The sequence below is a fragment of the Dyella mobilis genome (assembly GCF_016904945.1).
Classification (GTDB): Bacteria; Pseudomonadota; Gammaproteobacteria; order Xanthomonadales; family Rhodanobacteraceae; genus Dyella_B; species Dyella_B mobilis.
Genome location: NZ_JADIKF010000033.1, coordinates 115344 through 173014 on the forward strand (window position 1 = coordinate 115344; position 57671 = coordinate 173014).

The 57671-nt window shown below is 62.1% G+C and carries 46 protein-coding genes (2 of these 46 cut by a window edge); 20 read left to right on the top strand and 26 right to left on the bottom strand.

Annotation, left to right across the window (positions count from 1 at the left end; translation table 11 throughout):
- Positions 1 to 6853 carry the 3' portion of a YDG domain-containing protein gene (locus ISS99_RS02710; protein WP_239537597.1) on the top strand. Its footprint begins 2600 nt before the window's first position, so the window shows 6853 of its 9453 coding nt (coding positions 2601-9453); its start codon lies beyond the left edge, outside the window; it ends in the stop codon at positions 6851 to 6853.
- A gap of 69 nt (positions 6854 to 6922) precedes the next feature.
- Complete coding sequence (locus ISS99_RS02715) at positions 6923 to 8632, top strand: ShlB/FhaC/HecB family hemolysin secretion/activation protein (RefSeq protein WP_204630041.1); 1710 nt, start codon at positions 6923 to 6925, stop codon at positions 8630 to 8632.
- Between the two features lie 88 nt (positions 8633 to 8720).
- Here the strand turns inward: ISS99_RS02715 and ISS99_RS02720 are convergent, their stop codons facing one another.
- Positions 8721 to 9566: a substrate-binding periplasmic protein gene (locus ISS99_RS02720; protein WP_204630042.1), complete on the bottom strand. Its 846-nt coding sequence runs from the start codon at positions 9564 to 9566 to the stop codon at positions 8721 to 8723.
- 165 nt (positions 9567 to 9731) lie between these two features.
- On the opposite strand from ISS99_RS02720, the gene ISS99_RS02725 reads away from it, so the two are divergent.
- Together ISS99_RS02725 and ISS99_RS02730 are read left to right on the top strand one after the other, a co-directional pair.
- Positions 9732 to 10121 carry a tetratricopeptide repeat protein gene (locus tag ISS99_RS02725; RefSeq protein ID WP_204630043.1) on the top strand — a complete coding sequence of 130 codons (390 nt, stop codon included), beginning with the start codon at positions 9732 to 9734 and terminating at the stop codon, positions 10119 to 10121.
- A gap of 93 nt (positions 10122 to 10214) precedes the next feature.
- A complete protein-coding gene (locus ISS99_RS02730) occupies positions 10215 to 11810 on the top strand; it encodes a tetratricopeptide repeat protein (protein WP_204630044.1) in 1596 nt (531 codons plus the stop codon).
- Here ISS99_RS02730 and ISS99_RS02735 read toward each other — a convergent pair.
- Together ISS99_RS02735 and ISS99_RS02740 are read right to left on the bottom strand one after the other, a co-directional pair.
- Positions 11788 to 12102 carry a hypothetical protein gene (locus ISS99_RS02735; RefSeq protein WP_204630045.1) on the bottom strand — a complete coding sequence of 105 codons (315 nt, stop codon included), beginning with the start codon at positions 12100 to 12102 and terminating at the stop codon, positions 11788 to 11790. The two genes, ISS99_RS02730 and ISS99_RS02735, sit on opposite strands and share 23 nt — an antisense overlap.
- Before the next feature lie 47 nt (positions 12103 to 12149).
- On the bottom strand, positions 12150 to 12419 hold the full coding sequence (locus tag ISS99_RS02740; protein ID WP_204630046.1) for an XAC0095 family protein: 270 nt from the start codon (positions 12417 to 12419) through the stop codon (positions 12150 to 12152).
- A gap of 772 nt (positions 12420 to 13191) precedes the next feature.
- Here ISS99_RS02740 and ISS99_RS02745 point away from each other — a divergent pair.
- The 3 genes from ISS99_RS02745 to ISS99_RS02755 all read left to right on the top strand — a co-directional run bounded on the left by ISS99_RS02745 (position 13192) and on the right by ISS99_RS02755 (position 16913).
- Positions 13192 to 13878 carry an HAD family hydrolase gene (locus tag ISS99_RS02745; protein ID WP_284343850.1) on the top strand — a complete coding sequence of 229 codons (687 nt, stop codon included), beginning with the start codon at positions 13192 to 13194 and terminating at the stop codon, positions 13876 to 13878.
- 132 nt (positions 13879 to 14010) lie between these two features.
- Positions 14011 to 15663, top strand: coding sequence for a phosphoglucomutase (alpha-D-glucose-1,6-bisphosphate-dependent) (pgm, locus tag ISS99_RS02750; RefSeq protein ID WP_204630047.1), 1653 nt, complete (start codon positions 14011 to 14013; stop codon positions 15661 to 15663).
- 227 nt (positions 15664 to 15890) lie between these two features.
- Positions 15891 to 16913 (top strand): cupin-like domain-containing protein, encoded by a 1023-nt coding sequence (locus tag ISS99_RS02755; RefSeq protein WP_204630048.1) that lies wholly within the window; start codon positions 15891 to 15893, stop codon positions 16911 to 16913.
- An 84-nt stretch (positions 16914 to 16997) separates the two neighbouring features.
- Here ISS99_RS02755 and ISS99_RS02760 read toward each other — a convergent pair whose 3' ends face one another.
- Entirely contained in the window at positions 16998 to 18683 is a 1686-nt protein-coding gene (locus tag ISS99_RS02760; RefSeq protein ID WP_204630049.1) for a DUF2334 domain-containing protein, read from the bottom strand.
- Positions 18684 to 19203: 520 nt separating this feature from the next.
- Between ISS99_RS02760 and wecB the strand changes: the two genes are divergently transcribed.
- From wecB to ISS99_RS02780, 4 genes are read left to right on the top strand one after another with little or no spacing between them, the layout of a single operon-like run.
- Entirely contained in the window at positions 19204 to 20316 is a 1113-nt protein-coding gene (gene wecB / locus ISS99_RS02765) for a non-hydrolyzing UDP-N-acetylglucosamine 2-epimerase (RefSeq protein ID WP_204630050.1), read from the top strand.
- Positions 20317 to 20331: 15 nt separating this feature from the next.
- Positions 20332 to 22554: a glycosyl transferase family protein gene (locus ISS99_RS02770; RefSeq protein ID WP_204630051.1), complete on the top strand. Its 2223-nt coding sequence runs from the start codon at positions 20332 to 20334 to the stop codon at positions 22552 to 22554.
- Complete coding sequence (locus ISS99_RS02775) at positions 22551 to 25457, top strand: NfrA family protein (RefSeq protein WP_204630052.1); 2907 nt, start codon at positions 22551 to 22553, stop codon at positions 25455 to 25457. The genes ISS99_RS02770 and ISS99_RS02775 overlap by 4 nt, the downstream gene beginning before the upstream one ends.
- The gene (locus tag ISS99_RS02780; RefSeq protein ID WP_204630053.1) at positions 25454 to 26353 is read left to right on the top strand and encodes a DUF4434 domain-containing protein; all 900 of its coding nucleotides are present in this window, start codon (positions 25454 to 25456) and stop codon (positions 26351 to 26353) included. Before ISS99_RS02775 ends, ISS99_RS02780 begins: the two co-directional genes overlap by 4 nt.
- A 96-nt stretch (positions 26354 to 26449) precedes the next feature.
- On the opposite strand, the gene ISS99_RS02785 is transcribed toward ISS99_RS02780, so the two are convergent.
- Positions 26450 to 27394 carry a hypothetical protein gene (locus tag ISS99_RS02785; protein ID WP_204630054.1) on the bottom strand — a complete coding sequence of 315 codons (945 nt, stop codon included), beginning with the start codon at positions 27392 to 27394 and terminating at the stop codon, positions 26450 to 26452.
- Positions 27395 to 27986: 592 nt separating this feature from the next.
- On the opposite strand from ISS99_RS02785, the gene ISS99_RS02790 reads away from it, so the two are divergent.
- The 6 genes from ISS99_RS02790 to ISS99_RS02815 all read left to right on the top strand — a co-directional run bounded on the left by ISS99_RS02790 (position 27987) and on the right by ISS99_RS02815 (position 34458).
- Positions 27987 to 28985, top strand: coding sequence for an LLM class flavin-dependent oxidoreductase (locus tag ISS99_RS02790; protein WP_204630055.1), 999 nt, complete (start codon positions 27987 to 27989; stop codon positions 28983 to 28985).
- Positions 28986 to 29115: 130 nt separating this feature from the next.
- Positions 29116 to 29607 carry a MarR family winged helix-turn-helix transcriptional regulator gene (locus ISS99_RS02795; protein ID WP_204630056.1) on the top strand — a complete coding sequence of 164 codons (492 nt, stop codon included), beginning with the start codon at positions 29116 to 29118 and terminating at the stop codon, positions 29605 to 29607.
- A 13-nt stretch (positions 29608 to 29620) separates the two neighbouring features.
- The gene (locus ISS99_RS02800) at positions 29621 to 31744 is read left to right on the top strand and encodes an FUSC family protein (protein ID WP_204630057.1); all 2124 of its coding nucleotides are present in this window, start codon (positions 29621 to 29623) and stop codon (positions 31742 to 31744) included.
- Positions 31734 to 31931: a DUF1656 domain-containing protein gene (locus ISS99_RS02805; RefSeq protein WP_204630058.1), complete on the top strand. Its 198-nt coding sequence runs from the start codon at positions 31734 to 31736 to the stop codon at positions 31929 to 31931. The genes ISS99_RS02800 and ISS99_RS02805 overlap by 11 nt, the downstream gene beginning before the upstream one ends.
- A 30-nt stretch (positions 31932 to 31961) precedes the next feature.
- Positions 31962 to 32984, top strand: a complete 1023-nt coding sequence (locus tag ISS99_RS02810; protein ID WP_204630059.1) for an HlyD family secretion protein — start codon at positions 31962 to 31964, stop codon at positions 32982 to 32984.
- 7 nt (positions 32985 to 32991) lie between these two features.
- Complete coding sequence (locus ISS99_RS02815) at positions 32992 to 34458, top strand: efflux transporter outer membrane subunit (protein WP_204630060.1); 1467 nt, start codon at positions 32992 to 32994, stop codon at positions 34456 to 34458.
- Between the two features lie 53 nt (positions 34459 to 34511).
- On the opposite strand, the gene ISS99_RS02820 is transcribed toward ISS99_RS02815, so the two are convergent.
- The 17 genes from ISS99_RS02820 to ISS99_RS02900 all read right to left on the bottom strand — a co-directional run bounded on the left by ISS99_RS02820 (position 34512) and on the right by ISS99_RS02900 (position 50348).
- A complete protein-coding gene (locus ISS99_RS02820) occupies positions 34512 to 35933 on the bottom strand; it encodes a porin family protein (RefSeq protein WP_284343851.1) in 1422 nt (473 codons plus the stop codon).
- 22 nt (positions 35934 to 35955) lie between these two features.
- Positions 35956 to 36537 carry an acetate uptake transporter gene (locus ISS99_RS02825; RefSeq protein WP_204630061.1) on the bottom strand — a complete coding sequence of 194 codons (582 nt, stop codon included), beginning with the start codon at positions 36535 to 36537 and terminating at the stop codon, positions 35956 to 35958.
- Between the two features lie 410 nt (positions 36538 to 36947).
- Positions 36948 to 37670: a DUF2968 domain-containing protein gene (locus ISS99_RS02830; protein ID WP_204630062.1), complete on the bottom strand. Its 723-nt coding sequence runs from the start codon at positions 37668 to 37670 to the stop codon at positions 36948 to 36950.
- Positions 37671 to 37710: 40 nt separating this feature from the next.
- The gene (locus ISS99_RS02835) at positions 37711 to 39798 is read right to left on the bottom strand and encodes a TadG family pilus assembly protein (RefSeq protein WP_204630063.1); all 2088 of its coding nucleotides are present in this window, start codon (positions 39796 to 39798) and stop codon (positions 37711 to 37713) included.
- A 5-nt stretch (positions 39799 to 39803) separates the two neighbouring features.
- Positions 39804 to 40127, bottom strand: a complete 324-nt coding sequence (locus ISS99_RS02840; protein ID WP_204630064.1) for a DUF3613 domain-containing protein — start codon at positions 40125 to 40127, stop codon at positions 39804 to 39806.
- Positions 40124 to 40954, bottom strand: coding sequence for a tetratricopeptide repeat protein (locus tag ISS99_RS02845; RefSeq protein WP_204630065.1), 831 nt, complete (start codon positions 40952 to 40954; stop codon positions 40124 to 40126). Before ISS99_RS02845 ends, ISS99_RS02840 begins: the two co-directional genes overlap by 4 nt.
- 2 nt (positions 40955 to 40956) lie before the next feature.
- Positions 40957 to 41907 carry a type II secretion system F family protein gene (locus ISS99_RS02850; RefSeq protein ID WP_204630066.1) on the bottom strand — a complete coding sequence of 317 codons (951 nt, stop codon included), beginning with the start codon at positions 41905 to 41907 and terminating at the stop codon, positions 40957 to 40959.
- On the bottom strand, positions 41904 to 42830 hold the full coding sequence (locus tag ISS99_RS02855) for a type II secretion system F family protein (protein WP_204630067.1): 927 nt from the start codon (positions 42828 to 42830) through the stop codon (positions 41904 to 41906). Before ISS99_RS02855 ends, ISS99_RS02850 begins: the two co-directional genes overlap by 4 nt.
- A complete protein-coding gene (locus ISS99_RS02860; RefSeq protein WP_204630068.1) occupies positions 42827 to 44191 on the bottom strand; it encodes a TadA family conjugal transfer-associated ATPase in 1365 nt (454 codons plus the stop codon). The genes ISS99_RS02855 and ISS99_RS02860 overlap by 4 nt, the downstream gene beginning before the upstream one ends.
- A complete protein-coding gene (locus ISS99_RS02865; protein WP_204630069.1) occupies positions 44176 to 45453 on the bottom strand; it encodes a CpaE/TadZ family protein in 1278 nt (425 codons plus the stop codon). The genes ISS99_RS02860 and ISS99_RS02865 overlap by 16 nt, the downstream gene beginning before the upstream one ends.
- Positions 45454 to 45465: 12 nt before the next feature.
- Positions 45466 to 46809 carry a type II and III secretion system protein family protein gene (locus ISS99_RS02870; protein ID WP_204630070.1) on the bottom strand — a complete coding sequence of 448 codons (1344 nt, stop codon included), beginning with the start codon at positions 46807 to 46809 and terminating at the stop codon, positions 45466 to 45468.
- Positions 46806 to 47810, bottom strand: a complete 1005-nt coding sequence (gene cpaB, locus ISS99_RS02875) for a Flp pilus assembly protein CpaB (protein WP_204630071.1) — start codon at positions 47808 to 47810, stop codon at positions 46806 to 46808. The genes ISS99_RS02870 and cpaB overlap by 4 nt, the downstream gene beginning before the upstream one ends.
- A gap of 30 nt (positions 47811 to 47840) precedes the next feature.
- On the bottom strand, positions 47841 to 48359 hold the full coding sequence (locus ISS99_RS02880; RefSeq protein WP_204630072.1) for a pilus assembly protein: 519 nt from the start codon (positions 48357 to 48359) through the stop codon (positions 47841 to 47843).
- Positions 48360 to 48372: 13 nt separating this feature from the next.
- Positions 48373 to 48882, bottom strand: a complete 510-nt coding sequence (locus tag ISS99_RS02885; protein WP_204630073.1) for an A24 family peptidase — start codon at positions 48880 to 48882, stop codon at positions 48373 to 48375.
- Positions 48883 to 49026: 144 nt separating this feature from the next.
- On the bottom strand, positions 49027 to 49215 hold the full coding sequence (locus ISS99_RS02890) for a Flp family type IVb pilin (RefSeq protein WP_204630074.1): 189 nt from the start codon (positions 49213 to 49215) through the stop codon (positions 49027 to 49029).
- A 249-nt stretch (positions 49216 to 49464) separates the two neighbouring features.
- Positions 49465 to 49962, bottom strand: coding sequence for a hypothetical protein (locus ISS99_RS02895; protein WP_204630075.1), 498 nt, complete (start codon positions 49960 to 49962; stop codon positions 49465 to 49467).
- Positions 49963 to 49997: 35 nt separating this feature from the next.
- Positions 49998 to 50348: a carboxymuconolactone decarboxylase family protein gene (locus ISS99_RS02900; protein WP_204630076.1), complete on the bottom strand. Its 351-nt coding sequence runs from the start codon at positions 50346 to 50348 to the stop codon at positions 49998 to 50000.
- Positions 50349 to 50513: 165 nt separating this feature from the next.
- On the opposite strand from ISS99_RS02900, the gene ISS99_RS02905 reads away from it, so the two are divergent.
- Together ISS99_RS02905 and ISS99_RS02910 are read left to right on the top strand one after the other, a co-directional pair.
- Positions 50514 to 52601, top strand: coding sequence for a M13 family metallopeptidase (locus tag ISS99_RS02905; protein ID WP_204630077.1), 2088 nt, complete (start codon positions 50514 to 50516; stop codon positions 52599 to 52601).
- Positions 52602 to 52677: 76 nt separating this feature from the next.
- Positions 52678 to 53082 carry a GFA family protein gene (locus ISS99_RS02910; RefSeq protein WP_204630078.1) on the top strand — a complete coding sequence of 135 codons (405 nt, stop codon included), beginning with the start codon at positions 52678 to 52680 and terminating at the stop codon, positions 53080 to 53082.
- 73 nt (positions 53083 to 53155) lie between these two features.
- Here the strand turns inward: ISS99_RS02910 and ISS99_RS02915 are convergent, their stop codons facing one another.
- A complete protein-coding gene (locus ISS99_RS02915) occupies positions 53156 to 53548 on the bottom strand; it encodes a DOPA 4,5-dioxygenase family protein (protein ID WP_204630079.1) in 393 nt (130 codons plus the stop codon).
- A gap of 198 nt (positions 53549 to 53746) precedes the next feature.
- Between ISS99_RS02915 and ISS99_RS02920 the strand changes: the two genes are divergently transcribed.
- Positions 53747 to 54646, top strand: coding sequence for a LysR family transcriptional regulator (locus ISS99_RS02920; protein WP_204630080.1), 900 nt, complete (start codon positions 53747 to 53749; stop codon positions 54644 to 54646).
- A 27-nt stretch (positions 54647 to 54673) separates the two neighbouring features.
- Here the strand turns inward: ISS99_RS02920 and ISS99_RS02925 are convergent, their stop codons facing one another.
- From ISS99_RS02925 to ISS99_RS02935, 3 genes are all read right to left on the bottom strand, one after another.
- Entirely contained in the window at positions 54674 to 55681 is a 1008-nt protein-coding gene (locus ISS99_RS02925; RefSeq protein ID WP_239537598.1) for a family 16 glycosylhydrolase, read from the bottom strand.
- A gap of 118 nt (positions 55682 to 55799) precedes the next feature.
- On the bottom strand, positions 55800 to 57185 hold the full coding sequence (locus tag ISS99_RS02930; RefSeq protein ID WP_204630081.1) for an alkaline phosphatase family protein: 1386 nt from the start codon (positions 57183 to 57185) through the stop codon (positions 55800 to 55802).
- An 84-nt stretch (positions 57186 to 57269) separates the two neighbouring features.
- Positions 57270 to 57671: the 3' end of a hypothetical protein gene (locus tag ISS99_RS02935; protein WP_204630082.1), read on the bottom strand. Its footprint extends 957 nt past the window's final position; only the last 402 of its 1359 coding nucleotides appear in the window; its start codon lies off the right edge, out of view; its stop codon occupies positions 57270 to 57272.

The window sequence follows — 57671 nt, forward strand, 5'->3', positions numbered from 1 at the left end:
TAGCGTGACACTCGGCGGCGATCCGACCAAGATCTACGACGGCACCAACGCCGCCACGCTGCCCGGTTCGAATTTCACCGTCACCGGTTTCGTGGCAGGGCAAAGCGCCACGGTCGGCCAGAACAGTACCTCGACCTATGCCACGCCCAACGCCGGCAGCAACATCACGGTGACGGCAACGCTGGAATCGTCGGATTTCGTAGCCGCATCCGGCACGTCGATGTCGAACTACAGCTTCCCGTCGAGCGTCAGCACCCTGGGCACGATCAATCCGATCGTGTTGACCGGCGCCATCGTCAACAACCCCACCAAGGTCTACGACGGCAATACCAATGCGTCGTTGAACACATCCAATTTTGCGCTGGGCGGATTGCTGCCCGGACAAAGCATCAGCGTCAACCAGACCAGCGGCACCTACGGTTCGCCCAATGCGGGCGTGGAGCCGGTCAGCACCACGCTCACCGCTTCCAACTACAGCGCCGGAGCTGGCACGCTGCTCACCAATTACGTGCTGCCGGCCTTGATGAGCGGCTACGGCACGATTACTCCCGCGCCGATTTCGCTCAGCTTCAATGCGGCGATTACCGGCAACCCAACCAAGGTTTACGACGGCAACAACGTTGCCACCGTTGCCGCAAACGGGTTCACCCTGTCCGGCTTCCAGGGTTCCGATAGCGCCACGGTCAACCAGACCATCGTCGGGCAATACGCCACGGTCAACGTGGGCTCGCAGCCGGTGACGGCGAACATGGTCCAGGCGGATTTCACGCCAGACCCTGGCACCAATCTCAGCAACTATCAGTTCCCGATCACCGCCTATGGCACCGGCACCATCACGCCGGCGCCGTTGACCGCTACCATCATCGGCAATCCCACCAAGGTCTACAACGGCACTACCAGCGTTTCGCTCAGCGGCAACAATTTCCAGATCAGCGGCTTCGTCAACGGCGAAGGCACCAGCTTCACGCCCAATGCAACGAGCAGCTACAACAGCCCGAACGCAGGTACCGAAGGCATTACTGCGAACCTGGTGGCCAGCGATTTCACGCCCAATCCGGGTACCTTGCTCAGCAATTACACTTTGCCGACGACCGCAACCGGTACGGGAACGATCACGCCTGCGCCGTTGTATGTCACCAACGTCTACGCTAACAACAAGACTTACAACGCCAATACGGCGGCAACGCTCAACGTGGCCAGCGCCGGGCTCGCCGGCCTGGTTTCCTCCGATGCGGGCAAGGTCGACCTTGCTTCGGCGACCACGGGCACGTTCTCGCAATCGAACGTGGGCAACGGTCTTGCCGTTACCCCAGGCGCTTTCAGCATCAGCGGCTCGGAAGCGGCCAACTATACGTTGGTGCAGCCCACGGGACTGGCCGCCAATATCACGCCGGCACCGCTTACCATCACCGGCCTCATCGCCAACAACAAGGTGTATGACAACACCACGGCGGACACACTCAATACCAGCAACGCTGCGCTGGGCGGCGTTTTTGCCGGCGATACGGTGACCCTGTCGTCCGGCGGGGCGACCGCACAGTTCGGCCAGACCAACGTCGGCAACAATCTTGCCGTCTCGGTCAGCGGCTTCAGCATCGGCGGAGGTTCGGCTTCCAATTACACGCTCACGCAACCGGGCCTCACCGCCAATATCACGCCGGCACCGCTGACCGTCACCGTCACCGGCGATCCCACCAAGACCTATAACGGCAACAGTGCCGCGACCCTGGTCGCTTCCGACTACACGATTACCGGATTCGTGGCCGGGCAGGGCGCCACGCTGCCGCAGACGGCAAGCGCCAGCTACGCCAGCGCCAATGCCGGCACCAATGTCACCGTGAACGCCACCTTGGCCCTGTCCGACTATCTGGCCAATGCGGGCACCAATCTTTCCAACTACATCTTGCCCACGACAGGCACCGGCACCGGCACGATCAACCCCGTCGTGCTGAACCTTACCGGCCAGCGCGTCTATGACGCGGCCACCGATGCCGCCTATACCTTGTTCGGCAAAAGCGGTGTGCTTACCGGCATCAATGGCGACACGCTGCAATTGGGCGGCACCGGCCAGCTGTCGACCAAGAACGTCGGTGTGCACCAGCCCTTCGCTGCCGGCGGTTTGAGCGGTTTCACCTTGAACGGCATCGGCTCGGCCCTCGCCAGCAATTACACGCTGGTCGGCGGCACGGACTGGGTAACCATTACGCCAGCCACGCTGACGGTCAGTGGTACCACGGTCACCACCAAGGTCTACGACGGCACTACCACGGCGAGCTTGCAAGGGTCGACGCTCACCGGCGTATTGGGCAGCGACAGCGTCGTGCTGGGCAATGCCACCACCGGCAAGTTCAACAACAAGAACGCCGGCAACAACAAGCCGGTCAGCACCAGCATGACGATCAGCGGCACGGATGCGAGCAACTACATCATCGTGCAACCCACGGCGCTTACCGGCACCATTACGCCGCTGGCCATTACCGTCACCGCCAGCGGCTTCAACAAGTATTACGACGCCACGACCAATGCGAATGTCGCGCTGACCAGCGCCGGGATACTGGCCGGGGATAGTGTGACCTTCACCCAGAGCTCGGCCGCGTTTAGCCAGAGCAACGTCGGCAACAACCTGCCGATCGCCGTCTCGGGCATCACCGCCAGCGGCAAGGATGCGGGCAATTACACGTTCAACACCACCGCAAGCACCAGCGCCGATATTTTTCAGCGCATCATCAACCTCAGCGGTACGCGCGTGTACGACCAGAATAACGACGCGACTGCAACCACGCTTACCGGCGGCACCGGTGTAATCAATACCGGTATCGCCAACCAGACTCTGACTTTGACCGGGGCGGGCACGGTATCGAGCGTGAATGTCGGCACCTACACGGGCAGCAATTTCACGCTGGGCGGCCTGGCGCTCGGAAACGGTACGGGAACCGCCAGCAATTACACCCTGGTCGGCGGTACCGATACCTTGATTGTCACGCCCTATCTGTTGACTGTCAGCGGTGCGACGGCGCAGGACAAGGTCTACGACGGCACCACCACGGCCACCATCACCGGCGCCACGCTGTCCTCGCCGTTGCCTGGTGATATCGTCTCCCTCACCAATGCCACCACTGGCACATTTGCCGGCAAGAACGTGGGTACGGATATCGCGGTAAGCACCAATATGGGCCTTGCCGGAACCAGTTCCGGCAACTATGCATTGGTCGGCCAGCCTTCCGGGCTGGAAGCGAACATCACACCCAAGACCATCCTCGTGGATGCCACCGGGGTGAACAAGGTCTACGATACGACCGACACGGCAACGGTGATCCTCGGCAGCAGCGGCGTGGTCGCTGGTGATGCGGTCACCTTCAGCGACAGCTCTGCGCTGTTTAACAGCCCGAACGCCGCTGCTGGCATTCCGATCAGCGTGACAGGCATTACCGCCACCGGCGCCGATGCGGGCAATTACAGCTTTGCTACCACGGCAAACACCGCGGCGAATATCACGCCCGTGGTGATCAACCTGAGCGGGTCGCGTGTCTATGACGCCGGCACGGATGCGGATGTTTCGCTGTTCGGCAATAACGGCGTGGTCGATGGCATCGGAGGCCAGACGCTGCAATTGGCCAACACCAATACCAATGCCCTGGTGTCAAAGAACGTCGGCTCCGAAGCGTTTGCGCCGGGCGCCATCAACAATTACTCCCTGGGCGGTCTCAACGGCGCGCTTTCAAGCAACTACACCCTGATCGGCGGCACCGATACCGTCACCATCAGCAAGGCCACGTTGACCGTCACCGGGACCGTAGCCGCCAACAAGGTGTACGACGGCAATACCGACGCCAGCTTGAGCGGCTCGCAACTAGTCGGCGTACTCGGCACGGACAACATCACGCTCGGCAACGACAGTGCCGGTACGTTCGACACCAAGAATGTCGGTAATGGCAAATCGGTCGCCACCGCCATGACGATCGGGGGCAGCGACGCCGGCAATTACAACCTGGTGCAGCCTGCGGACGTCACCGCGGATATCACGCCCAAGCCGATCACGGTGGTGGCGACGGGCAGTGCCAAGACCTACGATGGCACCACCGCCGCCACGGTGGGCTTGAGCAGCAACGGCGTCGTGGCCGGCGATACAATCAACTTCAGCGACAGCTCGGCCAACTTCAATTCGCCCAACGCCGGCGCCAACGTCGGCATTGCGGTGGATGGCATTGCCGCCAGCGGTGCCGATGCCGGCAACTACAGTTTCAATACCACGGCCAACACCAGCGCCGCCATCAACCCGGCCATCATCAATCTGATCGGAACCCGGGCCTACGATGGCAACAACGACGCCAATGCATCCTCGTTCGGCACGAATGGCATGGTTACCGGCGTGGACGGCCAGACGCTGCTGCTTACCGGCACCGGCACGTCGCTTACCTTCAATGTAGGCACGTCTCCGCTTGCCAGCCTGGGCAGCCTCGCCTTGAACGACAACGGCAGCGCATTGGCCAGCAACTACACCCTGGTGGGCGGCGTCGATACGCTTGTCGTCACGCCGTATGTCATCAATCTCGAAGGCACGCGGCCGTTCGATACGACGACCAGCGCCAATTTCAATCTGTTTGGCAACCATGGCGTGGTGCAAGGCGTAGCCGGTGAAACGCTGTCATTGAGCGGTGCGGGCGTCGCATCGAGCGCGAACGTAGGAACCTACACAAATGCCCCGAACTTCAACCTCGGCACGCTGAACATGATCGGTAATGGGACCGCCCTGGCAAGCAATTACACGCTGGTGGGTGGAACCGACACGCTGCACATCACGCCATACCTGATCAACCTCAGCGGCGTACGCGATTTCGACGGCACTACCGATGCGCAGGCTGCGCTGTTCGGTAGCAACGGCGTATTGACCGGGCTCGGTGGCGAAACCCTGACCCTGAGCGGTTCGGGCACGGTATCGAGCAAGAATGTCGGCACCTACACCGGAGCGGATTTCAGCACCGATGGCCTCACGCTTGCCGGCAATGGCTCTGCGCTTGCCAGCAATTACACACTGACGGGTGGTACCGATACGCTGCAAATCAATCCACGGCCGATTACGGTGACGGCGATCGGCGGCAACAAGACTTATGACGGCACCACCAGTGCCTCGGTCAACTTGAGCGGCCAGGGGCTGGTGGGCGGTGACGTCTTGAGCTTTACCGACACGTCCGCCGACTTCAGCCAGTCAAATGTGGGTACGGGTGTGGCGATCACCGTCAACGGCATTACAGCGGTTGGCGCGAATGCCTCCAACTACACGTTCAACACCAGCACCACGACCAGCGGCAATATCAGCCCGGCCGTGCTGAGTTTGACCAGTACCCGCGTCTATGATGCCACCACCAACGCCGACGCGAGCCTGTTCGGCAACAACGGCGTGTTGACCGGTGTCGATGGGCAGACACTCACGCTTTCCGGCACGGGCACGCTCAGCACTAAAAATGTAGGTGAGCGGCAACCGTTTGCCTTGAATGGACTCAATGGCTTCACCCTTACCGGGGACAATGGTGCGTCCGCTGCCAATTACACCTTTGTCGGCGGTGACAACTGGGTGAATATCACGCCGGTTACGTTGTATATCACCGGAGCGACAGCTACCGATCGCGTGTACAACGGCACCACGCAAGATGCTGTAACAGGCGCGCAACTTTCCGGTCTGCTCGGCGGTGACACCGTAACGTTGGGCAATGCCACGGCCGGAACGTTTGCCAGCAAGGACGTCGGCACCAACAAGACGGTGACCACCGACATGACGCTCGACGGCACCGATGCCGGCAACTACATCCTGGTACAGCCGACCGGATTGACCGCCAACGTCACGCCGTTGGCCATTGCGGTAACCGCGACCGGCACCAACAAGGTCTACGACGGCAATACGCTGGATACGGTAGGCCTTGGCAGTTCTGGTGTGATTGCCGGCGACCAGGTGGATTTTGCCAGCACGTCGGCCAATTTCTCCGACAAGAACGCCGGCAATGGCAAAGCGGTAACCGTCGACGGCATCAGCGCCAGCGGCGCAGACGCAGGCAACTATGTGCTGCTCAATACCACCACGACGACCACGGCCAATATCACGCCGCTAGCCATCACCATCAGCGCGACGGGTACCAACAAGGTGTTCGACGGCAACGATATCGATACGATTTCGTTGTATGCCAACGGCGTATTGGCTGGTGACCAGGTGAGCTTCGCGGATTTGTCGGCGTTGTTCGGTGACCCTAGTGCGGCCAACGGCAAGACGGTGACGGTTTCCGGCATCACCGGCAGCGGCGCGGATATCAGCAACTACACCTTCAACACCAGTACCACCACGATCGCCAATATCACGCCGCTGCCGATTACGATTACGGCACAAGGCACCAACCGCATCTATAACGGCACCGACAACGACACGGTGAGTTTGAGCAGTAACGGCACCGTGCCGGGCTTCCCCGTTGGCATCACCGATACCTCGGCCTTGTTCGGCTCGCCTTATGTCGGCGATGGCAAGCTGGTGACGGTGTCGGGTATCAGTCTCAGCGGACCGAATGCGGGCGACTATGTGGTCACCGATTCGATCACCACCACCGATGCCGATATCATCGACGTGGGCTACTTGAATACCGGTATCCAAGGCAGCTGGCTCGCGCAGATCGATGGTGCGCTGTACCCGCAGGTCATTGCCACGCCCTACGGCACGGCGGACATGTCCGCGGTGGGTGTGTTCAACGGCAACCAGAAGAAGCGCCATCGCCCGATCGAGCGCAACGTGATCCGCACCGATTTCCATTCCGGGCTTCCCGTCAGTGTGCAGAACGGAGGGGTAAGGCTGCCCACCGATGCGTCTCCTTAATGAGCAAGCCATCACGTGGCGCAGCAGATGGCGCCGCCCGACTAAAACAACAACAGTGCCGGTGCCCACATGAAGCCGATACACCGTACGGTTCCACCGCTCAGCCTGCTTTGCCTTGCACTTTCCTTAGCGCTGGCCACCACCGCGGCCAGCGCACAAACACGCGGCACGCCGCCGCCCAATAGCGGCCAGATTCTGCAAGAGACGCAACCATCGATTCCGCCGGGGCCGCCGTCGGACAATTTGAAGCTGAAGATCCGCCACCCGCATCGCAACAACACCGCCAGCAGCGAAGCGTTTCCGGTGCGCCAGATCGAGATCACCGGCAACACCGCCGTACCCACGGCCACGTTGCATGCGATCGTTGCGCCGGGGGAGGGCAAGAACCTCACGCTCGGCGATCTCGACGACCTGGCCGACCGCATCAGCGATGCCTATCACGCCCGCGGTTATCCGCTGGCTACCGCCTACGTGCCGGCGCAAACCCTGCAAAACGGCGTGGTGCGCATCGCCGTGGTAGAGGCGCATTACGGCCAGGTTACCTTGCAAAACCAGAGCGAAGTTGCCAATCACGTCTTGAACGCGACCTTGTCGCCGTTGCAATCGGGACAGCAGGTCAGCGACTTCACGCTGGAGCGTTGCCTGCTGCTGCTGTCGGATGTGCCCGGTGCGATCGTCAATTCCGTCATGAGGCCAGGCACGGAAGTGGGCACGTCAGATCTGGTGGTGGATGTGACCTCGGCGCCGCGTTATACCGGCACGCTTGGCCTGGACAACTATGGCAACCGCTATACCGATCCAGTGCGCCTCAGCGGAAGCTTTGCCGTCAACGGGTTGTTCCATCAGGGTGACGTGCTGGATTTCAGCGGCGTGTCTTCCGGTAGCGGCATGAGTTATGGCCGCGTCGGGTACCGTTATTTGTTGAACGGGCAGGGCACGGTGCTGGGTGTGGCAGCCACCGACCTGGCTTATCACCTGGGCGATGGCCTGCAGGACTTGCATGCGCATGGCACGGCGCAGGTCGGCAGCATCAACCTCACGCAGAACTTCATCCGCAATACCGCAGGCAATCTGTATGCGCAGGTCGAGTTCGATCACAAGCGCCTGCGCGATGACATCGACGCCGAATACATCGAAACCAATCGCCATGCAAACACGTGGACGCTGACTGTGGCCGGCGACCAGCGCGACGTCACCGGCGTCACCAATTTCAATATCAGCGGCACCCACGGCCGGCTGTATTTCGACAACTTCATCGCCAAGTTCATCGACTACTTCGGTGCGCAGACCGCCGGAAGCTACACAAAATGGGATTTTTCAGCCTCCCGCCTGCAACAGCTGGACGACACCAATGCGCTTTACGCGGGTTTTTCGGCCCAGCATGCCAACAAGAACCTGGACACCTCCGAGCAGTTCTACCTGGGCGGCCCCACCTCGGTGCGCGGTTATGACGTTGGCGTGATATCGGGTGCGCAGGGCAATCTGGCGACGTTCGAATATCGCCACGATTTCACCTTCTCAATGCTGCCTGGACCCTGGCAGGCGTCGGCATTTGTCGACAGCGGCCGCGTGCAGCAATACAAGATCACCTTCTACCCGGGACCAAACAGCGCACGCTTGAATAGCGTCGGCCTCGGCCTGCATTGGGCCGCGTCGCACGATTGGATAGTAAGCACCAGCATTGCCAAACCGTTCGGCAACCATCCGAAGCTACTTGGACCGCAGGATAACGGCGGCGTGGCGCGCTTCTGGTTCCAGGTGCAGAAGGGGTTCTACTAGAACTGACTTGCACCCTCTCCCCTTCGGGGAGAGGGCTGGGGTGAGGGGCCACTCTTGCGACTGCACTCGGCAGCGGCGTCCCACACGGTTACATCAGCTCAATCCACGCCGCACTGTGAATCCAGAATTCCTTGCGCGACTGTATCCACCCGGCGGCATCTTCATAGATCAGCCATGCGTTGAGCACGTCGGCCAGATCCTGATCGCCAGGGCGCACGGCAAAAGCATGCGCCGTCTTGCCGTAGGTGCTCACGTCCAGCGTGCGCAGCTGATCGGGATAGGAATGGGCGAGTGCGTCCGGCAACGGCTGCTCGGCAATCAGGCCATCCAGCGTACCGCTGCGCAGGTCCTGGATCGCCTTGCTTTCGTCATCGATTTCCACCAGCTCGCTATTGCCCAGATATTCCTTGGCGGTTGCCGCGGTGACCGTGCCCGACAGCACGCCGATCTTGTGCTTGCCTGCACCGGTTTCCAGCGTAAGCAGGTCGTCCTTGCCCAACGCCTTGCGATTCACCACCAGCCCCAACGAGAAATTGCCGTAAGAGTGGGTGAATTTCAGCAGCAGGGCACGCTGCGGTGTAATGCTGAGCCCCGCGGCAAGCATGTCGAAACGACCGGCGCGCAGATCGTCGATGCCGCCAGACCAGGAGGTGGGTACAAACTCCACCTTCCAGCGCATGTCCTGGGCAAACTGCCGCGCCAGGTCGATATCCAGGCCGATCCATTGCCCATTCTTGTCACGCAATACCCAGGGCGCATTGAGCGCCACGCCCACGCGTATCACCCCGCTCTTTTGAATGGCCGCCAGCGTATCGCCAGGCGCCTGCGCCGCGTGCGGCGATTTAGCCGTTGCTTGGGAAACCACCGGTGCATGAGCCCATGCACCGACCATCACGAGAGAAACCAGACAGACCACTACCTTGAGCAATCGCATGTCTATCCCCATGGGTTGGCGACGGCAGTCGATCCGTCGATTCGATATTCGGCCTAACGAGCGGGCTGCGCAAGGGTGATTTGCGCGTGTGACGTTATTATGCGAATGGCTTCCCGTTTAATGAACATCCAAGGGTGGAATTAGTGCGGGATTAAAGGAGGGGTGATGAGAAAAATGAAGCGCCGAGTTAATACATCCTTAGGAGAAGTGGGAGGTGACGCAAGAAGCTTGCTCGAGGAAGCTTGCGACCTGTTCGAGTCCGGCGAGCGCACGAGATCGGTCAAGCTGTTCCTGCGTGCTGCGAAGCTTGGCAGCCCCGAAGCTCAGGTCAATCTCGCTAACCTTTATGACGAAGGCGACGGAGTTCGTGCCGATTTCGATAAGGCTCGCCACTGGTATAAGCGTGCCATTGCAGCAGGGTGTGCCGAGGCGGCGCACAATCTCGGTGTTGGTTATTTCAACGGGGGTAATGCTCGCTGGGCACGACACTGGTTGCTCGTTGCCAAGTCCATGGGCGATGAAGATGCGGAGGAATGGTTGGGCAGGCTTGGGTAATCGATCCCGGTGCCAACCAGGTAACGTGAAAGCCGAGGTTTCCAGTCTATGATACGCAGCGACCGTTGATATCGGGCACAGGGGAAGGGACGTATGGATTCGGACCAGGAAGGCTTGGGGCTGTCGAAGCCGTCTGAGTCGCAGGGCAAGATCAAGTTGGCGTTGGCTGGGATATTGGGCTTTGTTGCGGTGGTCCTGGTGCTTCACCTCTGGTGGGATGGGCGTAATGCTGACCAGGCGGCTCAACAAGAGCGAAAGGGCGAGGCGGACTACAGAGCGTTCTTGGCAGCGGTGAAGACTGCGGATGGCATTGCCGACCCGCTTCAGCGTTGTCTGCAAACCCCGGATCTGCCGGGTAGCCACTGGAATGAGACAACGACGCGGGCGTATTGCCGGTTGCACGCGATAAAGGCCCTGTCATTGGCGGATATCGAGAACCTTTTGAAACAGGGCAAGGCTGCCGAAGTCGATCATGCTTTCCAGTCATACCTGGATGCGCAATTGCATGATCCCGATCAGCCTGGTGTCGTTGATGCAGCATTCGACGATGCCGGGTTCAATGATTCAAACGCACATACTCGTAGTGTGATCGAGCTGTGGAAGCAGCAGGAGCCACAAAGCGCCTTTGCACTGGCAGCTAGCGGCATGCAGTATTTTGATGCCGCTCAGCAGGCAAGAGGATTTGGCTGGGCGCGCGATCTGAACGATGATCAGATCCAGGGTATGGATCAGCAATTGGTCTTGGCACGAAGGGATCTGGATCAGGCGGTTAGCTTGATGCCAACGCTTGTCGCGGCCTATTCATCCATGATCTCCGCCGGCGCGCTGGATAGTGACGGCGATTACATGTACCAGGCAGCCGCATCCGGTCTGAAGCAGGACCCTGCAAATTTCGCTATTCGCAGGCAGATGATGAGTAATGCGCAAGATAAATGGGGCGATATGTTTGGCGGCCTGCTGGAGCAAGTGCACGAAGACCAGAGCTTGGTGGGCCGGAATCCTCTGTTACGTATGGTCGTGCAAACCCCGGCTGTTTATCGGGCGACCTGCTACTGCAATTATCCCCAATCTCGTATCAATGAGCTGGTTGTGCAGGCGGCCGACAAGAATCTCAGTGCTTCCGGTCTCATTTCTCTCGCTTCGAAGGTTGACGGCCCGAACAATCGCGAAGCAGTGGAACTCTATAGCGAGGCGCTTCGTTTCAACCCGACCAACGTCGATGCGCTCCGGTGGCGCTCGCAAGACATGATTGCGCTAGGTGACAGTAAGGGTGCTATAGCCGCCTTTGCGGCAGTAGCGAAGCGCTTCCCGGAGAACAATGCCATGCAGGCACAGCTTGGCAACATTTACGCCCAGGCTGGCGATGTGAAGGACTCTGAAGCGACGCTGCTCGCCGTGCTCCAGCGCGATCCTGATAACTACGATGCGCTGGGTTTGCTGGGCGATCTCTACAACCATGCCGGGCGTCAGCCGCAAAAGGCAGAAGTGATGGCGGATACGTTGATCAGTAAATATCCCGACAAAGCTGCGGGATATATCGTGCGCTCCTGCAATCAGATGGATCACAACCTTCCCGGTGTCTACGACACCATCCACTACTTCATCGATCATTTTGGCGACGATCCGCAGTGGAAGTCGCAGACGGCGGAGATGCGTGGTTATTTGCTCAAGCATCCTGAGAAGGTTTGATGGTCCGATAAGTCGTTTTGGGGCCCGTTGCTCCCGAGTAACTGCGGATATGACGAATTTTGATTTGAAAGGGGTGTTCAAGGAGCGCCGATTTGCAGGCGTTCGCTTGTGGATTTACACGTTCCCATTTGCATTCATCGGCTTTTTGTTCTTCATGATGGGTCTGACGTGGCTCGGTTTGGCTTTGTTTTTGCTGGCGTGGATGGGGGCTGTCTTGGGTTTCTTCATTAATCTGTCGCGGTGGCGTGGTCGATAGCGCACTGTTTTGATAGGCGCCAAAAAAGCAAACCATGCGTTACCAGTGATTTGCCTTTGAATGATGCCCTCAACGAACCACCCTCAATGCGTCCGCGTTCCCTGCCGGCCCTGCACATAAGGCCGTGTCACCGCATCCAGCACCTCATCCACCAAGGTGCCGAAGTTCATGAAGCAGCTGCCTAACGATCCGCGTTGCATTTCCAGTGGGTGATCTTCTTCTTCCTGCGTGATCACCAGCACCATTGCCGCCATCATGTAGAGCTGGTCGCGGATGTATTCGAGTTTGTGGTGGGTTTCTTCTGACAGCGTGTAGTTGAGCCCCTGCTGCGGGGTCTCGTCGAGATCGTTCACGGTTTCGCTCCATGGGGTTAAGTCACGCCGTACATTGCGTACGGCGTGATGGGTGCAGGAAAAACCCTGCATACGGCGTCGCTATCGGCTGATAGCGGTTCGACGCTTACCCGGAGCTGCCCGGCATCGCACGTGCTGCGCGATGGTGAAGTAGTGGAAAACTGGCACGGCGGGGACACGCGTGCGTGTGGGTGCCTTAAGATCGGGCTTAGCCATTATCAACTTTTCCTTAGATATTCGGAGTTGGTGGTGGTCAGCGGGTCGTATGGGCGGCTACCCATGCGATCCGCGCTACTTCACATCAAAAGTCGGGTGTGTGGTGCCGATGAGCGAGGCGCGCACCCGACACGCTAAATTCTCCACACTGAGATCCTCCTGTATGTCGGCTGATGCCGACGAAGGGGTAAGAGTGGGCCAACTTGGTGATGCGCGGGATTTCTTCTTGGGTGGTGAAGTAGAAAGTGGGCAGCTTCGCGCTAGCCTTCAGCGCTGTCGCAAGCTCGGGCGACCCCTCCCCAGCCCTCCCCTGCGGCGCAGGGGAGGGAGCGAGTTGCGCAGGGTAGGGAGTGTGGGTTGTATGGGGCTGGGGGTATTTCAGAACGCCTACACGCATTTCCGGAAATGACGTTCACGTGAAGAAGGCTTAGACTGCGGGCTTCAAGGCCTTTACGGGCGAGCGGCGCCGCACCGCAAGCCCATGGAACGGCCGGCCGGTCGAGGGGGATCGATCGCGCGGGCTGGCAGTTGGCGGCGAATCCAAGTGGACATTGTTGTGAATTCAGCCGTAAACGCTTCTTCTACTGTCTTCCTGCTCGACGTCGACAACACCCTGCTGGACAACGACCGCTTCGCGTCGGACCTGCGTGCGCATCTCACGCAGCAGTTCGGGCAGGCGGAGTGCGATCGCTACTGGTCGTTGTATGAGCAACTGCGCGATACCGTCGGTTATGCCGATTATCTGGGCGCCTTGCAGCATTTCCGCCGCGACAGCGACAACCGCCCGGGCCTGCTGGCCACCTCGGCGTGGCTGCTCGATTATCCGTTTGAAGAGCACGTGTTTCCGCACGCGCTGTCCACCATCGATGCGCTCAACAAGCTGGGGCGTGCGGTGATCCTGTCCGATGGCGACATCGTGTTTCAGCCGCACAAGATCGATCGCGCCGGTATCTACGGCGCGGTGCGCGGAGAGGTATTGATCTTCGTGCACAAGGAACGCTCCCTGGATGCCATGCAGGAGCGTTACCCGGCATCGCACTACGTGATGGTGGACGACAAGCCCAATCTGCTGGCCGCCATGAAGCGCGTACTGGGCGACAGGCTCACGACAGTGTTTGTGCGCCAGGGGCATTACGCCGCGCAGGCCGATCTGGCCAGCCTCAGCCCCGCGCCAGACCACGTCATCGAGCACATCGCCGACCTGAAGGCGCTGGCTGGCGAGCTGGTGCCCGCGGCGGCCTGAACAGACTGCGACCCGTACGACAGGGGACATACCAACGATTTACGTACCGTCGCGGATAATGCGCGATGGTGCCCGTGCGGTGGATAAGCGCAGGGGCCGCATCATTCCTATCGACGCGATAAAGGTTGCAACGTGAACGCCAAAGTCGACAAGCTGGCCGGCAAAGTGGCCCTGGAATCCATGCTGGTGGATATCCCGAAACTGCTGGGGGCCTACGCCGACCTGCGTCCCGACCCGGCCGATCCTGCGCAGCGCGTCGCCTTCGGCACCTCCGGGCACCGCGGTTCTTCCTTCGACAGCAGCTTCAACGCTTGGCACGTGCTGGCGATCAGCCAGGCGATTTGCGATTACCGCAAGCTCAAGGGCATCGACGGTCCGCTGTTTATCGGCATCGACACGCACGCGCTGTCGCGCCCGGCGCTGGAGAGCGCGCTGGAAGTGCTGGTCGCCAACGAAGTGCCGGTGATGATTTCCGCCGGCGACGAATACACGCCCACGCCGGCCGTCTCGCACGCCATCCTGGTCTACAACCGCGGCCGCAACCACGGGCTGGCCGACGGCATCGTGGTGACGCCTTCGCACAACCCGCCGCGCGACGGCGGCTTCAAATACAACCCGCCCAACGGCGGCCCGGCCGATACCGACGTAACCGGCTGGATCCAGAAGCGCGCCAATGCGCTGCTGGAAAGCCAGCTCGAAGGCGTGAAGCGGGTGAGCTACGAGCATGCGCGGCGTTCGTCCTGGGTGAAAGAGCACGATTACCTGGGCCAGTACGTCGATGATCTCAAGCACATCATCGACTTCGACCTGATTCGCGGCTCGGGCGTGCGTGCCGCGGTGGACCCGCTCGGCGGTGCCGGCGTGCATTACTGGCGGCCGATCGCACAGCGCTATGGCATCGACCTCACCGTGGTCAGCGAAACGGTGGATCCCACCTTCCGCTTCATGACGGTGGACTGGGACGGCAAGATCCGCATGGATCCTTCCTCGCCGTATGCCATGCAGCGCCTGATCGCGCTGAAAGACGGCTACGACGTGGCGTTCGCCTGCGACACCGACCACGACCGCCACGGCGTGGTGGCGCGTACCGGCGGCTTGTTGCTGCCAAACAACTATCTGGCCGTGATGGTGGATTATCTCTATCGCCACCGACCGCAGTGGAGCGACCGGGCCGGCGTGGGCAAGACCGTGGTCAGCAGCTCGCTGATCGACCGCGTGACGCAGCGCCTGGGCCGCCGGCTTTACGAAGTGCCGGTGGGCTTCAAATGGTTTGCCGAAGGCCTGTTCGAGGGCTCGCTGGGCTTCGGCTGCGAAGAAAGCGCGGGTGCGTCGATGTTGTGCCACGACGGCAGTGTGTGGAGCACCGACAAGGACGGCATGGTGCCGTCCCTGCTGGCCGCGGAGATGACCGCACGCACCGGCAAGGATCCGGGGCACCTGTTCAACGATTTGACCGACGCGCTGGGCCGCCCTTACTGCAGCCGCATCGATGCGCCGGCCACGGGGCCGCAGAAGGCCAAGCTTTCCAAGCTTTCGCCACAGCAGCTGAAGAGCCGGGAGCTGGCCGGCGAGAAGATCGAGCTGGTGCTGGATCGCGCGCCGGGCAACGATGCGGCCATCGGCGGCATCAAGGTGATGTCGGCCAGCGGCTGGTTTGCGGCGCGTCCTTCCGGTACCGAAGAGATCTACAAGATCTACGGCGAAAGCTTCCGGAGCGAGGCGCATCTGCAGGCGATTCTGCAAGAGGCACAGGCGATCGTGGATGCCGCGCTCAGCGATGTCTGAGTGCGGCTTTGAGGCTGGCGAGTGGGCAAAATAGCCCTCTATTATTTGAAATAATTTGTATTATTTCAAATAGATAACATGATTTTTTAAAGTTATATCGACTCAGGGTGGCGGGTGCCGGAATGGCGACCGCAAAACCGGCTCCTCGCTCCCAGCTGTCTACGTATTTGCGACCGCCACTGCGATAAGCTCACCCATTCAGTGCCTGACAGCAGCGAGGGGTGGTCATGGTGCACGTCGAGTTGAAGCCGGTGCTCCACGTCAACGACGAATGGCGCCGCTGGATTGCGGAAAACCTGTTGCTGGACGGTCCGCCGCAGAGCATCTACGAGCAGATGCTGCGCGCGGGCATTCCACAGGATGAAGCAGTGCAGGAGCTTCAACAGGCGATGGCCAGCCCGTATATCGCGGGTGCGCAACGCTTGCGCAACCGCTTGGCCAAGCACGACTGGTTGCTCGATACGCAGCGCCACATGAATCGTCTGCGCGACACAGAGGTGCCGCGCCGGCACAAGCTGTCGCGCGCGGAATTCCTCGACGCGTACTACACCGCCGGGCGTCCGGTGATCATCACCGGCATGATGGACGACTGGCCGGCGATGACGCGCTGGAACCTCGATTACTTCAAGGAGCGCTGCGGCGAGCGCGAAGTGGAGATCCAGTTCGGCCGCGATTCGGATGCGCAATACGAGCTGCGCAAAACCGCGCACCGCAAGACGATGCCGTTCGGCGACTACGTGGAGATGGTGCGCGCTGCCGGTCACAGCAACGATTTCTACATGACGGCCTACAACGAAGGCTGCAACCGCCAGGCGCTGGACGTGCTGTGGCAGGACATCGTGCAGATTCCGGAATACTTGAGCGGCGACGGTCCCACGCAGGGGTTTCTCTGGTTCGGACCGTCCGGCACCATCACGCCGTTCCATCACGATCTCACCAACAACTTCATGGCGCAGGTGCTCGGGCGCAAGCGCGTGCTGCTGATGCCGGCGTGCGAGATCGCGCACGTCTACAACCACGAGCACTGCTTTACCCACGTGGACGGCCGGCAGATCGATCTGCAGCGCTATCCGGGCATGGCCGACGTGCAGGTGCTTTCGTGCACGCTCAATCCCGGCGAGGTGCTGTTTCTGCCGGTGGGGTGTTGGCACTTCGTGGAGGGGTTGGATGTCTCGGTGACGGTGTCGTTTACCAACTTCCTGTGGGATAACGACTTCATGGCTGAGTATCCGCAGCAGCAGGTGTTTTGATTTCTACCCAAAAGGGAGCCCCTTTCCCGAAGGAAAGGGGCTCTTCATGCCGGGGTCTGCAGGGTGGCCGCCGGCGATGAACCATCAGCCCTGCTTGATCACGCTCGCGGGCACGAAGGTGTAGCCCATCGCCTGCAGTCCTGACACGATCTGTTCGAGATAGCTGATATCCAGGTACGGGTGGAAGAAGAAACTCTGTACGACATCCTGGATCACCGTGTTGCAGTTTGCGCTGTAGAGAATGTCGGCAGGGAAACGTGGCGGGTTGTTGTTGAACTCGACCAATTCCACGTTGCCGAGCTGTTCGGGTATCACCACGGTGCCGAAAATGTCGCGTACCAGATAGGGATAAAACTCACCGTAGGCCTCGGTGTAGTTCGGCGTGCCGGTTCCGCAGTTGCCGTTCGGGCACCATCCTGCGGCAAACAATCCGCGCTGGTACAGGGCGGAGAAGTTCGAGTTGAAGACCTGGTAATCGATGGCTGACGCCGCATAGTGCGGTGGTTCGAAGATGGTCGGCTTCGTCAAGCCCGCTCTGCTCAATTCCAGCAGGCCGCTGGTGATGCGTCCCTGTGCCCACGATGCGGAGTCGACGGGAACCGGCGTATCGAGAATCACGTAGTTGGCAGAGTTGATGTGCGAAAGATAGAACTCGAAATCATCCGCGCTGACGCCACTGTAGGGGTCGTCAATGTTCGAGTATTGATGCGTGTAACCATGCATGATCAAGGTGCCGCCCTTGGATTGCATGTATTTCAGTGCACTGACCACGGCGGGTGATTGGTACATGTGAATGTACTGTGGCACGCCGTTGTTGTAATACCCGTTAGGGTCAACGTAGTACGGAATGACCGCCACGCTGAACGGGGCGTTCACGCTGTATAGGTAATCGGCGATGGCGCGCAGTTCAGTTGGATCGGCATCCGGTCCGACGTCTTCGATGCGCACCAGGGCACGTTTGCGCGCAGGCATGCTGGGGTTGGATATCTGGCTGACGAAATCGACCGCGGCGAGATAGCGATCATTGGGGCCGGTGTAGGCAAATGGAACTTCGCCGATGTAGGTGAGGTTGGCGCCACGCGTAGCCCAGTTGATGGTTCCGCCAGTGTCGTTGGTGGCGACCGCCAGCACTTGTGCCTTGGTCGGATCATTGATCACTGTTTGCAACAGGCCTGAAGGCACGGCCAGCGCGTTGCGTTCCAGCGCTACGCCCTTGTAGGTCACCGTCAAGGTGTTGGAGAAGTCGAAATACGTGGGCGTGAAGCCGTATTGCGTGGCGAAATCCGTGGCTTGTGCCGTCAACTGCCAGATGTTGTCGTTCATCCACAGCACCGGCTTGGTGGTCGCCAGCACATCATTCAACAGTGCGGTAGGCAAGGGCTCGCCATAGGTCGAGCCGATGTAGATCAGTCCCGTGTAGCTGTTGATTTCGCCGGAGACATAGTTCACGGCGGGGTGCATGGTGTACTTGCTGCCATGCGTGACGAGATTGCCGGCCATCACGGCATAGGCTTCGCCCAGCCAACCCCACTCGCCCGTCACGTCATACAGCACGAGTGTGTTCTGGTTCGGGTTTGCGCCAGGCGCGCCAGCGAAAGCGTTCGGTGCAAGCAAGGTTGCAGCGGTGAGCGCGTGCGTGACCGTGAGCGGCTTGGACGCCGGCGACGTCGTCAGTGCCTGCTTGGTCGTTATCTTCAGTGTCGGCAATGCCGCGCCTGGCGGTGGCGGTGGAGCAGGCAATGCCGCGCGATCGACGCTTGATGAAAACATGGCCTGTGCATGAGCAGCGGGCATCGGTACGGATGACGCGAGCAGTGCCAATGCGATGCCAACTAGGAAAGGCGGAAAACGAGATGGACCGCGGAGTGATGGTCTGAGCATGGGATTTCCCCTCGCACAAAAGACGACGACGACGCGCAACAGCGGCATGCTGCCCTGCGCGCATGGCTGTAAATGCGATTCAATCCTGAGAGCCCAGGCCCCTGTCCCGTGAAAGGACGCCTCGCCGCGAGAGAGCTTACGGCGAAGCATTGCGTTTGTCGACTAGCAAATTGATTAGATCGAGTCAATATGCCAGTAACGAAAATATCATGAAAATAATGTGTATGTTTAACGTCGAGTTGGCAATATAGCGATCAGCGCAGCTTCTTGCGTCAAAATCCCAGCGAATCTACCGATTCCGTCCACTCGGCAGAGACGCAGTCCGCTGCTCGCGACCGGGCATTAGGGGGCAAGGACAGGATGTCCGGGAAGCGGGGTGGCATCGCCGCCCCGTGCACGAGGGGGATGTATGCAGGACATCCTGATCGTCTCCGGCACGCGCCCGGAGATCATCAAGCTGGCGCCGCTTTACCACTGCCTGTGCGCATGCGGTTGGGCACGACCGCACTGGTTGCACACCGGGCAGCACGGCGAGATGGCGCGGCAGATGCTGGAGTGCTTCGACATTCTTCCCGACGTAACGCTCGAACGCGGCGGCGACGGCTTGTGCGAGTTCAGCACCAGCTGCCGCACTCACATCGATCGCGTGATGGCGGACGGAAGCTGGGCGCTGGTGCTGGTGCAAGGCGATACCGAAAGCACCTTCATCGGCGCACTTTGTGGCTATTACCGGCACATTCCCGTGGCGCACATCGAAGCGGGCTTGCGTACCTACGATCTGCAGCGGCCGTTCCCGGAAGAGGGGCTGCGCCAGATGGTCAGCCGCATCGCCAGCTTCCACTTCGCGCCGACCGCGCGCGCAGCACAGGCGCTGCGCGAAGAGGCCATTCCGGAAGAGCGCATCAGCGTCACCGGCAATACGGTGATCGATGCGCAGCATTGGATCGTGCGGCGTCATCAGTTGCGGCGCAGGCGGGAAGGGCGCGGCCATTTGCTGGTGACGGCGCATCGTCGCGAGAACTGGGGCAGCGATCTGCGCGAAATCTGCTACGCGATTGCCGATGTAGCCAGCCGTCATCCCGAGTTGGAGGTGCTGTTTCCGGTGCATCTCAACCCGGTGGTGAGCCAGCCGGTGCATGCCATTCTGGGCGGCTTGTCGAATGTGCACCTGAGTCCGCCGCTGGATTACCTGCAGATGCAGCAGGCATTGCTCGACGCCTGGCTGGTGCTGACTGACTCGGGCGGATTGCAGGAAGAGGCGCCTACCTTCGGCGTGCCGTTGCTGGTGCTGCGCACCGAAACCGAGCGCCCCGAAGCAATCGAAGCCGGTTGTGCGCGGCTCGCGGGCACGCGGCGCGGCACCATCGTTCAGCAGATCGAGGCCTTGTGGTCGAACGCCGACGCCTATCGGGCGATGGCCCATGCGGGCAATCCGTTCGGCAACGGCACGGCCAGCGTGCGGGTGACCGATCTGCTCAAGGGGGCACTGGCGGGCAAGGAGCGTTTACGCGAAGCCGGTTGAATCGGGGGGTGCAGCATGTGGTGGCTGGATGTCTTCTCGAGCTATCTCTATGCCTTGAGCGTAGTGGTCGTGGTGATCGCCGTGCTGATTCTGGTCAGCGGGCTGGACGATTTTTTCATCGACGTCGTGTATTGGGTGCGGCGCTGCTGGCGCTCGCTGTTCGTCTATCAGACGCGCGAGCGCACCCGTTACCACGAGCTGTATCGCCCGGCCGAAAGACCGCTGGCGATCATGGTGCCGGCGTGGCAGGAAACCGGCGTGATCGGCCACATGGCCGAGTTGGTGGCTACCACGCTGGATTACGAGAACTACCACATTTTCGTCGGTACCTATCCGAACGATCCGGATACCCAGCGCGACGTCGACGACGTATGCGCGCGCTTTCCCAACGTGCACAAAGTGGTGTGCGCGCGCCCGGGTCCGACCAGCAAGGCCGATTGCCTCAATAACGTGCTCGATGCGATCCTGCAGTTCGAGCGGCGCGCGCGCCTGACCTTCGAGGGGTTCATCCTGCACGATGCCGAAGACGTGGTATGCGAACACGAGCTGCGCCTGTTCAATTACCTGGTGCATCGCAAGGACCTGATCCAGATACCGGTGTACCCGTTCGAGCGGCAGTGGAACAATTTCACCAGCCTGCATTACCTCGATGAATTTGCCGAGTTGCATGGCAAAGACGTGCCGGTACGCGAAGCGCTGGCCGGGCAGGTGCCGAGTGCCGGCGTGGGTACCTGTTTCAGTCGGCGTGCCATGCTCGCCTTGATCGAGGACGGCAACGGCATCGCTTTCGACGGCCAGAGCCTCACCGAAGACTACGACATCGGCTTGCGCCTGAAAGAGCGCGGCATGCAGGAAGTCTTCGTGCGTTTTCCGGTGCTTCGCTACCAACGGCGCCCAAAGTGTGTCGAGAAGTTCGGCCAGAGTCGCGCGGAAGCAAACGTGGTTTGCGTGCGCGAGTATTTTCCCGACCGCTTGGCGACGGCGGTGCGGCAAAAATCGCGCTGGATCATCGGCATCGTCTACCAGGGCTATCGCACGCACGGCTGGAAGCGCAGCCCGGTACTCAACTATTTCCTGTGGCGCGACCGCAAGGGTGCCATCAACAACTTCGTGAGCTTTGCGGCGATGCTGATCATGCTTCAGCTGGGCGCGATCAGTCTGTTGCAACTGGCCTGGGCGGACGCGCCGCGATTCGTGTCGATCTTCGCCGGGCAGCGCTGGTTCGACGTGGTGTTGGTGGCGAACATTGCGTTGATGGGCAACCGCATGTTGCAGCGGGTCATCTTTGTTTCCGGCTATTACGGCGTCAAGCAGGGCCTGCTGTCGATCCCGCGGTTGCTGTGGGGCAACCTGATCAACTTCCTGGCGAACTTGCGCGCCATACGCCAGATCATTCGTTGCGGCGATCCGCGCCGCGTGGCGTGGGACAAGACCACGCACGATTTTCCGAGCATCGGCGGCGAGAACCGGGCCAAGCGCTCGCTGGACGAAATGCTGGTCGCCAACGGCGTGGTTTCGGAGGCGGATTTGCACGATGCCCGCGTGCATTGCATCGACGGCCTGCAACTGGGCAGTTCGATGATCCACGAGGGCCGCATTACGGCCGGGCAACTGGCTGCTCCGATCGCCGAGCAGATCGGCGTGCCATGCGAGCGGGTGGATCTGGCCAGCCTGCCTAGCGAATTGCTGAGGGCGGTGCCGCGGCACGTTGCGCTGCACTACGCCGTACTGCCGTTGCGCATGGACGGCAGCACGCTCGTGCTTGCGTGCGAGTCATATGTCGACCCGGTGTCGCTGGCGGCCATCGCACGCCAGCTCGGGCGGCGCGTGCGCTATGTGATCGCATACAAGGGGCAGGTCACGGTCGGACTGCGCCGCTGGTATACGCAGGCACAGGGTGACCGCGATCCCCATCACCTGCTGGAAATGGCTGCCGACCGCGGCTTGATTGCGCGCGAACGTGTCCCCCACCTGTGGGACGGCTACGTCTCGCGTCAGGTGATGCTGGGCGAGATCCTGGTCGCGCAAGGGCATCTGGACGAGGTCGCCTTCAGAGCCTTGCTGCTCAGTCACGCGCGAAGCGAATTGCGGCTGGGCGAATTCCTGATCGGGCAGGGGGTGATCAGCGCTGACACCCTGCATCGCCTGTTGCGCTTGCAGGCATCGTTGCAGCCGAGCGTGACGAGCCTGCTCGAGCAGGAATGCGCGGACTTCGAACAACTGGAGCGTGCGTCGTGAAGCGGCCTTTGCCCGGCCGTTGCGCGCTCGCCTTGTGCATCTTGATGCCGGCGTGGCCGCTGTGCGCGGAAAGCCAGGTATCGACGGACGGCAGCCGCTACCAGCAGTTCATGGCCTATCCGCATCGGCAGGCGGGCTATGCGGCCCTGCGCGCCGGCAACGAACGTGCCGCCATTGCCGAATTCAGCCGTGCGCGTGAACTGGCGCCGCAAAGTGTGGACACGGCGCTGGATCTGGCCGAGGCGTATCGGCATTTCGGCCACGCCAGGCAGGCACAAGCGATATTGGACGAACAATCGCGCTACTCGCCGAACGATTTGCGGCTGCGTGCGGCCATGACACCTCCCGCGTCGCCCGCGGTGGATTGCAACATCGACAACCGGCCCGTGTGCCGCGCCAAGCGCGGTTTCGGCGATCTGCAGGTGGGCGACCTTGCGCGTGCGCAGGCCGAGCTCGATGCGCCTGATTTTGCCGTCAGCCCGCAAGGCCAGAGCTTGCGCCATGCATTGGTGCAGCGAGCGATTTATCTGGGCGACGACCCGCGCGCGGTCGAACAACTGGCCGAGCTGGATGCGCACGGCGAGCTCAGCAGCGAAGAGCGAAACCAATGGTTCACGCTGCTGCTCAAGCTCGGCCGGTTCGACGCGGCGCGCGCGCTTCAGTCGCGCGAAGGATGGGACGAGCCGGCGCAGAACCTGGCCATGGCGCAGGCGATGGCCAGCAGTGGCGATCGCACGATGCTCGCGTCATATGTGGCCGGTCGCCAGCCTGCCTTTGCCGACGAGAAGGACGAGCGGCAATGGATCAATCTGTTGGCCGTGGCGGCGCGTGTTCAGCCGGGGCCGTTGGATCGCTACACGGTGCTCTATCCCGCCAATGCGGCCTGGCAGGCACGCGTGGCGCTTCCCATGGCAATGATGCGCGATGACCGCGCGGTGGCCGGCAGCATGCTGTCGCGCTTGCCGGCCGACAGTTTTCGCGAGGAGCGTTTCAGTTTGGCCGTGCAGCAAGGGCAATACGTGCAAGCCCAGCAGCAGGCCACGGCGCTGATCGCACAGCCGGACGGCTATCGCCTGCTCGATCCGCTCAGTTATCGCCTGATGGAAGCGGGTGCGCCCAATGAAGCGAAGCAATTGCTGCTCGACGCTTATCCGTTTGGCGGCAATCCGCATCAGGCGGCGCTGCTGGCACGTCTGGCGGTTCTGGCCGGCGAGCAACCTGCGCTGTTTGTGGCCGAAGACCGTGCACGTCTGCGCCAGCCGCTGGATAGCGTGGCATTGCGCGTTGCGCAGTTGCACGTGCTGAGTGCGCTGCGCGATTGCGATGGCATTCGCCAGGTGATGGCGGACCAGTCGCCGGACTACCCTGGCGAACTGTGGCGCCAGTTGGGCGACTGCTACAGCAAGGATCGCCCTGGACTGGCCGAGTACGCCTATGCGCAAGCCAGCAAGCGCGAACCCAGTACGGACACGACGCGGGCGCTGGCCTATCAGGCCTATAGCGCCCAGGACTATGAAACGGCCTTGCTTGCGTGGCGCTCCGTGCCGGCCGCGCACCTTCAGCAGTCGGACCTGATAGCAGCGGCCACCACCGCGTTGACCATTCACGAAACCGCCGTGGCACGCGCGTGGCTGGATGCCTACGCGGCACGCGGCGGCAAGCTGGACGGCACTTACTGGTGGCTGCGTGCGCAGGCCGACGAACCGGGCAACCCGGCACTGGCGCGCATGGAGCTGGAAAACGCGGTCGCCCTGCAACCCGATCCACGCTATTACGCAAAGCTCGCCGCGTTGCAGGCCCAGGCAGGCAACAAACAGGAGGCGCTGGCTTCGTGGCAGCACGCCAGCGCGCTCGCTCCCCACGACAGCAAGGTGGCCGCATCGCTGGGCTATGCCTATCTGCAGATGGGCGAACCGGAGCAGGCACTGGCGCAATTCGAGCGCGCACACCAGGCAGACCCCGACGATCCGGCGCTCACGCGCCAGTTGTTGTACGTGAACCAGCAGGTGGGCGATTACGCGCAGGCGCGGGTCTACGCCGAGCAGGCGATCGATCAATTCGGCGATGCCGGCGTGGCGGATCCCGATGGCGCCGGCGATACCAGGCAAGATCAGGACGACCTCTACAGCTTGCGCCGCCTGCACGAAAACCTGGGGCGTACCTGGAGTTTCAACGCGGACATGTCGCTGGGCGATACCGTGTCCTCGGCGGCGAACAGCGTGGCCCCGGGCGTTTCCTACCGAAGCTATGCGCAATTGGAGGCCCAGTACCACCTGGACCCGACATTGACTGGCGGGGATCTCAATACGCTCACCGCGTATGCACGCCTGTTCGCCGGTAGCGGTGTCAGCGGTGCGGTGTGGCCGGTGCACGAAGCCATGCTGGGTATCGGTTTGCATTGGAAGCCACTGATCTCGCAAAACATCGTGCTGTCGGTGGAGCAGCAAACCCCCGCCGACAACAGCCGCGACACGCGCAACGACACCATGTTGCGCGCCAGCGGATCATGGTCGTTCGGCCAGAAATTCAGCGACGACTGGCACGCGAGCGGATGGGGCTGGCCCACGCAGAATTTCTATGTCGACGTTGCGCACTACCTGCGCGCCAAGGAAAGCGTGGTTACTCTGGATTACCGGTTCGGGTGGCACGACAAAATCGCCAACGGACAAACCGTCGAGCCCTATATCCACGTGCAATACACCGGCATCGATCGCGCGCAGGGCCTGAACTATCTGCGCGACGGACGCGCCGGCCTCGGTGTGCAATGGAACCTGTGGTACGGCCAGACGCATTACGATGCCTATCCCCATCGCCTGAGCCTGGCCGTGGAAGGGCAGCACGCGTTCACGACCTATTTGCGCGACAAGAACGCGATGTTCCTGATCGTGAGGACACAGTGGTGAGGCGCGCGCCGCTCCGTTTTACGTTGCTGCTGTGGCTGCTGATGCCTTGGCTGGCTTGTGCCGCGACGGCCATCATCTATCAGCCGCAGCTGCGCGATCGTGCCGTTCCTGAGATGCAGTGGCCGCAGCTCTTCTCGCAGTTGCGCGCGCAAGGCTTCGATACGCTGGTGGTGCAATGGACCAAATACGGGGATGCTTTCAGCAATGGCGATGACCACAAGTGGCTGCTGCGGCGAGTACGCGAGGCGCGCGCTGCCGGCTTGCGCATCGTGCTCGGTTTGAGCAGCGATCCGGCGTTCTTTCAGCGCCAGGAAACCTCGAACGCGGCGCTGGGCGATTATCTGCAAGAGCTGTCGCGCAGCAACGATGCCGTGGCGCATCAGTGGGCAAATGAGCTGGGTGTGGACAGCATCGACGGCTGGTACCTGCCGCTGGAAATCGACGACAAGCGCTGGCGCGATCCGGCGGCGCGCAAGCCGTTGCTGGCATATCTGGCGTCCGAACATCGCCAGCTCGATCGGATTGCGCGGCGACCGGTGTATGTCACGTCTTTTTTTGCGGGTAACGCCACGCCGGAGCGTTATGCGGAACTGCTCGACGACGTGCAGCGCACGGGTGTGCGCGCATGGGTGCAGGACGGTGCGGGGACGGGGCGTCTGGCCGAGGGCGAGCGCAAGCTGTACCTCGATGCCGTCGGTCAATGCACAGCGACGCATGCGGGCGGCGTCGTCTTCGAGATATTTCAGCAGAACGGGGAAGACAAGGCGTTCAGTGCCAAGGCGCTGCCTGCCCCTGAGGCGAGCACGGCATTGGCGCAACGTGCGCCATGCGGCGGCGACAGCGTGTTCTTCGATTTGCGCTATCTGCCGGAAATGACGGGCGTCATGCAGCGTTAGGGCACGGTGTCCAAAGCGCTGGTGTCGTGAGGGGAGCATCGCGGACGAAGGATCGTGGCGAGCCTTCGCCCGCGGATGCTTTTACTTACTTGCGCGTTATTGCGGAACCTTCAGCGGCGCGATCGTCTGATCGAGCGTGCTCCAGTACGCCTTGGTGTAGGGCACCATCTCTTCGGCGTAATACCACCAGAAGAAGCCGCCGATGAACTTCGGATCCTTGAAGCTGTTGACCATCGGGTAGTAGGTCTTGATCAGGCCCGTCTGCACCGAGGTGGGTGCGCTGGTGCTGGAGGTGCCGATTTCGCCAAAACCTACCTTGGCGTTCGGGAAGATGCTTTCCAGTGCAGTGAAATCAGCGCTCCACGACGGCGACAGTCCCGGGCAATCCTGGTACGGGTAATAGCTGAAGAGCGCATAGTCCGTGCTCTGCAATACCGAAGCGGGCAGGAAGGTGGTGGGCCAGGTCTTCCAATAGTCCTGGGGCTTCTCCCAGCAATTGTTGCCCTTGCTGTCGTCGTTGTAATACAGGGTGACCGCGGTCTTGCCACCGGCAGCCTTCACGATCGCGCTGGCGGCGGCAACCATCTGACCGATGGACGTTTCTTCGGCATTCACCACGCTGTTGCTGCCGTCCGGGTTCTGGCGCAGCCATTCGCCGTTGATCTCGTTGGCGATTTCCCACACGTCGACGGTGCCGTTCAAACCGTTGACCAGTTCCTTGGTGCGTGCGGTATAGGTGGTGATATTCGTCGGGAAGTAATACGAATCCATGATTTCGCCCATCACATTGGCGACGGCGTGCAACTTCACCAGGGAGGGGTAGTACTGGGCGGCGGTGGTGCCGGGATCGAACACCACGCGAACCGTTGGGCGGTACGGCAGTTTGCTGAGCGAAGTGATGATGGCGTTGATGTTGGACAGATCGTCCAGGGTCACGCCGTAGATCGGTGCTTTCAGGGTGGGTGCCGCCTGCGCATGGGCATTCGGCGAGAACGGAACGGAGGCGGCGAACAGGGCCAGGGATGCGGCCAATGGAGCCATCAGTTTTTTCGTAACGGGCACAAGTTTTTTCATCGATTTCGATTTCGCGTACGTTGGCGCTCCTTCGCCTGGTTTGAGTGGTGGCGACAACACGAGGGTTTTGGCCACGGCATGACACCGGCGCCGCAGATAAAAGGTGCGGAACCGGGCTTGGTCGTGCTGATCCGAGCACCATGAAGATCGTCCGTATACGGCTCGATCGCCTTCCCCTGAGCGCCGAAGCGCGAAGGCAATGAGTACCGTCTTGGAGCGCCTGCGAAAACGTCGGGTACTGCGCGAATGGTCGACATGCCGACAACCTTCGCCGTACGCCGCGCGGCCATCCCGTGAGGGAAGCCGTGCGGTACCTATCCTGGGAATGACGCACCTGGATTACGCTGGCCCGGGGAGTCTATCGATCGGTCCTGAATGAAGATCAAGATTTGGTTAGCGCGGGCGCTTGCTAGGCCTCTTTTGTGACATGCGTCACGTAATGCCTGTTTGAAAAGCCGCCCCGATTCTTGCCAGAGGGCGCCTGGCCGGTGGCAGCGCAGACCCTGGTATTGCCGGCAAGCGGCCCCACGTCAGAGGCTTCCTTGCACGGGACTTACACGTGATTCCCTTTTCCGTACTCGATCTGGCCCCCGTTACCGAAGGCAGTACGCCTGCGCAGGCCTTCGCCAATACGCTCGATCTGGCGCGTTGGGCGGAGCAACTGGGCTATACGCGCTATTGGCTGGCCGAACACCACAACATGCCCGGCATCGCCAGTGCGGCCACGGCGGTGCTGATCGGGCACGTAGCGGGCGGCACCTCGCGCATCAGGGTAGGGGCGGGTGGCATCATGCTGCCCAATCACGCGCCGTTGCAGGTGGCTGAGCAGTTCGGCACCTTGGCGTCTCTTTACCCCGGTCGCATCGATCTCGGCCTGGGCCGTGCGCCGGGCACCGATCAACCGACCGCGCGCGCATTGCGCCGCTACTACGAAGGTGCGGAAACCTTTCCCAATGACGTGCACGAATTGCTGACCTACTTCGAACCGGTCAAGGCGGCGCAAACGGTGCAGGCCGTGCCGGGCGCAGGCGTGGAGGTGCCGGTATGGCTGCTCGGCTCCAGCCTGTTCGGCGCGCAACTGGCCGCGGCGCTCGGCCTGCCGTTTGCATTCGCCTCGCACTTTGCGCCGGACGCGATGGATGAGGCGCTGATGCTTTACCGCCGCGACTTCAAGCCCTCTGCGCGCCTGGCCAGGCCGCACGCGATGCTTGGCATCAACGTGGTGGCGGCCGAAAGCGATCGCGAAGCGAAGCGCCTGTTCACCACGCAACAGCAAAGCTTCATCAATCTGCGGCGCGGCCGACCCGGACTGATTCCGCCGCCGATCGACGATATCGACAGCTATGCGTCGTCAACCGAAAAATACGGTGTGGACCGCGCCCTGGCGTGCGCCGTGGTCGGAAGCCCGGACACGGTGCGCGAGGGGCTGGCCGCCTTTATCGAGCGGCACCGCCCGGACGAATTGATGGTGACCGCCAACGTGTTCGATCATGCGGCGCGCAAGCGTTCGTTCGAATTGGCCATGCAGGCGCGCGAGGCGCTTGCTGTCAGGGTGTAAGAAGAGGGCGTAAGGATCAGGTCGGTCCGATGTCGCGTGAACGGGTTTCACGCGACACTTCTTTACATCCATTTATTACATTTATATAATATACATAACTGAAGTAAATCCTGCCTGGCAGGGGTGTCCCATGGCTGATTTTGCATCCACCGAACAACGCCTGGCGGTGACCTGCCGCCGCTATCCGGATTTTCCCCGCCGGCCGGCCACGCTGGTGCGGCTGGTCAAGCACATCCACAAGCTGGTGCACGACGAGGTCAACGCGCTGCTCAAGCCTTACGGCATCAATCATCCGGAATACAACTTGTTGATGATGTTGTACGGGTCGGCGAGCGGTACGATGTCGCCGTCGGAGTTGGCGGATGCGTCGGGCGAAAAGTCGGCCAATATCACCCGCCTGACCAACGAGCTGAGCGACATGGGGTTGATCAACCGCTCAGCCAGCGCCGATGACCGCCGCAAGATCGAGTTGAGTTTGACGGCACAGGGACTGGCCCTGATCGACAGGTTTCTTCCGGACATTTGCACCTTGTTGACACGGCAAACGCGTCACATGACGGTGTCCGAGCAGACCCAGTTCGAAAAGCTGTTGAAGAAATTCCTGACCGGATTGGCTGAATAAGGAACGCGCCGGGATGTCCGCAACCGAGGCCAACGCAGCCAAGTCAGACTTGCGCGAGGTTTTCAAGGCGACCGTGCGCGAGGAGACGGCCATCTGGATGGTCGTGTTCAAGTCGCTGTTGTCGCTCTACCTGGCGGGCTGGCTGGCCATGCGCATGGAATTGCCGCTGCCGTCGACCGTGATGGTCACCACGGTCATCGTCGCCAACCGGCAGACCGGCATGGTGCTGGCCAAGAGCTTCTATCGTGCGATCGGCACGGTGATCGGCGCGCTGGCCGGGTTTTTGATCGTCGCGCTGTTTCCCCAGCAACGCGTGCTGTTTCTTGCGGCCTTGTCGCTGTGGATCGGCGCCTGTGCCGGCGGCGCCACGCTGTATCGCAACTTCAAGGCGTACGCATTCGTGCTGGCGGGGTACACGGCAGCCATCGTGGCCGTGCCCACGATCAATCATCCGCTGGGCATTTTCGATTCGGCGGTGAACCGCCTGAGCGAAGTGCTGCTGGGCATAGGCGTTTCCGCCGTGGTCCACGACGTGATTTTTCCGGTGCGCATCCGCGACGACATGCGCAGGATCGCCCGCGCGCAGTTCGCCAATTTCATCGAGTTCGTGCAGCGGGCGATGTGCGGCAAGGTGGCGCGACCCGATATCGAGAACGCGCACCTGCGCTTCGTGCGCGACGCGGTGACCCTGGAAGACCTGCGCAGCTCGGTGATTTTCGAGGATCCCGAAGCGCGGGCGCGCAGCGGCCACGTGATGCTGTTGAACCAGCGCTTCATGGCAGCGTCGACCAGCCTGCAATCGCTGCATCATTTGATCAACCGCCTGAAGCGCAAGGGGCACGACACGCCGGCGAATGCACTGATCGAACTGTATGCGCCCATCAGCGAAGCCCTGGATGCGCCGATCGAAGCGGGGGCGGCTGCGCGCGTGCTGTTGCCGCGTCTGGACGACGCACGCAGGGCGATGGATTTGCACCGGCCCGCGCTGCGTGCAGGCCTGCGCTCGGACAGCGATACGCTCGATTTCGATACCGGCGCGACCTTGCTGGATCAATTCACCGACGAGCTGTACGGCTATGTCGATACGGCTTCCACGCTGCAGGCGCCCAAGCTTTCCGGCACGGCCGAGCGTGTGCACTTTGAGCGCGGCAACGACTATGTCGGCGCCGGCCTGGCGTTCTTGCGAACCGTCATCGCCGTGGCAGCGCTGAGCGTATTCTGGATTTCATCGGCGTGGCCCTACGGATCGGCGACGATCATTCTCGCCTCGGTCTTTGCCGGACTGTTCGCCTCCGCGCCCAACCCCTCGCTGTTTATCCGGGAGACCTTCTTCGGTTTTCTGGTCGGCATGTCGGCAGCCTTCGTCTGCTTGTTCTTCGTACTGTCGCAGATGGATGGCTACATGCTGTTTGTCGCAGGCTCCGCGCCCTTCCTGATGGCGGGGCTGGCCCTGATGGTCGTGCCTTCCAGCAGCCGGTTCGGCGTGGGCTATTGCCTGGGCTTCGTGGTCATCCTCGGCGTCAAGAACCAGATGGAATTCGATGTCACGGATTTCATCAACAACATGATCGCGCAGCTCATTGCCGTCGCGTCGGCCGGCATTTCCTTCGTGATCGTTCCGCCGGCGATCGGCAGCCACTGGTTCCGTCGCCGCCAGCTCGACCAGCTACGGCGCCAGGTGGGACTCGCAGCCTCGGCGCCGCTGGCAGGCCTGCGCAGCCGCTTCGAAAGCGTAAACCACGATCTGTTCGGCCAGATCGTGGCGCAGACCGAACGCGGCAGCCAGGATTCCCGCACCTTGCTGGCCTGGGCGCTGTCGGTGCACGAAATGGGTCGCACGCTGATCGAGCTGCGCGGCGAGATGGCCGTCCGTTCGCTGCCCGGCGAAGTGCACGGCGCGATTGTGCGTGCGATTGATGCGCTGACCGCACTCTACGAGCACCCGGGCGTGATCACTTATGAGCACGCCAGCAACGCACTGGCCGCGGCCACCGACATGACCAGCCGCGACGAGTCGATGCGCTGCCTGATGGACCACCTGCATCTGCTTCGGTTGGCGCTGCTGGATGATCAATCCGTGCTTGCCGAATACATGCGATCCCACGTCCCCGCCAACGGAGTTGCCCATGTCTCGTGAAATAGCCTTGGGAGGCGTCCTGGTGCCGGGGCTGCTGGTCTGGTTCGTGCTGTCGGTGGCCTTGCTGCTGGTGTTCGACTGGATCGTCGGCCGTTACGGCCTGTACCGCTACGTCTGGCATCCGGCGCTGTTCCGGGTGGCGTTTTTCGCCTGCATCTTCGGCAGCATCGCGCTGCTGCTCTATTGACCGACGGCAACCGCTTCCACCGATACCACTATGAAAACTGCCCAATACATCCGCATTGCCATTACCGTCGTTCTGGTGCTCCTCGCCGCGATCATCGCCTCGGCGATGTGGCGGCACTACATGTATTCGCCGTGGACCCGCGACGGCCGCGTGCGCGCCAACGTGGTGCGCATCGCGCCGGACGTATCCGGCCTGGTCACCGAAGTCGACGTGGTCGACAACCAGGTGGTGAAAAAGGGCGACGTGTTGTTCGTCGTCGACCGCGCCCGCTACACGGACGCGCTGGACCAAGCCAAGGCCAACCTTGCCGCGGCGCAAGCGGCGGTGCAGGCCGCGGATGCCAACATCGATGCAGCGAAGGCCGGCACGGCGCAGAGCAAATCCACCTTCAGCATGTACGCCGAGCAAGCCCAGCGCCGGCAAAACCTGAAAGATGTGGTCTCCAGCGAAGATCGCGCCAATGCCACCGCTACGGCTGAGGCGGCGCGTGCCACCTTGAGCAAGGCGCAGGCCGGCCAGGAGCAGGCGCTGGCAGCCAAGCTGCAGGCACAGGCGGCGGTGAAGCAGGCCGAAGCGGCGTTGGCCACCGCCACGCTCAATTTGCAACGCACCGAAGTGCGCTCGCCGGTGGATGGATACGTCACCAACCTGCTGGTGCGCGTGGGCGACTACGCCAGCGCCGGGTCGCCGCGGCTCGCGCTGATCGACAGCCATTCGTTCTGGGTGGACGGCTATTTCGAGGAAACCAAGTTGCCGCACATCCACATCGGCGATAAAGCCGATATCCGCATGATGGCTGGCGGAGTAATGCTGCGCGGCACGGTCGAAGGTATCGCGCGCGGTATTTCCGAGGCGGTGGACCCCACCAGCGCGGACCTGCTTGCCAATATCAATCCCACCTTCAACTGGGTACGACTGGCGCAGCGCGTGCCGGTGCGCGTGCGCATCGATACCGATCACCTGCCTGCCGGCACCGTGCTGGTGGCAGGGCAGACGGCGACGCTGATCCTGCATCCTGATCAGCATGCCGATCAGAACGGCGCGGCACGGTGAAGCAGCCATGTCTGTCCATCTGATCAAACTCAAACGTTTCTCGCGCGCTGCGGCCACGATCGCACTGGCCGCTGCGCTGGCCGGATGCGTCACTCCGGGCGGCCTGCACACAACAGGCAAGCAGCTCGACGCATCCAGCCTCCAGAGCGGGCAAAGCCTTGTCGGCGTACCGCTGAGCCCGACCGCCTGGCCGACGCAGGATTGGTGGGTCGGCTTCGGCGATCCGCAGCTTTCTTCGCTGATCGAAGAGGCGCTCCGGAATAATCCCTCGCTGACCGTGGCCGAGGCGCGTGCGCGGCAGGCGCAGGCGGTGGCCGCTTCGGTCGATGCGGCGCGCATGCCGCAAGCGGAGCTGGATGCCGGTTTCCAAGGCGCGCGATTGTCGGAAAAGGATCCGCTTTATCCGTCCTACGTGCTGGGTTCGTTCGCCTGGGGCAAGTCGTTGACCGCAGGCTTCAGCTGGGACCTGGACCTTTGGGGCGGCAAGCGCGCGGCGTGGGAGGCTGCGTTGGGCCGCAGCCGCGCGGCCGAGGTCGATGCTCGGGCGGCACGCATTCAATTGTCGGTGAATGTCGCACGCGCCTATGTAAACCTGGGTTATGCGTTTGCCGAACAGGACGTCGCAGCACGCGAACTGGACCGTTCCACCAAGGCGCTGGCGCTCACGCGGCGCTTGGTGGCTGGCGGCCTGGGTACGCCCCAGCAGCAGTTTCTGGCCGATTCGCAGGCCGCCAGCGCCGAGCAGCAGAAAGTGCAGGCCGATCGCGCCATCGATGCCGCGCGCAGTGCCTTGTCCGTGTTGCTCGGCGAAGGTCCTGATCGCGGCCTGAGCATCGCGCGGCCGCAGCTGACGAATACCGATCGGCTCACCTTGCCCGAAAACGTACAGGTGGATCTGATCGGGCGCCGCGCGGATCTGGTGGCGGCGCGCTGGCAGGTCGAGGCGGCGTCCAAGAACATCAAGGCGGCACGCACGCAGTTCCTGCCCAATATCAGCCTGTCGGCAATGGCCGGATTCGTCGCGTTGGGCGGCAGCACCAATCTGTTCCAGTTGCCGGCGCGTACGTATGAAGTGGCGCCAGCGTTGAGCCTGCCGATTTTCGACGGCGGCCGCTTGCGCGCCAATCTTGCCGGCGCCGACGCCGTTTACGACGAGGCCGTGGCGCATTACAACGGTGTGCTGATTCATGCCGTGAACGACGTGGCCGACCTGGTTTCGGCGCTCACCTCGGTGCGCGCGCAGATCGCACTGGAAAAACGCGCGCAGCAGGATGCGCAGAAGAGCTACGACGATGCCATGTCCGCCTACAAGGGCGGCATCAGCGGCCAGCTCACGCCGCTGGTGTCACGGCAGCAATTGCTGCTTACCGACCAGCGCCTGGCTGCGCTGGAAAGCCAGCAGGCGGATCTCTCGATTCGCCTGATCGATGCGCTGGGTGGCGGCTATGGCGCGCAAGACGCCGCCAAGCGTTGAGTGCGGCGCACTCCCTCTCCCCGGCGGGGAGAGGGTTGTGCTGAGCGGCCGATCTAGAACTTGTAGATCGCACTCACGTTGACCTGATTTCCCCCGGTCGACAGCCGCGTCGCGCCATTGGTGGTGGTATTGAGAATGGCGTGGATCCACTCCAATGCGAAGGCATAGTCGCCCACTGCGTATTGCACGTTGGCGGCCACCTGGCGATTCTTCAGCAAGCCGGTCGAACCGTTGTCCAGCCATTCGATCACGTCGTTGGTGCTGGGTTTGCTGATGGCATAGAAGACGTTGGCACTCCAGTTCGGCGTGAATTTGTAGCCGCCGGAGACGTAGCCGCCCTTGTCCTTGATGTCGCCGAATTGCGACAGGTCGCCGAAAATTTCGCCGATGCCCTTGCCGTCATAGATCACGCTCTTGAGCGACCAGGGGCCGGGCGTCCATTCGCCGCCCACTTCGACCGCTTCGCTGGAAAATTGCCGTTTGATGGGCGCAGGTTCGGTGCCACCTACACCGGTGAGATTGATCTGGCTGTAATGCGCGGCGAGGAACAACAGCCAATCCTTCGCCATTTCCACGTGCAGCTTGGCTTCGATCTGCGGGCGGAATCCCGCATTGCCCGCGCTCACGTAATTGACCGGATTGCCCGGGCCGCTCCAGGTACCCGAGAAGCCGCCCAGATCCAGCCGCCACTGCGGGCCTTCCGAACCGTTGTTGAGCATCTGCGAATACACGATGCCGGGGAAGCGCCAACCGATGATACCGGCGCCATAACCGAGCGGGAAGGCGATGTGGCTGAGCGAATCGGGCAGATCGTCCAGCGGGAACATCAGGTCCCACATCTGGCCGATGCGGATATTGCTGCCCGACACCGGGTTGTCCAGCACCATGTAGGCCTGGCGCAGGCGCGGCAGCGGTTGCTGTTGCGAGTAGGCGCCGGTGCCGTTGTTGCCGCCGAAGAAATCCATTTCCAAGTGCGCGCCGCCAGTCCAGTTGCCGGCCACCTTGGCGCCGGTCAGGTCGAACCAGAAGCGCGTATTGCGCACATCGACGCCGCTGAGATCGCCGGCCGATTTGGGGATCGGGTATTCCGCATTCTGCCCGTTGCCGAAGGTGAAACTGCGGGTCTGGCTGAAGGCGGTGGCATCGATAAAGCCGTGGAAGGCCACCGACAGGCCCGGTGCGCTGGTGAAGCTCGGCTTGCTTGCACTCGGCGCGGCCGCGACCACATTCGCCTGCGCCTGCTGGGTCTGCTGAATCTGTGCCTGCTGCTGCGTCTGCTGGTTCTGCAACTGGCTGAGGGCAGCATGCAGTTGCTGCAGGTCCTGCTGTTGCTGATTGAGCTGCTGTTGTTGCTTTTCGACCAGGGTCTTGAGTGCCTGGATCTGGGCATCGCGGCTATCGGATTGGGCGAAGGCTGGAGCGGTAGCGGTAAGGCCCAGTGCGGCGAGGGCCAGAAACAAGGTGTGTCTTTTCACGTTTTTTCTCCCTTGTCGTGGATTAACGGGTAGTGCCGGGTACGCCGGTGGGCAGGACTACCCGCTTGTGCGCTTCGTTGATGATTTCGGCCGCCGATAGATAGAACGCCAGGATGGCGGTGAGCAGGCCGACATATCCTCCCGCTGCGTGCAGGGCGCCGATGCCGGTCCACTCGGCCGCGGCAAGCAGGAAAAAGGTGATCCACAAGGCCAGGAAAATCAGTTGCAGCGCGCGTGCTGCGGCCAGCGAACCGATCCACATGTAAAACGTGAACACACCCCACGCGAACAGATACCAGCCGACGAATGCGGCGGGCACCTTGTCGTGCAGAAACAGCACGAACAGGGCGAACGACCACCAGAAGGCACCGTAGCTGACGAATGCCGTCGCGCCGAAAGTGTTGTTGCGGGGCAGTTCCATGATGCCGGCGATGATCTGCGCCGTACCACCATAGGCCATCGCGACGGCCAGCACCATGCCCATACTGTCGCCGTTGAACCAGCCGGCGTTGATCATGCTCAACAGCCACGTGGTCAAGGCAAAACCGGCGAGGCCGAGCGGCGCCGGGTTGGAAAAACGCACCTGTACCTGTTCGTTGCTCATGGCAGGAACCTCCCAATGCGGGATGGAGTGCCTAGGGCCTGTTAGCACTAGTTGCGAATGATCCGTGGCGTGTGGCTCCCCGATCGCCGGCGCGCGGTCTCCCCGCACGCGCGCCGGTTAACTCATGGCGGCAAGACGTTGCGCGGCGGGCGCGGGCAATGGCTGGCGGCGAGCGCCAACGAGGGCGCTGTGCTTACGAGTGCCCGTACTCGTCTGGACATGGGCCGTTCCCTTCGGATGTGCAAAAAAAGCGAGGCTTTTTCGATCCGTTTGCGCAGGCAGTCCTGTTGCGAAGCAGCAAGTGCACGGCCCGGCGAATGAGCTGACTTTACTCAATTGCGCCAGAAAAAATAGACCCGCGCCCGGCAGATTGGCCCAGCGCCGTGTTTTTTACGTGAAAGTCTTGCCCGTCACGGATTGGAGGCCGTCTGCGCCGCAGGCGCCGACCCCAGCGAGTTTGCCGGTGCAGTGGCTGGTGCAGGTGCCTCCTGCCTGGGTAAGGTCAGCGTGGGGTTGGATTCCTGCTCCTCCAGCGCGCGAATGCGCTCCCTTACCGTATCCAATTCGTTGTTGGAGGCATGCAGGTCGGCGGTCAGCGAAGTGCTCTGCTGCGCGGCCTGCTGTTGCTGCGCGGCCACCTGCTGGGTCTGTTGGCGCTGATACTCGGCATCCCGTTCCAGGTTCTGCAGGCGCTGCTGGTTCATTTGCACCAGGTGGTCGGTGTATTGCTTGTTGGCCTGCAGGCGGAGCGTGTCGATATCCACCTTGGCGAGCTCTTCGGTTTGCGACACGAAGGTGTGATAGATGTTTTCCGCTTCGTCGTAGGAATCGGTGCGAATCACGCGCCAGAAATCCTTGCCGTGGAACAGCGCCACGTAATAGTTGAGCACGTCCGGTTGAAACAGCAGGCTGGCGCCGTAGCTGCTGTTGTAGGTGGTGCGCAGTTCGGTGAGCTGGTGGTTGGCGATCAGGCGATGGAAATCGTCGACGATGCTGCTGGCCGCCGGTGCGGCGGGCGCGCTGCCCGACGGTGCGGGATTGTCGGCGGCGCAAGCCACGCTGCAAACCAACAGACAGCCTAGGATCGACACCACATACTTCGTCTTGCGGGTACGGCGGTTCGCGAAGCTCATCCTGGGTTTCCTCATCGGTTGCGCGTGGGTGAGTGGATCGTCAGTACACCAGTTGTACGTTGTGGCATTTCAGGGATTGCAGGTAGACGGTGTTTTCGCCGATCTGCAGGCCGGTGAAGCTCAGCAGCGGGGTGAGTATCTGCGATCCGACGTCATTGAGCGGTGTTTGCAGGGCCTGGAGCAGGAAGCCGATCAGGCCGACGAAGGCATTGGAATTGGTGCCGGTTCCGGTGCCGCTGTTCAGGGCACCCTGGATGACGGAGATGCAAGCAGCCGAGTTGTTCCCCACCGTGCATCCCACGTCGCCAAGTATGCCGCTCAAGACCCCCGTGAGACCGTTTATCAGGCTGCCTACGTCGCTAAGCAGGCCGGTCGTGTTCAAGGTAACGGTATTGCCAAGCAGGCTGGTGACGTTGGACGTGACCGAGCCCAGCGTGCCCTGCAGGCCGGTCGAGCTGGTCTGGATGCTATTCAGTGCATTTTGCAGCTTGGCGGCATCCGTGCTGCCGGTGGCCTGGTTCCACAGGTCCGTCGCGGTTTGCTGTGCGGTTTGTGTCGGTGTTGCCGAGGTCGTCGTGGATGCATTGGCAATCAGTGCCGCGGTCAGTGCGGTAACCAGATTGTTGACGCTGGTGCCGATGTTGAGCTCGTCGCCCGTGTTTGCGGTCTGTCCGGCTGCGAGAGTGACGCTGCTGTTGCCGGTCAGCGCATTGGTGGCGAAGGAAGTATTGAGGCTGGCGAAATTCGTGCCCGCGGCGGAAAGCTTGAAGACCTGCACCGGGCTGTTTGCGCCCGGAATCTGGTCACAACTGGCCGTGGTCGAAAACGCATTGGCCTGGGTGATGTTGCCGACACACATCTTGAGCACCGACGAGGTGACCGAAAGCGTGGCTTGCGGCGCCCCCGAGGCATTTTCCGTATTGCACAGGCTGGTCAGCTCGGCCTCGGCATCGGCGACGTCGATGGTAAGGGGAAGGTTGAGATTCAGGTCGATCAATCCGCCCAGCAGCGGACTGCCGGAAGAGGTGAGATCCAGAAAGATGCGGATCTGGGCGGTGTAGGCGGTCGTGCCGACGCCGCCTATGCCGATGGACGGCGGCTCGATCACGCTCACTGCCGAGTTCAAGGTAATGCCAAGCGGAAGATTGAGATTCACCGATCGTGCATCGACCGCATGTCCGGTGGTGGCAACCCCGATTGCCGCCTCCAGCAGTTGCAGTGCATTGACGTTGGCGTTCAACGCCGAATTGGCGGCGGTGTCCGGCCCGACGATTTGCGCAAACAGTCCGCTCGGCGTGCTGCCGGACGAACCCAGCAATACATTCAACGGAACGTTGCCCAGCTGTGCATCGATCGCATTGACCAGGCTGACATTGGCGTTGGTCAGCGACGATTGCCCGCCTACGGTCACGATGGCGTTCAATACGTTGACCAGCGCTTGCGCGTTGGTCTGGTCCGAGAGAAGTGTGTTGAGTCCGCCGGCGCTGAGATCGGTCGGTACCGATATGCCGAGCTGCTGCAACAATCCGGACGGCGTGATGTAGACATCGGCCAGACCCTGGTAACCCACCAGCGACGTGCCGCCGACATTGAGGCCGATGCCGGTAAGGAATTGCTGCAGCGGCGCGGCGCCGGTCACGTTCACCAGCGTCGTGCCAATCGAAAACGTCGCCACCGGCGGTGTGCTGGTCGCCACCGCTTCGGTGGTGACGGCGGGCAGTGTGCTGGGGAAGGCAAAAAACGGCGTCACCGGCCGCGTGGCGATCACTCGCACGGCATTGGGCGACACGCCTGCCGCCGAAGCGGAAAAGCCATCCGTTACGCCGGTGGTGGCCGCGGCGCTCCAGGTGCCGCATGCCACGTTGAGCGTGCCGCCGAAATGGTTTTCGGTGGTGGCATTGCCGGATGCGGCGGTATTGCCGGTGTTGCCGGCGGTGCAATCTTCCAGCGCCTGTGCGCCGGCCAGCGATGCCAGGTCGGCGACTTTCTGTGTGTCGCGCTTGGCGGCGTACAGATAACCCACTTCCACCAGCCCCAGCATGCCGACCAGGCCGATCAGCAGCAGCATCATGTTCACGGCCATCGAGCCGCGCTGATGCAGGTGAGCTCGGGAGATGGGGGCCGTCATGGCGTCTATTTCACGGTGTCCGCGGTCTTGCCGACCGGGCTTTCGTAGAAGTCGGGGATCGGATGATCGAAGCTCTTCAGATAGCGGCGATAGGCAGCGGTGGCCTCGTCACCCAGCATGGGCAGCGGCTTTGCGGACTGGGTTCCGCCGGTTTGCAGTTGCAGTACATAGCGCGTGGCGTCGCCGACCTGATTGGCGTGAAAGGCCGGTGCGGGTGCGGTTTCGGGCGGTGCAAATCCCGGTGCAGGCTGAGCTTGCTGGGCAAGCGCCGTATTCGCAGCCGCCAAGGCCATCAGCAATGGCAGGCCAAAAGCGAGATGCATTTTCATGGCTGGCTCCCGTTGGAAGGGGTATTGCCCAAACGATCGAGCAGGGTGGAGGGAATGCCCTGCGAAGGTGTGGCCATCGCCGCCTTGTCGCGGGAAGGCGACGGCAGCGCGGTTTCGGCGAGCCTCGTTTGCAGGCGCATCTGCATCGCCAGCTTGTGCACGGCATCGCGCGTGGACTGCGGCAGGTTGGCGCGCTGCATGATGGCATCGGATTGCACGTCGTCGCCTTGCAGCGATGCCCACAAAGCCAGATTGGAAACCACCTTGGTGTTGGTCGGCTCCAGCTCTGCCGCTTCGGCCAGCGGCTCGTGTGCGTTGGCGATGTCGCCGGCGGCCAGCCGCGCATACCCGAGGTCGTTCAGATAGGTGACATTGACCGGCTCGATCCGGGTGGCTTCCTGCAAATCCTTTTCGGCCTCCGCGTAGCGCCGCTGTCTGGCGGCGATCAGGCCCAGGCCGTGCCACGCCGATGCGGCCTGCGAGCCGTGCAGCATGCCTTGGTAGACCTTTGCGGCTGCATCGTCCTGGCCGGTTTCGCGCAAGGCGTCGCCTTGCATGCGTTGCAGTTCCGGCGGGTCGCCGTAGCGCAAGCGGAACGCGTCGATGTGCGCGAGCGATGCGTAGTAGGAACCTTGCTGCTGCATCTGGCGGATCAGGTCCAGGTACATGGCCTTGCTGTCGGTGGCAGGCTGCTTGGACGGCTCGATCAGGCTTGGCGCCATGGCGTGGTTGGGAAAGCCGTTGCGGATCGTGCTGCAAGCGGCGATGCCGATGCAGGTGCCGGCTACCAGCCATGGACGGATGCGGGAAAAGGTCGTAGCGCTCATGGTCAGTGTCCTTTGAGCTTGGCCATCGTGCCGATCAGGGAAACCACCGCCGGTCCGGCCAGCACCAGCATCAGCGCCGGCAGCAGGGTCAGCATCATCACCAGGGTCATCTTCACCGACAGCTTGCCGGTGCGCTCCTTCATGCTCATCTTGCGTTGTTCGCGCAAGCGCTCGGCGAACTGGCGCAACGGTTCCTGCACCGCGCCGCCGTGTTCGTGCACCTGCACGATGATCTGCACCAAGCTTTGCAGTTCGTGGTTGTCGAAGGATTCGGCCAACCGGCGCAGCGACTGCTCGCGCGGGCGCCCGTGCGTGTAGGCGACGTTGGCGTCGTGAATTTCACGACCCAGCACCGGAATGACGGTGCGGAAACGCTCGGCAACGATTTGCAGGCTCTGGTCCATGCTTACGCCGACACCTTGCAGCAGGCGCAGCAGGTCGATCAGCAGCGGAAGCTCGTCTTCGACGTGTTTGCGCAGGCGAGCGGCCCATGCGCCGAGAATGAACTTGGGCAGCAATAGCCCGGCGGCGAAGCCGGCAAGCAGGCTGAACACCTGACGCACGCCGCCGGGCGGCAACCACGGCAACAGCAGCAGCGGCAGGGCGAAAGCCAGCACCAGGCGCAGGCCGAGGTAGATCGCACGATCGGTGGAAGTGTTGCGGTTGGTCTGCTCGAGCAGCAGGCGGTCTTCCGGCGCCAGCAGGATCTGCCCCAACGCGCCGCTCTCGAAGCGCCGGCCGAGCGATTCCAGCATCTGCGCCGCGCGCTGGCGCAGCGATCGTTTGGCCAGCTCGCCCGTTTCGGTACCCACGCCGTCCGGTTGTTGCCGCAGGGCTCGATCGATCGCGTGCACCACTTGTTCGCTCTGCCGCGTCCGTTGCAGCCAGCTCACGGCCAGCAATGCGGCAGCAAGTATCAGCGCGATCACGGCACAGGTCAGAAGCGCGCTCATAGCGATCGCGCCAGGCGATAAAGCAGGGTGCCGCCGATAACTTCCAGCAGCAAAGCCACCAGCAGAATTTTGTGCCCCAGCGGCTGGGTGAACATCGGCATGAAGAAGGCGGGATTGGCCATCGTCATGAATGTGGCAACAGCCAGCGGCAGCAGCCCGATCACCCAGGCGGACAAGCGCGTTTCCGAAGTGATGGCCTTCAGCTCCTGCCGTGCGTGGCTGAGGTCTCGCATGAAGTCGCTCATGCGTTGCAGGATCTGGTCGGCGCGCCCGCCCATGCGCATGCCGGTGCCCAGCACCACGTGCAGCAGTTCCAGCTCTTCCAGGCGATACGGACGCGAAGCCAGTTGCAAGGCGCGGTCCAGGTCCAGTCCCGCGCGTACCGATTGCATGGAGCGGTCGAGCACCGCGCGCAGCGGCGGCTGCACCGAGGATAGCGTTGCCTGGAAGGCCATCGGCAGGCTGTTGCCGATGTGGGACATGCGGACGATGCCGTCCAGAAAATCGGGCAGTTGGCGGACGAGCTGCTTTTGCAGCTTTTCGATGCGCATGCGCAACCACAGCCACACCCCGGCCAGATATCCGCCGAGCAGCAGCGGCAAGATCCAGAAGCTGCCGACGCGCCACCAGCCGGCGACGGCGATCACAAGGCCCACGGCGCCAAGCAGCACCGGCACGTGCAGGCCAGGCGCCAGGTTCGCGCGCAGCATCAGCGCGTCGGTGGGCCATTCTTCCTTCGCCGCAGGCAGGGCAAGTGCCGTGGATACGGCGGTTCCTTGCATATCCGCCGCGCCGCCGAGACTCTGTTCGATGTGCGCCAGGCTTTTTTTCGCCTGGCGACGTGCAGCGCTGCCCCACCACAACTCCACCGCGCCGGCGAGCATCAGCAGGGCCATGCTGGTGAGGGCCAATGCCTGGATCATGGCAGGCCGCCGCCAGCGTCGCGCAGAAACTGCCGATAGGGTTCCAGCTTGGGCGTGTGCGGGTGGAAGCCCAGTCCGGGCCAGCGTTCGTGCTCGATACCCTCCAGGTCCGTGGCGATTTCGTGGTGGAACATCTCCTGCGTGGTGATGACCTCGTCGCTGGTGCCGATCACTTCGGTGATCGAGGAGATCACGCGACGCCCGTTGTTGAGTCGTGTGATCTGGATGATGAAATCGATCGCGCTGGCGATCTGTCGCCGAAGGCTGCTTTCGGTGCCCTGGAAGCCGGCGAAACCGCACAGCATTTCCATGCGATACAAGGCATCGCGCGGCGAGTTGGCATGGATGGTGGACATCGAGCCGTCATGCCCGGTGTTCATCGCCTGCAGCATTTCAAGCACTTCGGAACTGCGCACTTCGCCGACCACGATGCGGTCCGGGCGCATGCGCAGGCTGTTGCGGACCAGATCGCGAATGCTGACCGCGCCATCGCCCTCGAAACCGCCCATGCGGCTTTCCAGGCGCACCACGTGCGGGTGATTGAGCGACAGTTCGGCGGTGTCTTCCACCGTGATCACGCGCTCGGTGTGCGGAATGAAGCTGGCCAGCGCATTGAGCAGGGAGGTCTTGCCGGAACTGGTGCCGCCCGAAATCAGGATATTGCAGCGCCCCATGACCGCGGCGCGCAGCAAGGCGTGGATCGACTTGTCGAACATCTTGCGTGCCAGCAGGTCGTCCGGCGTAAACGGCTCCTTGCGGAATTTGCGGATCGATACGCACGGTCCGGTAACCGATAGCGGCTCGATGATCGCGTTGAGGCGTCCGCCGTCCGGCAGGCGCGCATCGACCATCGGGTTGGATTCGTCCAGGCGCCGGCCGATCGGCACCAGGAAGCGCCGCACGATGCGCAGCAAATGCCGGTTGTCGGCGAAGCGCGCGGGGCTGTGTTCCAGCACGCCGCAACGCGACACGTAAACGTCCTTGTAGCCGTTGATGAGAATGTCTTCGACTTCCGGGTCGCGCAGCAGGTCTTCCAGCGGACCGAAGCCGGTCAGCTCCTTGACCAGGGCGGCGGAGATCTTGCGCATTTCCGCTTCGTTGATCGGTATGCGCCATTCCTGCACGTAGGCGCCGGTTTCGATCTCGGCGTACTTGGTGATGGTATCCAGCGACCAGGAAGTGATATCCAGGTGCTGTTCTTCGACGTGGTTGAGCAGAAACTCGTGCGCGCCCGAAAGCACGTCGTGGAATTGTTGGGTCTGCTCGAAGGGAACGTCGCGCCGGCCGGCGGACGTGGCCGCATCGATGCTGCGCAGCACGTCAGTAACGTCGTGGTTGGCGCGGTTCAAGGCGTTTTCCATCGATGTTCTCCCTTGAGATTGAACAATCTTTTCCAGCGGGATGAATCGGCGCCGTCCTTTACTCCGATGTGGAGCTTGGCCAGCAAGGGCGCGAGCGCACGCAGATAGGCGTCGTGCGGAGCCACCTGGTGCAACAGCAAACCCTGGTTGGCGCTGCTGCGCAGGGCGCGTGCGCGGTCGGGCAGGGTGGCCAGCAGCGGCAATTCGAAGCGCTCGGCCATTTGCCGCGCGGTGATGCCGCACTCTTCGTCGTAGCGGTTGACGACCAGCGCCACCCGCTTGTCGCGTGCATTGAGCTGGGCCAGCTGGCGCATGCACGCGTCGAGCGAAACCATCGAGGCAATGCCCTGGTCGGCGACCAGCCAGATTTCGTCCGCCGACTGCAGCAACGCGTGCGGCAGTTCCCGCGGCTGCAGTCCGCCAGCATCGCACAGCATCAGTTCGAACAGGCTCTGCAAACGGTCGACCAGCGGTGCGGCATCGAATCCGCCGACGTTTTCGTGCGCCTGCGCCAGCACCACCAGCCGGCTGACGTGATGTGGGATCGCGGTGCGAATCAAGGTGGGGTCGATGCGCGTGGCATTGCGCAAGGCGTCTTCAAAGTGGAAATCGCCCTTGGTGCCGAGGTAGAGCGAGGCGTCGCCGGCCGGTTGCCCAAGATCTAGCAGCAAACTGTGCGCAATGGCCTCGGCGGCGGCTTCCGCAGGGGCTTTGACCGGCGGCATCGACAGCACGCCCAGGTGCGCTGCCAGCGTGCTGGTGCCCACTCCGGCGCGAACGCCCATCAACACCACCAACTGTCCGTTGTTGCGCGTGGCCGGGGCAGGCGAGGCCTGGGCCTGGGCGGCATGTTCCAGTGCGTGATCGAGCAGAGCGCGGATTTCGTCGTCCTGCGCATCCACGTCGATGAAATCGCGCACGCCGGCACGTAGCGCCGCCAGCACGCCGGTGGCGCGGTCGGCAGCGGTGGAGCCCACGCCCAGCATCGGCAATCCGGGGGAAAGCATGCTCAGCTGGCGCGCCAATGCGGTGGACGCATCGGCCGTCTCGCAAGCGTAGTCCAGCAACACCATGCGATGTTCGCAACGCAGCGCAGCCCAATGCTCAGCCGAGAAGCGCCGGCTGTCTTCCCAATGCACGACCGCCAGGTGACGCAGGCGTGCCGCCAGGCGCTGCGCGCGTTGTTCGTCCGGTGAGTAGAACAGCAGCTTCACGCCAAGCTCCTGTTTGCCGAAGGGGATGATCGATGCGGCCGTCTGCATGTCATGCCCCTTCTAGCGGGAAAACCCGGGCAACTGGTCGGAGCCCGCCGGATTGAGCAGAAACGAGCCCCACACCGGCATGGCTTGCTGCTGCTCGCGCTCGCCCGGCAATGGCAGCTTCACGCCGCGCGCCACGGCATGCACCAGATGCGGCGTCACCATGATCACCAGTTCCTTGTCCTGCTTGCTGTACTGCATGTCGCGGAAAAACGCGCCAAGAATCGGAATGTCGCCAAGCAGCGGAACCTTGTTGACCTGGCTGATGATGTTCTGGCTTACCAGCCCGCCGATCACGAAGGTCTCGCCGTCGCCCAGCTCCACCGTGGTATCGGCGCGGCGCGTGGTGATGGCCGGCACCGATACGCCGCTGATCACCAGCTCATTGGTGTAATCCAGTTCGCTCGCTTCGGGCGCCACTTTCAGCGCGATGCGATCCGGTGCCAGCACCGTCGGCGTCAGGGTCAGGCCCACGCCGTAAGGCTTGTAGACGATGGCGATGGTGCCCAGGCCCTGCGGTTCGGGTATCGGCAGCTCGCCGCCGGCCAGAAAGCTTGCGCTCTGCCCGGAAAGCGCTACCAGGGTGGGTTCGGCCAGCACGCGCGCAAGGCCATCGGCCTGCAGCACGCTCAGGTCGCTGAAAAGGTGGTGCGTGGTGGAATTGAAAATGAGGTTGAAGGCCGAGGAAATCGGCTGGGTGGCGTTGAAAGTCACGCTGCCCACGGTGGAATTGTTGTTGTTGGCGCTTGCCTCGCCCACTTGCACCGAACTCAGCGACGTCGGTCCGAACGTGCCAAAGGTGAAACCGCCGTTGTTCTTGATCAGGTTGAGGCCTAGCGAACTCATCGCGGTCTTGTCGAACTCCACCACTTTCACGTCGACCTGCACCACGCCGCCGCTATCGATGCGCGACATGTCCGACACGTTCGTCTTGGGGTCGCTGGCCGTGGCTGCCGCGAAGGCCTGTTGATGGTCGAGCAGGCTCGGCGCTTCGCCGCGCAGCAGGGCGGAGCCGTCCTGTTGTTCCATTTGCGTACTGGTATCGTTTTCCAGCTGCGATTGAATGGCGCTGCTCACCGCCACCGTCACGCGTTGCGGTTGTGCCTGGCCGTGGTGCCAAAGCAGCAGCACAGTCTGGCCTGCCTGCTTGCCGACCAGCAACACTTCACCGCGTTTTTTCAAAGTGACCACATCGGCAACGCCAGGATCGGCGATGGCGATGCGCTCCAGGTCTGCCGGCAGGTGCCAGGGGCGCTGCTCGTGAGTCTGCAATACCACATCAGCCGGTGCTTCGGCGAAGCAAGGTGCCAACGCAAAGACGGCGAGGGCGGCAAGGTAGGTGCGATTCCAGCGCATCATGGTGAGTGGCTCCCAGCGTTGTCGCCGCGCTGAGCGCCGCGGATGATTTCCACACCAGAAGCGATCTCGATGTGGCGATGTGCGATCGGATGCGGCGGCGAACCAGCCTGGCCGGCGAGGCCGGAGCCGTCGATGCCGGCAAATGCGTCGTTGTCGGGGGATTGGAGCTGTTGCAGTTTTTCCCCGGCAATCGATGCCATCGGCGACAACACCGCCGGCGGCTGCGGGAACAGTTTGCTGTCCGGTTGGCTGTCATCGCCGGGATAGCGCAAGGCGAGGGTGAGCTTGCCGTTCTGGATGCCGAGCAGCAATTTGTCGACGTCCGCGATCGGTACCGCCAGCACCGCCGTGCGTGCCGGTTCGGTGTTGTCGGGCCGCACCGTCGTGGTTTGCTGCGCCGTGCCGCTGGCAGGTTTGCCCACCGAAGAGGCCGGGACGGGCAGGTTGCGATCGCCATAAGCCATCACGCGTAGATGCGACAGCAACAGGCGTGTCTGGCTGCGATCGTGTTCATTGCCGGGCGTGGTGTTCTGCGGATTCTTGAGGCTGAGGAATACGTCGACGTAATCGCCGGGGGCGACGCGGTTGCCAACGCCAGCCACTTCGTCGACCGGTACGGCCAATGCGCGTTCACCTGGAATCAGCTGCATGGACATGCCGTGTGCGAGCAGGTCCACGGTAATCGGCGCGCCGGCCGGAATACCCACCAAGGGCATGCGCCCGGCTACGGCGTCGACGTCGCTGAAACTTCCTTGCGGGGCCTGCGCTTCACCGACGACGCGTAGCGATGCAAACGAGATGACCTGGCCTGCGGGGAGTTCGTCCGAAGCGACCACCACCGGCGTGCCATTGACCGGCTGAGCAGGAGCGACATTGGTATGCGTGACCAGCGGCGTGGCAACGCGCTGCGTGTTGTGGCGCCCCAGGCTGAAGGCGACTATCGCCAATATAAACGCCAGCACCACCAGGAAGATCGCCGCGAATCGTGTGATTTTCTGCATGGATGCTGTCTCCAGAGAGCGTCGGGATGGTTAGTCGCCGGTAAGGTCGAGTTGGACCGTGGCCGAACTGCTCATGACGGCGCCCATCACCCAGCCGTAGACGGCCTTGGTGCCGGGCAGGAAAGGATTGGCGTCGTAGTTGTAGGAAGCGACCACCGTCATGCACGACATCGCCGGGGTGTCTGGACAGGCGACGGGTGCCGATACGGCGATGGCAGTAAATGCGCCGCCTGGTGCCGGCGGTGTCGCACAATCGGGTGTCTCGCTCGAAAAATTCAGCAGCCACTGCATGGATTCCTGCGCGGCATTGCAGGCATTGGCCTGACGTTGCGCCGTAGTGCCGTAGTGCAGGGCAGCGCGTGCACCTTCCGCCGCGGCCAGGCTCAGCGTTTCCTGCGCGGCGAAAATCATCACGCCGGTCAGGGTGAGCAGGATCAGCGGCAGCACGCCGAACAGAAAAACCACTGCGAATTCGATGGCCATGACGCCGCGCTGCCTGCGCAGGCTGCGCGATGCTACGTGACTCTGTTTAATGCGTAGCAGATACATGGCGATTTTTTCCTCACCAATGCGCAAGGGTTGGATAGAGCAGCGTGGCCAGCGCTCCAGTCGATAAGAATGCTGCATAAGGCGTGCCACGCCGCTTTTTTTCAGAGGTGACCGCGTTGATCACCTCGACATCGAGCACGCCTCGCGCGACGTGGCGAAACTGGTGGTTGGAAAGCAACACATAGACGACGTGCATGCCGGCCAAGAGGCTGGCGATAATCCAGATCGGCAACAGTGCCTTTGCACCCATCAGAAAACCCAGGGTTGCAAACAGCTTGACGTCGCCGGCTCCCATCCTGTGAATGGTGTAGAACGGAAAGAAAACCAGCAAGCCGATAAGGAAACCAAGCAACGACGACCACGGCGCTCCGGTGTGATCTAGCCACCACTGCATGCACAGCGCGAACGCACCGAGCACCAATGCAGCTAGCAGGAGCGCATTCGGCACGCGGCGCGCACGAATATCGCTGATGGCGCTCATTACGCACAGCGACGCTACCAATGCGGGCAGAAGGGTCGACATTTTCAGACTCCGTCCACGGCCAATCCTCCAGGTTCATCGCCTGGGAGTTTTGACGTTGGAACACGCGGCGCGTCAACGCGTATCGACGCGCCCTGAGAGACAAATAGGCTTTTTGCCTATTTGTCTAATCTATTTGTCGACCGTTTAACCGGCTGGTGATGCGGCATTGCCGACGGCGGTAGTCAGCGTCGTCATTAGCGTTCCATACAACTTCGACAATTGAGGATAAAAAGCCCCAACCAAAGCCGCCGCCACCAAGCATGCAACGATGCCGTATTCCAGCGCCGTTACACCGTCTTCCTCAACGAGGAAATTACGAAGTGCTGCGTTCATTTGAATCCCCCTTTGGGCTTATCGCCCATGAGCCATCCCAATGTGGCCAAGACACGTGGAGTTGCCGACACGTACTGACCGAAAACCTGCGAAAGCGCATCGTAGGTCGGCCCTTGCAGGCCTACGGCGACACCAAGCGGATGGATCGCCGATGCTCGGATTGTTGAGGTTTATTTACTGGATTCGCCCAATTTCAGATGCTATTCATGAATCTGTCGATGGCACGTGAAGAATTACATTTCATTTTCATTATTTCTGCACGCTGATGAAAATATTCGATGCAGAAAATACCTGTCTAGGTAGCGTCAAAAAAATGACGCATTTAAATTTCATGCAATTTTCTAGCTTCACGTTCCTTCCTGATTTTAATGATGCATTTATCGGGCCAATTGGCATGATTATATTTATCGATCTAAATGGCTGTAAAAATGATGGATTCGATATATACAAAAATAACGGCGGCGAAATAATGGCGACTTGGTGCCATTTTTGACACGTCATTGAATCGCGTGGCGCTTTTTTTCTTGGCGTTGAGGCGGAATGCCCGTGCACGCGCCCGGATTGGGGCAGGGCGAGCCTGGCGGGCGTTTGAATATCGCGGTTTTCGAGGGCCCGGATCAGTGGCAAACGAACGCGAAATGGCTGGTGTCGGCGATGGATATTCAAGTCGCGCAACCATTCGGCGATCGTCGCGTTTCGAATAATTCTTTTCGGCTTTGTCGCTCCGGAAAATCCGGAGCGACGCAATGAATAATCGTTGCGATCAGGCAGCGAGTGCTCGCTTATGACGAACGGCCTGCTTCGTGCGCGCTGACGGCATCCATCACCCGTGCCGAATACACCAATGCGGCACCTGCGTTGAGTGCAATGGCCACGCCCAGTGCCTCGGCGATTTCTTCGTGCGTGGCGCCATGTTTCAAGGCCTCGCCGGTATGCACCGTAATGCAGCCGTCGCAGCGCGTGGTGACCGCCACGGCAAGCGCGATCAATTCGCGTGTCTTGGCGTCCAGGTGCCCGGTTTTCTGGCCTGCCTTGGACAAGGTCTGATAGCCGGCAACGGTGTCGGGGCTGAGCTTGCCCACTTCGCCGATGCGGCCGATCAATTGTTTGCGGTATTCCAGCCAATCCATCATGAGCCATCTCCTCATCGTTGGAAGGAAAGCAAGACTAACTCTCGCGGCTTCGCGAGGCGAACGGGACGCGTCGCGGTTGCCGTAGCCCAGAAGTCATGACACACAAGGCGGCGATGGCGGACTATCTTTTCGCCAATCACTTCGTGGCATTTGGGGATCAAGGCGATGCTCGTTTTTCGACGGTTTCTGGCGGTGGCGATACTTGGTGGCCTTGCCGCGGCAGTGGCGGCGCCGGTTGCGCTGGGTGCGAGCCCCGTTGCGAAAGTTGCCTCGGCCGATAGCAGTGGCATCGATCTGGCGGGCATGGATCATGCCGTGAAGCCGGGGGATGATTTCTTCGGCTACACCAATGGCACCTGGGTGAAGAACACGCAGATTCCAGCCGATCGCTCCAGCACGGGACCGACCCAGGACCTGGAGGAACTGACCGAACAACGCACGGCCGACCTGATCCGCAATGCGGCCAAGACGCATCCTGCGGCGGGTTCCAACGATCGCAAGATTGCCGATTACTATGCCGCTTTCATGGACGCGGCCGCGATCGAAAAGCGCGGTCTCGCGCCGCTGAAAACGCAGCTGGAGCAGATCGACGCGATCAAGACGCGCGACGACCTGGCGCGCGTGTTGGGCAGCGAGATGCGCGCGGACGTCGATCCGATCAACGCCACCAACTTCCAGACCGAGCATTTGTTCGGCCTGTTCGTGACGCAGGCGCTGGAGGATCCCACGCACAACCAGGCGTACCTGTTGCAGGGCGGCCTGGGCATGCCGAGCCGCGATTATTACTTGTCGCAGGATCCACAGATGGTTGGATACCACGCCAAGTACCAGGCCTACGTGGTCGCCTTGCTCAAGCTGGCGGGCATGGCCGATGCACAGACGCAGGCGGAGCACATTCTTGCCCTGGAAACGAAGATAGCGCAGGCGCAGGAAAACCTGGTCGACAGCGAGGACGTGCACCAGGCCGCCAACGTCTGGCCTGTAGCCGAGTTTGCGCAGAAAGCACCGGGCTTGAACTGGAATGCTTACTTCAAGGCCGCGCAACTGTCCGGCCAGCAACAGTTCGACGTCTGGCAGCCTGCCGGTATCACCGGGCTGGCGGCCCTGGTCGGCAGTGAGCCGATCGAAAGCTGGAAGCAGCTGTTGCGCTACCACGCGCTGGACGGCGCCGCGTGGCTGTTACCCAAGGCGTACGCCGACCTGCATTTCGATTTCTACGGGCATACGCTCGAAGGCACGCCGCAGCAAACCGATCGTTGGAAGCGGGCCGTGGATGCGACCAGCGACGATCTGGGCGATGCGGTGGGACAGATGTACGTGAAGCGTTATTTTCCACCCTCGGCCAAGGCGAAAGCGCAGGCGATGGTGAAGAACCTGCTGGCGACCTTCGATGCACGCATCGACACGCTGGCCTGGATGACGCCGGCCACGCGCGCCAAGGCCAAGGAAAAGATCGCCACCTTGCGCGTGGGCGTGGGTTATCCGGATACCTGGCGCAGTTACGCGACGTTGGTGGTTCGTCCCGACGATGCACTTGGCAATCACCAGCGGGCGGTTGCCTTGCAGTATCAATATGCACTTGCTAAGCTTGGCAAGCCGGTGGATCACGGCGAGTGGTGGATGACGCCGCAGACCGTCAATGCGGTCAATCTGCCACTGCAAAACGCCCTGAATTTTCCGGCGGCGATTCTGCAGCCGCCGTTCTTCGATCCCAACGCCGACGATGCAGCCAACTATGGCGCCACCGGTGCGACCATCGGGCACGAAATCAGCCACAGCTTCGACAATACCGGCGCGGACTTCGACGCGCAGGGCAGGATGGAGAACTGGTGGACACCACAGGATGCCGCGCACTTCAAGGCGGATACGCAAAAGCTCGTGGATCAATACAACCACTACGAAGCACTGCCCGGTCTCTACGTCAACGGCCAGCAGACGCTGGGTGAAAATATCGCCGACGTTGCCGGCCTGGCGGTGGCGTATGCGGCGTATCACAAGTCGCTGGGCGGCAAGCCGGCGCCGGTGATCGACGGGCTGACCGGCGACCAGCGTTTCTTTATCGCTTACGGGCAAAGCTGGCGAGCCAAGACCCGCGATGCCGAATTGCGCCAGCGTCTGGCGACCGATGTCCACGCACCGGACAGCATCCGCGCCCAGGCGGTGCGCAATATCGATGGCTGGTATGACGCGTTCAAGGTGGTGCCGGGCGAAAAGCTGTATCTGGCGCCGGAGCAACGCGTAAAGATCTGGTGATCGCGCAGATAGACGCGCAACCGTCGGATGGAGACGGTTGCGCGATGGGAGCGTTCAAACCTTGGTGGAGGTTCTCGTGTCCAGCCGAACGGCATCGTGTTTTTGCGGGCAGTTGCGGATCGAGGTTCATGGCGAAACGCTCGGTGCAGGCGTTTGCCATTGCCTGGCCTGCCAGCGGCGCACCGGCAGTGTTTTTGCCGCGCTGGCTGCTTTTGCGGCGCCTTTTACAGTCCACGGCGCCGCTACCGAATTCGTGCGCACGGGCGATCAGGGCGGCAGGTTTCGCTTCCGATTCTGTCCTGTCTGCGGCAGCACGGTGTTCCACGTGGACGAAGCCGACGACACCTACGTGATGGTCGCGGTGGGCGCTTTTGCCGATCCGGATTTCCCCGCACCGCAGGACTCGGTCTACGAGTGCCGCAAGCACGCGTGGGTGCAGTTGCCTGAAAACGTCGCGCGGTACGAAAAAGATCCCACGTAACCAGCACAAACACATTCATCGGAGTTCAGCGTGGATCGCAGCGTCGATGATGCCGGGTTGCGTTGAACCGGCCTCAGAAATCCGATTTTCCAAATCGCGCGACACCCTGGTTCCGGCCCGGCGGGTCGAGCGTGGTCAGGTCGAGATCCAGCGGGGTGCCGATCCAGTGCGCCAGCGTGGTGTGGTCGGCCAGATCGTCGTTGGTCAACGGATGCACCAGCGCGGTAAACCCCGAAGCCTTGATCAAATAGAGGACGGCGGACAGGGCGTCTTCGGTGAAATGGATTTCGAATTGGGAAATGGGATGCGGGCCGGCCTTGCCGTCTTTGAGTTGCCCGACGAGCAGCAGCTGGGGAATTTCCCCCGCGTGCAAATGGCCGCACAGGCGCGCGCGCAAGCGCTCAGCCTGATCGCGCGCATCAGGCTGGTAATAGATGTGGGCGTGATACGGCGCAGGTCCGGTCATGGCTCGGCGAACTCCTGTTGGGCGTCGTGCCCGGTGGCGCGCACCGAGATCGAAGCTGGGAATATCCAGATGAAAGTTTGGCACAGCGACCTTCTTGACCCGAAAGCGCATCGGCGCGGCGGGGCTATCGTGCCCGCCTCAGGGCGCTTGATAAACGTGAAATAATTTGCCTCATTCAAAACCGCTGGGTTTTTAATAATGAATAAGCTGGCCAATATGGAGATGTTCGTCCGGGTGGTGGAAAGCGGCAGCTTTGCCGCGGCGGCGGAGGCAAGCCGGGTATCGGCCACCATGGTCGCCAAGCACATCGGCGAGATCGAACACCGCCTGGGTGCGCGCCTGCTTCATCGCACCACGCGCCGCCAGCAACTGTCGGATGTCGGCCGGCTTTATTACGAGCGCTGCAAGCAGGTGCTGGCGGAAGTGGCGTTGGCCGAAGCCAGTGCGCTGGAGTTGCAGGCCAGTCCGCGTGGCCGCTTGCGGGTGTTGGCGCCGGTGAGTTTCGGCAGCCACGTGCTGGTACCGGCCTTGAACGAGTACATGGTCCGCTATCCGGAAGTGAGCGTGGAGCTCAGCCTGGACAATCGCCGGCCCAACCTGATCGATGGCGATTTCGAGCTGGGCATTCACATCGGCAAAGTCGACGAGCCGGGCCTGGTGGCGCGCCCGTTGCGTCCCTATCGCCGGGTGCTGGCAGCCTCGCCGGGCTATCTGGAACGCCGCGGCCAACCGGCTCATCCGGCGCAATTGAGCGAGCACGAATGTCTCGGCCTTTCCTACTGGCGCCGCTTCAACCAATGGCGTTTCGTGGGGCCGGGCGGAGCAACGTGCGATGTCGCCGTGCAGGGGCGCTTCACGGCGAACCATGGCAATGCCTTGCGCATTGCCGCCTTGAACGGTGCCGGCATCGTGCTGCAGCCCGAAGCGGTGCTGGCCGACGATCTTGCTACCGGGCGGCTGTCGCCGGTGCTCCCGGCGTGGGCGCTGCTGCCATCGCCGATGTATCTGATCTATGCGCAGGATGCGCGGCCGACGGCCAAATTGCGCAGCATCATCGACTTTCTGCTGGCACGGTTCGGCATGCCGCAGCCCGCTTAACGCAGTCAAGCGTTTGCTATCGAGGGATCAGCGCCCGACCGGTGCGTTCTCGCGCTTGGCGGCATCGGCGGCCATTTCCGTCGGCGCCGGCACTTTCTGCCCGTTGCCGGATTTGGTCCACACGGCCACGTAGTCCACCACCATCGAATGGCCCGGTTCGGTATCCGGCGTAGGCGTGGGTTTCCAGCCGGCCATCACGAATGAGAAGCCGCCGCCCATGGCCACGTCCAACAGCAGGAAGTAGCCGTTTTGCGCGGTGAGCTGATGCCAGGTCTCGGCGGACATCTGGTTTTCGGCCACCTGGTTCACCAACTGGCCGTCGACGAACCAGCGCAGCTGCTCCGGCGAGACGCTGCGGTTCCATTCGAAGGTGAAGGTATGCGGTCCGGCGGTGCAGGCTTCGTGCGGACAGGGCAGATGGCTGCCGATGCCCATCGGTTCTCCGCAGGGGCCGCCCGGACTGATGCCGCAGTGGAGAATGCCCCACACCGAATCGAGCCCGTTGACGCTCTCCATGATGTCGAACTCGCCCGCTTGCGGCCACTTGCCGTTGACGCGGAAATTGCTGCCCAGCGCCCAGAATGCGGGCCAATAGCCCAGTGCGCGCGAGCCGGTCACGTCGGGCATCTGGATGCGCGCTTCCATGCGCAGCATGCCGCCTTCGCCCACGGTGAAGTTGTCGCGCACGGTCTCGATGCGCCCGGAGGTCCATTCGCCGCTGGCTTCGCGGCGTGGCGTGATCAGCAGGTGCCCCTTGCCGTCCAGTTGCAGGTTGCTGCGCTCGGCCGTGTAGCGCTCGGCCTCGGATGTGCCCCAGTGGGCCGGACCGTTTGGATAGGAATGGCCGGTGTCGATGCGCCAGTTCGCGGACGACGGCGGCGAGCCTGCCGCACCGGCGAAATTGTCGCCCCATTGCAGCACCCAGCCCTGCGGGTGGGGGATATCGGTGGCCTGTGCGGAGCAGGTCATGCCGGCTGCGAAAGACAACGCCGCGAAAACGGCGACGGGGCGAGCGATGAACGTCTTGATCTGCATAAACTTCAGCTTATCGGGGGCCAGGGTCCAGGCCAAATACCAGAAACGGCGTCCGATGCACGCATGTCCAAGGTGATCGGCCTGGTGAAGCAAATCTGAAGCCAAAAGCGGCCCCTGATCAGGGTTGCAGTGCCTCGTCCAGCGGCGCCGCTTTCGCGGCGGGCAGCGACACCCCGAGGATTTTCGCGATGGTCGGGGCCACCTGCAGGTTGGTAATGGCGCCCAGGTTCACGCCTTTGCGGATGTGCGCGCCGGAAGCGATAAACAACGCCTGCATGTCCGGATCGGTATTCAAATAGCCGTGTGCGCCCCTGGCCGGCGTCACATCCACCACGGTTGGCGGCGCTTCGCCGTCCAGAAATGCATAGCCGGGCTTGGCGATCAGGTAGAGATCCGGTGCCTGGTTGGTGGACTCGTTGGTGGGAAGACCGAGCGATGGCATTTGTTGGGCGGTATAGACCGCGGCAACGCCGGGCAGGGCGCCGAAATAGGCTTTGAGCTTCGGCGTCAGTTCCGCGCGCCGCGCCGCGTTGCGAATGAATAGCGAAGCTTCGCCGCCTTCCGCGAGCACCCATGCGTCGCCGTGGTAACTGCCGTTGCGCTTCTGCAGCAGGCCTTGCTGCACCAGTGCCGCATTGGGACGGATGGCGTGATCGTAGTCGGTGAAACCGTGATCGGAAGCGATCACGAAGGTGATGCGATCCAGCAGGCCCGCAGCACGCGCGGCTTGGATCAGGCGCGCGATGTTGCTGTCCGCATCGGCCAGTGCTGCATACGCGGCGGGCGACAGTGCGCCGTATGCGTGTTGCAAGGTGTCGGTCTGCAGCAGATGGAACAACAGCAGGTTGGGTGTATGCCGGGTGAGAATGTCGATGGCCGCGTCGGTCCACACCTGGTCGCGCCAGGCCGGACTGTCGCCGTCGCCGAAGCGGGTGATCTGGTCTCGTGAAACCAGCCCGTTTGCGACCAGGTCCTGGGCAATGGCGCCGTCGGGTTTCGGTTGTTCGGCGAAAGGCCACCGCACGTGCTGCGCATCGTAGATGGCGACCCAATCCACCTGGCCGGTGCTCATGCCGCGTTCGTCCAGCGCGTCGTACAGCGTGCGCGCATGAACGAGCTGTTCCCGGGGTACCCAGGGTTTGACTTTGATCTCGCTGCCGTCGGACGGCAGGGTGATCAACCCGTTGGCCATCACGTGGTGCGTGGCGGCATCGACGCCGGTAATCAGCGTGGTGTGGTTGGGCCAGGTGACGGACGGATTGATCGGCCGCATCGCTTCGGCATACGCGCCTTCCGCCTGCAGTTTGCGCAACGTGGGCATCGGCAGGCGCGGATCCTTGAGGGCGCGTGCCGGGAAGCCGTCGATGGTGATCAGCACCACGATCGGTCCCTGCGTGGCGGCGGTGCCGTCATTCGAAGCGTGGCTGGCCTCGCCTGCATGCAAGGCGGCGGTGCCGGCGAGCAACGTCGCCAGCAGAAAGGTGAAAGCAGGAGTTTTTCGCATGAATGTAGTGGGGTGACGGAAGCTTGCGCGACCGTAGCATTCTTTTCCGCTTGACCGCGACAAAAAGGCGTTGCCCGGTTGGGGTTACCGCGCGGCTGTACCGACGTCGATGTTTTCCCTGTGCAATACCCGCCCGTTGTCATCGCTGAAAGTCAGCTGGTATTTGCCGGGGCGCAGGTAGAGGTCGGCCGAAGGCAGGCCTTGATTGCTGCTGTAGATGGGCAGATGCCCGGCGTTGTCCGCCAACGGGGCAAGATCGAGCAGCAGGCGATCGGCTGCAATGGCGTCGGCTCCCTCGCTGCCGTACCGTGCTTCCACCAGGCAGGGGTAGTGTTCCTGGCAATGTTGGCCGGTGACGTAGTACGGCACGCGCAATCCGCCAAGGCTCAGCCAGGTGGGGCGGCCGTGCTCGAATTTTTCCGGCGGAAAGAACACGCTGACGTCGTAGCCCTTGCGCAATGCCCAAGGGTTGCCTTTGGCATCGAC

Coding starts and splice junctions, on each gene's coding strand:
- ISS99_RS02715 (WP_204630041.1), top strand. CDS start 6,923: ATGAAGCCGATACACCGTACGGTTCCACCGCTCAGCCTGCTTTGCCTT.
- ISS99_RS02720 (WP_204630042.1), bottom strand. CDS start 9,566: ATGCGATTGCTCAAGGTAGTGGTCTGTCTGGTTTCTCTCGTGATGGTC.
- ISS99_RS02725 (WP_204630043.1), top strand. CDS start 9,732: ATGAGAAAAATGAAGCGCCGAGTTAATACATCCTTAGGAGAAGTGGGA.
- ISS99_RS02730 (WP_204630044.1), top strand. CDS start 10,215: ATGGATTCGGACCAGGAAGGCTTGGGGCTGTCGAAGCCGTCTGAGTCG.
- ISS99_RS02735 (WP_204630045.1), bottom strand. CDS start 12,102: ATGGTTTGCTTTTTTGGCGCCTATCAAAACAGTGCGCTATCGACCACG.
- ISS99_RS02755 (WP_204630048.1), top strand. CDS start 15,891: ATGGTGCACGTCGAGTTGAAGCCGGTGCTCCACGTCAACGACGAATGG.
- ISS99_RS02760 (WP_204630049.1), bottom strand. CDS start 18,683: ATGTTTTCATCAAGCGTCGATCGCGCGGCATTGCCTGCTCCACCGCCA.
- wecB (WP_204630050.1), top strand. CDS start 19,204: ATGCAGGACATCCTGATCGTCTCCGGCACGCGCCCGGAGATCATCAAG.
- ISS99_RS02770 (WP_204630051.1), top strand. CDS start 20,332: ATGTGGTGGCTGGATGTCTTCTCGAGCTATCTCTATGCCTTGAGCGTA.
- ISS99_RS02785 (WP_204630054.1), bottom strand. CDS start 27,394: ATGGCTCCATTGGCCGCATCCCTGGCCCTGTTCGCCGCCTCCGTTCCG.
- ISS99_RS02795 (WP_204630056.1), top strand. CDS start 29,116: ATGGCTGATTTTGCATCCACCGAACAACGCCTGGCGGTGACCTGCCGC.
- ISS99_RS02800 (WP_204630057.1), top strand. CDS start 29,621: ATGTCCGCAACCGAGGCCAACGCAGCCAAGTCAGACTTGCGCGAGGTT.
- ISS99_RS02805 (WP_204630058.1), top strand. CDS start 31,734: ATGTCTCGTGAAATAGCCTTGGGAGGCGTCCTGGTGCCGGGGCTGCTG.
- ISS99_RS02810 (WP_204630059.1), top strand. CDS start 31,962: ATGAAAACTGCCCAATACATCCGCATTGCCATTACCGTCGTTCTGGTG.
- ISS99_RS02815 (WP_204630060.1), top strand. CDS start 32,992: ATGTCTGTCCATCTGATCAAACTCAAACGTTTCTCGCGCGCTGCGGCC.
- ISS99_RS02825 (WP_204630061.1), bottom strand. CDS start 36,537: ATGAGCAACGAACAGGTACAGGTGCGTTTTTCCAACCCGGCGCCGCTC.
- ISS99_RS02830 (WP_204630062.1), bottom strand. CDS start 37,670: ATGAGCTTCGCGAACCGCCGTACCCGCAAGACGAAGTATGTGGTGTCG.
- ISS99_RS02835 (WP_204630063.1), bottom strand. CDS start 39,798: ATGACGGCCCCCATCTCCCGAGCTCACCTGCATCAGCGCGGCTCGATG.
- ISS99_RS02840 (WP_204630064.1), bottom strand. CDS start 40,127: ATGAAAATGCATCTCGCTTTTGGCCTGCCATTGCTGATGGCCTTGGCG.
- ISS99_RS02845 (WP_204630065.1), bottom strand. CDS start 40,954: ATGAGCGCTACGACCTTTTCCCGCATCCGTCCATGGCTGGTAGCCGGC.
- ISS99_RS02850 (WP_204630066.1), bottom strand. CDS start 41,907: ATGAGCGCGCTTCTGACCTGTGCCGTGATCGCGCTGATACTTGCTGCC.
- ISS99_RS02855 (WP_204630067.1), bottom strand. CDS start 42,830: ATGATCCAGGCATTGGCCCTCACCAGCATGGCCCTGCTGATGCTCGCC.
- ISS99_RS02860 (WP_204630068.1), bottom strand. CDS start 44,191: ATGGAAAACGCCTTGAACCGCGCCAACCACGACGTTACTGACGTGCTG.
- ISS99_RS02865 (WP_204630069.1), bottom strand. CDS start 45,453: ATGCAGACGGCCGCATCGATCATCCCCTTCGGCAAACAGGAGCTTGGC.
- ISS99_RS02870 (WP_204630070.1), bottom strand. CDS start 46,809: ATGATGCGCTGGAATCGCACCTACCTTGCCGCCCTCGCCGTCTTTGCG.
- cpaB (WP_204630071.1), bottom strand. CDS start 47,810: ATGCAGAAAATCACACGATTCGCGGCGATCTTCCTGGTGGTGCTGGCG.
- ISS99_RS02880 (WP_204630072.1), bottom strand. CDS start 48,359: ATGTATCTGCTACGCATTAAACAGAGTCACGTAGCATCGCGCAGCCTG.
- ISS99_RS02885 (WP_204630073.1), bottom strand. CDS start 48,882: ATGTCGACCCTTCTGCCCGCATTGGTAGCGTCGCTGTGCGTAATGAGC.
- ISS99_RS02890 (WP_204630074.1), bottom strand. CDS start 49,215: ATGAACGCAGCACTTCGTAATTTCCTCGTTGAGGAAGACGGTGTAACG.
- ISS99_RS02900 (WP_204630076.1), bottom strand. CDS start 50,348: ATGATGGATTGGCTGGAATACCGCAAACAATTGATCGGCCGCATCGGC.
- ISS99_RS02905 (WP_204630077.1), top strand. CDS start 50,514: ATGCTCGTTTTTCGACGGTTTCTGGCGGTGGCGATACTTGGTGGCCTT.
- ISS99_RS02915 (WP_204630079.1), bottom strand. CDS start 53,548: ATGACCGGACCTGCGCCGTATCACGCCCACATCTATTACCAGCCTGAT.
- ISS99_RS02920 (WP_204630080.1), top strand. CDS start 53,747: ATGAATAAGCTGGCCAATATGGAGATGTTCGTCCGGGTGGTGGAAAGC.
- ISS99_RS02925 (WP_239537598.1), bottom strand. CDS start 55,681: ATGCAGATCAAGACGTTCATCGCTCGCCCCGTCGCCGTTTTCGCGGCG.
- ISS99_RS02930 (WP_204630081.1), bottom strand. CDS start 57,185: ATGCGAAAAACTCCTGCTTTCACCTTTCTGCTGGCGACGTTGCTCGCC.